The organism is Coleofasciculus sp. B1-GNL1-01 (assembly GCF_040220235.1).
Lineage (GTDB): Bacteria > Cyanobacteriota > Cyanobacteriia > Cyanobacteriales > Coleofasciculaceae > Coleofasciculus.
The window spans coordinates 1-57,671 of record NZ_JAVJTO010000119.1 but is presented as its reverse complement, the minus strand read 5'-3'; the positions used below and the strand labels follow the sequence as shown (position 1 = coordinate 57,671).

48 protein-coding genes, 2 tRNA genes and 2 pseudogenes (1 of these 52 running past the window's edge) are annotated in these 57,671 nt (G+C 43.9%); 25 read left to right on the top strand and 27 right to left on the bottom strand.

The window, feature by feature from the left end:
- Positions 1–745: the 3' end of an FAD-dependent oxidoreductase gene (locus tag RID53_RS29140; protein WP_446391421.1), read on the top strand. Its footprint begins 902 nt before the window's first position; the window shows 745 of its 1,647 coding nt (coding positions 903–1,647); the start codon falls outside the window, past its left edge; its stop codon occupies positions 743–745.
- A gap of 156 nt (positions 746–901) precedes the next feature.
- Here RID53_RS29140 and RID53_RS29135 read toward each other — a convergent pair whose 3' ends face one another.
- Positions 902–3,991, bottom strand: a complete 3,090-nt coding sequence (locus tag RID53_RS29135) for a UPF0182 family protein (protein ID WP_446391420.1) — start codon at positions 3,989–3,991, stop codon at positions 902–904.
- A 116-nt stretch (positions 3,992–4,107) separates the two neighbouring features.
- On the opposite strand from RID53_RS29135, the gene RID53_RS29130 reads away from it, so the two are divergent.
- Positions 4,108–4,257 carry a hypothetical protein gene (locus RID53_RS29130; RefSeq protein ID WP_446391419.1) on the top strand — a complete coding sequence of 50 codons (150 nt, stop codon included), beginning with the start codon at positions 4,108–4,110 and terminating at the stop codon, positions 4,255–4,257.
- A gap of 352 nt (positions 4,258–4,609) precedes the next feature.
- Here the strand turns inward: RID53_RS29130 and RID53_RS29125 are convergent, their stop codons facing one another.
- The 4 genes from RID53_RS29125 to RID53_RS29110 form a co-directional block, all read right to left on the bottom strand.
- Positions 4,610–8,581, bottom strand: a complete 3,972-nt coding sequence (locus tag RID53_RS29125; RefSeq protein ID WP_446391418.1) for an nSTAND1 domain-containing NTPase — start codon at positions 8,579–8,581, stop codon at positions 4,610–4,612.
- A gap of 32 nt (positions 8,582–8,613) precedes the next feature.
- Entirely contained in the window at positions 8,614–9,111 is a 498-nt protein-coding gene (locus RID53_RS29120) for a hypothetical protein (protein WP_446391417.1), read from the bottom strand.
- A 436-nt stretch (positions 9,112–9,547) separates the two neighbouring features.
- A tRNA-Thr gene (locus tag RID53_RS29115) sits at positions 9,548–9,619 on the bottom strand.
- 55 nt (positions 9,620–9,674) lie between these two features.
- A tRNA-Tyr gene (locus RID53_RS29110) sits at positions 9,675–9,756 on the bottom strand.
- 264 nt (positions 9,757–10,020) lie between these two features.
- Between RID53_RS29110 and urtA the strand changes: the two genes are divergently transcribed.
- The 9 genes from urtA to RID53_RS29065 all read left to right on the top strand — a co-directional run bounded on the left by urtA (position 10,021) and on the right by RID53_RS29065 (position 19,773).
- Complete coding sequence (gene urtA / locus RID53_RS29105) at positions 10,021–11,343, top strand: urea ABC transporter substrate-binding protein (protein WP_446391416.1); 1,323 nt, start codon at positions 10,021–10,023, stop codon at positions 11,341–11,343.
- Positions 11,344–11,408: 65 nt separating this feature from the next.
- Entirely contained in the window at positions 11,409–12,581 is a 1,173-nt protein-coding gene (gene urtB / locus RID53_RS29100) for an urea ABC transporter permease subunit UrtB (RefSeq protein ID WP_446391415.1), read from the top strand.
- Between the two features lie 58 nt (positions 12,582–12,639).
- Positions 12,640–13,815 (top strand): urea ABC transporter permease subunit UrtC, encoded by a 1,176-nt coding sequence (gene urtC / locus RID53_RS29095; RefSeq protein WP_446391414.1) that lies wholly within the window; start codon positions 12,640–12,642, stop codon positions 13,813–13,815.
- A gap of 210 nt (positions 13,816–14,025) precedes the next feature.
- Complete coding sequence (urtD, locus tag RID53_RS29090; protein WP_446391413.1) at positions 14,026–15,165, top strand: urea ABC transporter ATP-binding protein UrtD; 1,140 nt, start codon at positions 14,026–14,028, stop codon at positions 15,163–15,165.
- 699 nt (positions 15,166–15,864) lie between these two features.
- A complete protein-coding gene (gene urtE, locus RID53_RS29085) occupies positions 15,865–16,566 on the top strand; it encodes an urea ABC transporter ATP-binding subunit UrtE (RefSeq protein ID WP_446391444.1) in 702 nt (233 codons plus the stop codon).
- Between the two features lie 217 nt (positions 16,567–16,783).
- On the top strand, positions 16,784–18,562 hold the full coding sequence (locus RID53_RS29080; protein ID WP_446391412.1) for an ATP-binding protein: 1,779 nt from the start codon (positions 16,784–16,786) through the stop codon (positions 18,560–18,562).
- Between the two features lie 143 nt (positions 18,563–18,705).
- Positions 18,706–18,954 (top strand): hypothetical protein, encoded by a 249-nt coding sequence (locus RID53_RS29075; RefSeq protein WP_446391411.1) that lies wholly within the window; start codon positions 18,706–18,708, stop codon positions 18,952–18,954.
- 2 nt (positions 18,955–18,956) lie between these two features.
- Positions 18,957–19,133 (top strand): hypothetical protein, encoded by a 177-nt coding sequence (locus RID53_RS29070; protein ID WP_446391410.1) that lies wholly within the window; start codon positions 18,957–18,959, stop codon positions 19,131–19,133.
- Between the two features lie 145 nt (positions 19,134–19,278).
- A complete protein-coding gene (locus RID53_RS29065) occupies positions 19,279–19,773 on the top strand; it encodes a gluconokinase (protein WP_446391409.1) in 495 nt (164 codons plus the stop codon).
- A 131-nt stretch (positions 19,774–19,904) separates the two neighbouring features.
- On the opposite strand, the gene RID53_RS29060 is transcribed toward RID53_RS29065, so the two are convergent.
- The 4 genes from RID53_RS29060 to RID53_RS29045 form a co-directional block, all read right to left on the bottom strand.
- Positions 19,905–20,747 carry a hypothetical protein gene (locus tag RID53_RS29060; RefSeq protein WP_446391408.1) on the bottom strand — a complete coding sequence of 281 codons (843 nt, stop codon included), beginning with the start codon at positions 20,745–20,747 and terminating at the stop codon, positions 19,905–19,907.
- Positions 20,748–20,836: 89 nt separating this feature from the next.
- Positions 20,837–21,226 (bottom strand): alr0857 family protein, encoded by a 390-nt coding sequence (locus RID53_RS29055; protein WP_446391407.1) that lies wholly within the window; start codon positions 21,224–21,226, stop codon positions 20,837–20,839.
- A 16-nt stretch (positions 21,227–21,242) separates the two neighbouring features.
- Entirely contained in the window at positions 21,243–21,761 is a 519-nt protein-coding gene (locus tag RID53_RS29050; RefSeq protein ID WP_446391406.1) for an HNH endonuclease, read from the bottom strand.
- An 82-nt stretch (positions 21,762–21,843) separates the two neighbouring features.
- On the bottom strand, positions 21,844–22,080 hold the full coding sequence (locus RID53_RS29045) for a hypothetical protein (protein ID WP_157453381.1): 237 nt from the start codon (positions 22,078–22,080) through the stop codon (positions 21,844–21,846).
- Positions 22,081–22,160: 80 nt separating this feature from the next.
- Between RID53_RS29045 and RID53_RS29040 the strand changes: the two genes are divergently transcribed.
- From RID53_RS29040 to RID53_RS29025, 4 genes are all read left to right on the top strand, one after another.
- Positions 22,161–22,526, top strand: coding sequence for a hypothetical protein (locus tag RID53_RS29040; protein ID WP_446391405.1), 366 nt, complete (start codon positions 22,161–22,163; stop codon positions 22,524–22,526).
- 108 nt (positions 22,527–22,634) lie between these two features.
- Complete coding sequence (locus RID53_RS29035) at positions 22,635–23,246, top strand: hypothetical protein (protein WP_446391404.1); 612 nt, start codon at positions 22,635–22,637, stop codon at positions 23,244–23,246.
- A 74-nt stretch (positions 23,247–23,320) separates the two neighbouring features.
- Positions 23,321–24,040, top strand: coding sequence for a CPBP family intramembrane glutamic endopeptidase (locus RID53_RS29030; protein WP_446391403.1), 720 nt, complete (start codon positions 23,321–23,323; stop codon positions 24,038–24,040).
- A 213-nt stretch (positions 24,041–24,253) separates the two neighbouring features.
- Positions 24,254–24,454 (top strand): hypothetical protein, encoded by a 201-nt coding sequence (locus RID53_RS29025; RefSeq protein ID WP_446391402.1) that lies wholly within the window; start codon positions 24,254–24,256, stop codon positions 24,452–24,454.
- A gap of 192 nt (positions 24,455–24,646) precedes the next feature.
- Here RID53_RS29025 and RID53_RS29020 read toward each other — a convergent pair whose 3' ends face one another.
- From RID53_RS29020 to RID53_RS29010, 3 genes are read right to left on the bottom strand one after another with little or no spacing between them, the layout of a single operon-like run.
- Positions 24,647–27,235, bottom strand: a complete 2,589-nt coding sequence (locus tag RID53_RS29020; protein ID WP_446391401.1) for an ABC transporter substrate-binding protein — start codon at positions 27,233–27,235, stop codon at positions 24,647–24,649.
- Positions 27,236–27,262: 27 nt separating this feature from the next.
- The gene (locus RID53_RS29015) at positions 27,263–28,252 is read right to left on the bottom strand and encodes a DUF1822 family protein (RefSeq protein ID WP_446391400.1); all 990 of its coding nucleotides are present in this window, start codon (positions 28,250–28,252) and stop codon (positions 27,263–27,265) included.
- Positions 28,253–28,283: 31 nt separating this feature from the next.
- Positions 28,284–28,925: a sigma-70 family RNA polymerase sigma factor gene (locus RID53_RS29010; protein ID WP_446391399.1), complete on the bottom strand. Its 642-nt coding sequence runs from the start codon at positions 28,923–28,925 to the stop codon at positions 28,284–28,286.
- A gap of 217 nt (positions 28,926–29,142) precedes the next feature.
- Between RID53_RS29010 and RID53_RS29005 the strand changes: the two genes are divergently transcribed.
- The 5 genes and pseudogenes from RID53_RS29005 (at position 29,143) to RID53_RS28985 (ending at position 34,317) form a co-directional block, all read left to right on the top strand.
- The gene (locus tag RID53_RS29005; RefSeq protein WP_006105344.1) at positions 29,143–30,528 is read left to right on the top strand and encodes an SLC13 family permease; all 1,386 of its coding nucleotides are present in this window, start codon (positions 29,143–29,145) and stop codon (positions 30,526–30,528) included.
- 120 nt (positions 30,529–30,648) lie between these two features.
- Positions 30,649–31,614 carry a DUF2207 domain-containing protein gene (locus RID53_RS29000; protein WP_446391398.1) on the top strand — a complete coding sequence of 322 codons (966 nt, stop codon included), beginning with the start codon at positions 30,649–30,651 and terminating at the stop codon, positions 31,612–31,614.
- Between the two features lie 15 nt (positions 31,615–31,629).
- Positions 31,630–31,815 (top strand): annotated as a pseudogene (locus RID53_RS28995) (RNA-guided endonuclease InsQ/TnpB family protein); the annotation flags it as partial.
- 10 nt (positions 31,816–31,825) lie between these two features.
- Positions 31,826–33,352 (top strand): serine/threonine protein kinase, encoded by a 1,527-nt coding sequence (locus RID53_RS28990; RefSeq protein ID WP_446391397.1) that lies wholly within the window; start codon positions 31,826–31,828, stop codon positions 33,350–33,352.
- 158 nt (positions 33,353–33,510) lie between these two features.
- Positions 33,511–34,317 carry a hypothetical protein gene (locus tag RID53_RS28985; RefSeq protein ID WP_446391396.1) on the top strand — a complete coding sequence of 269 codons (807 nt, stop codon included), beginning with the start codon at positions 33,511–33,513 and terminating at the stop codon, positions 34,315–34,317.
- Between the two features lie 197 nt (positions 34,318–34,514).
- Here RID53_RS28985 and RID53_RS28980 read toward each other — a convergent pair whose 3' ends face one another.
- From RID53_RS28980 to RID53_RS28960, 5 genes are all read right to left on the bottom strand, one after another.
- Positions 34,515–35,354: a leucine-rich repeat domain-containing protein gene (locus RID53_RS28980; RefSeq protein ID WP_446391395.1), complete on the bottom strand. Its 840-nt coding sequence runs from the start codon at positions 35,352–35,354 to the stop codon at positions 34,515–34,517.
- Positions 35,355–35,526: 172 nt separating this feature from the next.
- Complete coding sequence (locus RID53_RS28975) at positions 35,527–36,366, bottom strand: DUF1614 domain-containing protein (protein WP_446391394.1); 840 nt, start codon at positions 36,364–36,366, stop codon at positions 35,527–35,529.
- Between the two features lie 255 nt (positions 36,367–36,621).
- Complete coding sequence (locus RID53_RS28970) at positions 36,622–37,311, bottom strand: leucine-rich repeat domain-containing protein (RefSeq protein ID WP_446391393.1); 690 nt, start codon at positions 37,309–37,311, stop codon at positions 36,622–36,624.
- A 284-nt stretch (positions 37,312–37,595) separates the two neighbouring features.
- Positions 37,596–38,213 (bottom strand): tetratricopeptide repeat protein, encoded by a 618-nt coding sequence (locus RID53_RS28965; protein WP_446391392.1) that lies wholly within the window; start codon positions 38,211–38,213, stop codon positions 37,596–37,598.
- A gap of 379 nt (positions 38,214–38,592) precedes the next feature.
- On the bottom strand, positions 38,593–40,179 hold the full coding sequence (locus tag RID53_RS28960) for a pentapeptide repeat-containing protein (RefSeq protein ID WP_446391391.1): 1,587 nt from the start codon (positions 40,177–40,179) through the stop codon (positions 38,593–38,595).
- 225 nt (positions 40,180–40,404) lie between these two features.
- Between RID53_RS28960 and RID53_RS28955 the strand changes: the two are divergent.
- Positions 40,405–41,127: pseudogene (locus tag RID53_RS28955) on the top strand (calcium-binding protein); the annotation flags it as partial.
- A gap of 235 nt (positions 41,128–41,362) precedes the next feature.
- Here RID53_RS28955 and RID53_RS28950 read toward each other — a convergent pair.
- The 4 genes from RID53_RS28950 to RID53_RS28935 all read right to left on the bottom strand — a co-directional run bounded on the left by RID53_RS28950 (position 41,363) and on the right by RID53_RS28935 (position 47,603).
- Positions 41,363–41,920 carry a hypothetical protein gene (locus RID53_RS28950; protein WP_446391390.1) on the bottom strand — a complete coding sequence of 186 codons (558 nt, stop codon included), beginning with the start codon at positions 41,918–41,920 and terminating at the stop codon, positions 41,363–41,365.
- Positions 41,920–43,305, bottom strand: coding sequence for an AAA family ATPase (locus RID53_RS28945; RefSeq protein ID WP_446391389.1), 1,386 nt, complete (start codon positions 43,303–43,305; stop codon positions 41,920–41,922). Before RID53_RS28945 ends, RID53_RS28950 begins: the two co-directional genes overlap by 1 nt.
- Positions 43,306–43,674: 369 nt before the next feature.
- Positions 43,675–46,356, bottom strand: a complete 2,682-nt coding sequence (gene cphA, locus RID53_RS28940; protein ID WP_446391388.1) for a cyanophycin synthetase — start codon at positions 46,354–46,356, stop codon at positions 43,675–43,677.
- A gap of 395 nt (positions 46,357–46,751) precedes the next feature.
- Positions 46,752–47,603, bottom strand: coding sequence for a cyanophycinase (locus tag RID53_RS28935; RefSeq protein ID WP_446391443.1), 852 nt, complete (start codon positions 47,601–47,603; stop codon positions 46,752–46,754).
- 368 nt (positions 47,604–47,971) lie between these two features.
- Here RID53_RS28935 and trmD point away from each other — a divergent pair, with 368 nt between their 5' ends.
- Positions 47,972–48,691, top strand: coding sequence for a tRNA (guanosine(37)-N1)-methyltransferase TrmD (gene trmD, locus RID53_RS28930; RefSeq protein WP_446391442.1), 720 nt, complete (start codon positions 47,972–47,974; stop codon positions 48,689–48,691).
- Between the two features lie 44 nt (positions 48,692–48,735).
- The gene (locus RID53_RS28925) at positions 48,736–49,896 is read left to right on the top strand and encodes a hypothetical protein (RefSeq protein ID WP_446391387.1); all 1,161 of its coding nucleotides are present in this window, start codon (positions 48,736–48,738) and stop codon (positions 49,894–49,896) included.
- A 13-nt stretch (positions 49,897–49,909) separates the two neighbouring features.
- On the opposite strand, the gene RID53_RS28920 is transcribed toward RID53_RS28925, so the two are convergent.
- The 5 genes from RID53_RS28920 to RID53_RS28900 all read right to left on the bottom strand — a co-directional run bounded on the left by RID53_RS28920 (position 49,910) and on the right by RID53_RS28900 (position 53,783).
- A complete protein-coding gene (locus tag RID53_RS28920) occupies positions 49,910–50,329 on the bottom strand; it encodes an ExbD/TolR family protein (protein WP_446391386.1) in 420 nt (139 codons plus the stop codon).
- A gap of 134 nt (positions 50,330–50,463) precedes the next feature.
- On the bottom strand, positions 50,464–50,886 hold the full coding sequence (locus RID53_RS28915; protein ID WP_446391385.1) for an ExbD/TolR family protein: 423 nt from the start codon (positions 50,884–50,886) through the stop codon (positions 50,464–50,466).
- A gap of 96 nt (positions 50,887–50,982) precedes the next feature.
- Positions 50,983–51,684 (bottom strand): uracil-DNA glycosylase, encoded by a 702-nt coding sequence (locus tag RID53_RS28910; protein WP_446391384.1) that lies wholly within the window; start codon positions 51,682–51,684, stop codon positions 50,983–50,985.
- A gap of 193 nt (positions 51,685–51,877) precedes the next feature.
- Positions 51,878–52,681 (bottom strand): hypothetical protein, encoded by an 804-nt coding sequence (locus RID53_RS28905; protein ID WP_446391383.1) that lies wholly within the window; start codon positions 52,679–52,681, stop codon positions 51,878–51,880.
- A gap of 457 nt (positions 52,682–53,138) precedes the next feature.
- Positions 53,139–53,783, bottom strand: coding sequence for a class I SAM-dependent methyltransferase (locus RID53_RS28900; protein WP_446391382.1), 645 nt, complete (start codon positions 53,781–53,783; stop codon positions 53,139–53,141).
- A 104-nt stretch (positions 53,784–53,887) separates the two neighbouring features.
- On the opposite strand from RID53_RS28900, the gene RID53_RS28895 reads away from it, so the two are divergent.
- A complete protein-coding gene (locus tag RID53_RS28895) occupies positions 53,888–55,255 on the top strand; it encodes a glycosyltransferase family 4 protein (protein ID WP_446391381.1) in 1,368 nt (455 codons plus the stop codon).
- A 157-nt stretch (positions 55,256–55,412) separates the two neighbouring features.
- Positions 55,413–56,348 carry a DMT family transporter gene (locus RID53_RS28890; protein ID WP_446391380.1) on the top strand — a complete coding sequence of 312 codons (936 nt, stop codon included), beginning with the start codon at positions 55,413–55,415 and terminating at the stop codon, positions 56,346–56,348.
- Positions 56,349–56,387: 39 nt separating this feature from the next.
- Here RID53_RS28890 and RID53_RS28885 read toward each other — a convergent pair whose 3' ends face one another.
- Positions 56,388–57,113, bottom strand: coding sequence for a PEP-CTERM sorting domain-containing protein (locus tag RID53_RS28885; protein WP_446391379.1), 726 nt, complete (start codon positions 57,111–57,113; stop codon positions 56,388–56,390).
- Positions 57,114–57,671: the final 558 nt, after the last annotated feature.

Sequence of the window (57,671 nt, the reverse complement as noted above, 5' to 3'; positions counted from 1 at the left end):
GTTAATCCCCTTAGCTGGTCCAGCGAACCGCCAGGGACGAGTGGCGGCGGATGCGATTTGTGGACGGGATACCATGTTTCGCGGCGTCCAAGGAACCACGGTTTGTGGTGTCTTTGGGTTAATTGTAGCGGCGACGGGGGCGAGTGAGAAAACCCTGAAGCGGGTAGGAATGGCGTATGAGAAGGTGTATCTGCATCCGGGTCATCATGTGGGTTATTATCCAGGGGCAAAACCGATTGATATGAAGTTACTTTTTTCTCCTCAAGAGGGTCGTATCCTTGGCGCACAAGCCGTTGGCGAAGAAGGGGTAGAAAAACGCATGGATGTGATTGCCATGGCGCTGCAAAATCGGGCAACAGTGTTTGATTTGGAGGAGGCGGAATTGTGTTATGCGCCTCAGTTTGGTGCGGCGAAAGACCCGGTGAATTTAGCGGGAATGGTGGCGGCGAATGTGTTACGCGGTGATGCACCAATTATTCATTGGGATAAGTTGGCGGACGATGAGGCGCTGCTATTGGATGTTCGGGAAATTGGCGAATTTGAAGCGGGTCATGTTGAGGGGGCGTTGAATATTCCGTTGACACAATTGCGCGATCGCGCTCATGAATTGCCTAAAGACCAGAAAATTGCCGTCTATTGTCAAGTCGGTCAACGGGCATACTATGCCACCCGTGCGTTGCGGTTACAGGGGTTTGATGCCCACAATCTCACGGGTGGATTTAAAACCTACAAGGCGGTTCAGTAGGTAGGGCTTGCTGAATTTCATATCCTTGCACCACTATCAGGGAAAATGTACCATTGCTACCCCTGCTACCCCTGCTACCCCTGCTACCCCTGCTACCCCTGCTCTCTACCCCACCACAAGACTTATTCAGCAGCCCCTATCTGCCTTCTGCCTTGGTTATCCCCCCTCTAACGGCACAGGGGGTTCCTCTAGGGGACGAATAATCGTGGGGGCGGGTTCTTGTTCAGGTTCCTGAAAGATTCCCTCCAGCGCCTTTTCTAAACTTTCCGCCATGACAATGCGATTTTCATAAACAACAATCACCCGCGCTAAAATAGGCAAGCTATTGCGTTCGGCTTCCAGGTAAAGCGGTTCGACATAAAGTAAGGATTGCTCAATCGGAATCACCAACAGATTCCCCTGAATCGCCCGTGAACCTTGACGATTCCACAGTGAGATTTGCTGAGAAATGACCGGATCTTGATTAATTAGGGCTTCAATTTGTTCAGGTCCGTAAATCAGTTCTTGTTTAGGAAACTGATATAAGAGTAATTTGCCATAATTCTCACCATCTGAACGCCCTGCCAACCAAGCAATTAAATTATTACGTGCCTGAGGTGTAAAGGGATGAAGGAGAATGAACTCTTCATTTGTAGCCGTTGGCAGTTTCATAATCAGGTAGTATGGTTCCAGAGGTTGCAACTCCGTGCCGTAAATCTCCTGGGGAATTCGCCACTGGTCTTCCCGGTTGTAAAATACTTGGGGGTCAGTCATGTGATAGGTGAGTAACCGTTCCGACTGAACACTGAAGATGTCTACCGGATAGCGAATATGACGCCGCAGCGCCGGAGGCATGGCGTCTAGGGGTTGGAATAGATTGGGAAAAATTTTTGTCCAGGTTTGAATAATTGGATCGTCGGGGTCGGCAACATAGAATGTAATCGTGCCGTGATAGGCATCAATGACGACTTTAACTGAGTTGCGGATATAGTTAAACTCATTATCACCAGGGTCAGAATAGGGATAATGTTTGCTGGTGGTGTAGGCGTCAACAATCCAGTAAAGATAGGTTTGATCCGTTTCTACTTCCCCACCCTGAGGATTAACACTGACAATATACGGATCGCGATCATACCGTAAGAACGGCGCGATCGCCCGAATCCGTTGGTTGATGTTGCGGCGGAATAATACCTTGGTTTCCGGCGTAAAGTTGTCCGTAAACAACATCTTCCAATCTTTGAGATACTCGGCAAACAACAGCCTGCGCCATAGTGAACTAATCTGAACCCCCCCATTGCCATCGTAGGTATTGTAAACATTATCCTCACCACTGGGATAATCGAATTCCCGCACTTTAGTGGGAGTCATTACATAATTTTCAGTGAGTTGTCCGTAGTAAATTCGCGGTGCCCCAATCGGAATACTTTCGCGAATCAGTTGGCTAGATGTGGATAAATCGCCGCCAACTCCGAGATCAGCACCGGTGCCAATATCTTTAACAAAATAGTTAGGCAATCCGCCACTACCCACCCGATTTACAGGACTCATCGTAAAGCCATAGCCGTGGGTATAAACTAAGTGTTGGTTAACCCAGGTTTGGGCTTGTTCGGGTACTGATTCGTAGGATAATTCCCTCGGTGCAATAATCACTTGTTGCTTTTCAATCGTGAAACCGGGTGTGGGTACAGTTAGGGAAGTCTCTGTGTCTTCTGCTTCTAGTTCATCGCCTTCTTCTCCCGCAAAGGAAGGCGGAACACCAGTCACTTCTAACGGTAGCCTGTAGCGGTCAATATCAGCGTCCGGAAATTCGTAGTAGAGACGGATACGTTGTAGCTGACGATTGGTTTGCAGGATGGGACGAGCATCCCAGAGGCGGATATTGCGAATCGTTAAAACATTTTCATCTAAATCAGCACTGGTGAGTTCGCCTTCGGGGTCAAAGATTTCTACATTAATACTATCCAGATCAAACGCCGCTCGACTCAGTTTGATACTGCGTTCAATATAGGGACGTTCGCGTTCTAGTTCATTCGGCTGCACACCAAACCGTTGCACCGTCGCCGGGATTAGCCAGCCTGCGATCGCGACCATCATCACATACAATCCCAGTAGGGAGAGTGTTCCCTTGCCACTTCTGTGCAGCGACTTAAACCCGATTATCGGTCTCAGGAGTAAAAATAAAGCAATCCCCAGGGCGAAAATACTTAACCCTGTATTAATCGGTAACTGTGCCTTAACATCGGTATAACTAGCACCATAGGTAACGCCACGAGTGGAATACAGCAGTTCATAGCGCGATAGCCAATAATGGAACGCTACCGTCGCCATCGCCAAGGAACCCAATCCATGTAAATGATAAAGTTGATGATCAGAAAATCCGGGAAACCGCCCATGAGACAGGCTATTTCCAGATACTAAATAGGTTAAGGTTACGGCGACTAAACCAAACAGACACAGCCCCCCCAGCCAAAAGTTCAATAGTTGCCACACTGGCAGTTTAAAGACATAGAAACTAATATCTGTGCCAAATAAAGGGTCATTCGCATTAAAGGCGGTTGGCTGGAAATACTGCAAAATCCTGCCCCATTGTCCGGATACCACTAAGGCAAAAACCACTGAAAAAACAACAGCCATCGCCGTTAACCAGAATTGGGAATTAACCACCAATGCGATGACAATGATAACTAAAACAATGAGTTGTATTATCTGTACCAGCAGCCGTAACAATACATCGTGTATGGAACTCCAATCAAAAGGTGTTGGTAGGGGTGGGGTGACACTGGGTAAATTAAAATCAGGTTGCCACAGGGAGATAGCCACTTCGCCATAATGGAGTAGCATAATCCCCACGAGTACGTCGAGGCATAGTACGATGGGCAAGAGTAATCCTAACCGCAGCGCTAACGCTCCTTTTTCCAGGTTGAAGGGTTTAGAGTCTTGTGTAGGAGTCTTTGGTAGGGTTGGATTGAGTTGAGTAGTCCCCGCAGGTATCCTAGTGGGGTTACCAACCTCCTTGGCGATAGCGGCGGGATACTTCAGCCGATTGGCGAGAAACAAATTACTGAGTAAAAATCCGGCGGATAAGCAGCCAACAAATGCCCACAAACCTAGCTGAGTCCGCAAGCGTAACCAGAACGCCGACAAATAGTCAAGCTCAATGAACCATAAAATTTCCGCAACCAGGTGAGCCAGCAAATCCCAGGCTAGCCACAACCCCAGAAGCACGATGATGACTTGAAAAAGGCGGTTCCAGATGCGTTTAAACATTTTGCGGAGTGAGCAGCGATAGTATCCTCTATCCCAAGTTTATCTGCCTTGTGCCTTCTGCCCTTGTCGATTGCCAAATTAAATGACATCTTTAACAAATAACCAAAACCCAGATCATGCTTGAGGCGTTAGCGCAATATCTGGGTAAAAATACAGTGCTTGGTCTTAATGCCGATTTAGAGGAGATTCGTACTATGCTACGCAACCATGACGAACGGCTAGATGTGCTTGAAAAGAAGTTGAATCGGGTGAGTGAAGAAGACTAGGTTGTGTTACAAGTAGTCAGGAGTTACACGACGATGCGGCGTTGTTCAAGAAGGGGTGGCAAAGAAATCGGGATCTGTTTACAGCAGTTTTCAAGTTAGTAGACTACAGACGATCATTGCGCTGAAAAGCAAGCCGATACAATTTTGTATTCCATAAACGTGAAAAGCGCGGTAACGTGCTGTCCGTTCAGTGCTGGTTGTGCCGTACCAATTTCATTCAAGCGGCTGTCTTCGTAACGTAAGGATAACCACCAGTAAACGTATTCAGGACTATGAGTAGTTTCATAAACAGGATGTTAACATTAGACCACTGTTCGCTACTAATGTTCTCAACGAATTGATTGATATAATCTCACTTCATAATCTTTTGACACGTATTTCGGTCAGCTTGACTAAGAGTTTGATTCGTATTGAGATAGTCTTCAAGCCAACTACATCCCTTGCTCAAAAGCTCATCCAAGTCAAAATTCCATAATATTACAAATGGATGCCGCCCAGCAGAAACAAGAGTTTTACCATCAGGGCTAAATTGAAGCTTTGTATAAGTCTTCTGTTCCCCAATCTTACCAACTAAGCTTCCATCAATTTGATACATTTCAATAAAACTATCTTCTCGATTTGGCGCTGCCGCTATCAAATCGCCGTCATGGTTAAAGCTAACACTAGCAAAACCACCTTGGGTTTCAGAAATAGTTTGACCAATTACAGAATCGTTATCAATCTCCCAAAGTTTGAGAGATCCCTTATGAAAGGGTACATTAAAAGTACGTGTACTAGTAGAAGCTATTATAGTTTCTTCTTCATTAATGCTAATATCAGATACTGATTCCGTGTGTCCATTAAATGTTTTTAATAAAGTGCCGTCAAGTTTAAATATCTTAATAATACCGCTTCTACTACCTAGGATAATCAAGTTCTTGCGAGGGCTAATCACACCACTAGTCCATACATCACTAGGACTTATATTAGCTCTGACAGATGTAACTTTGACAGTAAGATTCTCTTTATTACGTAAGACTTTCAGGCTGACTGTTTCCCCCACTCGGTTTAAGACCTTGTGTAGAGGAGTTTTGTAAGATATCTCTTCTGGTTTTAGTCCTTTCGTTGATATACCGTCAATCTCAATTATTTGATCACCAGTTTTCAAGCCAGCAAAGGATGCAGGTGAATTTTCAATAAGCCGAGCAATAATAGGGAGCGATGTATTATTGTCGTACCCAATGTAAGCTCCTATTCCTGCTCTGTGATCTTCCCATTGCGATAGTAGCTTTCCATCATAGCTCCATATACGTACTATATCATCACCACCAAATGAAAATATCCTCTTTTTATTAGGAGAAAATATAGTAATAGGACCATTATCATAATCTGCTTCTGACTCAAAATTACCACTTAGCTTAGGAATAGTCTCATCATCCTGAAAATAATTATCCGTATTCTTGTTTTCTAGTTTATTGTTTTTAGTCTCTTTAAGTTTCCAGTTAAAATCAGAAATGAGCTTTCCATTATTGGTTAATAACTGAACTTTATGCTGTCTATTACCGCTAATTCCAGCAATAGAAATTATTTTACCATCTGGACTGAAGCTCAAACTAGTTACTTCAATATTTGGTGCTATCCTGGTTACCAAGGAACCATCCATTTTCCAAACTGCAACAACATTATCAGTTGTTGTTACAATCAATTTTCCATCAGGAGATAAGCCAAAAAATTGTGTTGTCAAAAAAGGCTTAGAAGAGCGAGGGTGAATACTTAATGTTTCTAAAGGTTGCCCTTTTATTTTCCAAATCCGTATAGTTGAATCCTGACTTGACGATGCAAGTTCTTCACCATCAGGACTAAAACGCAAACTAGTTATAAAACTATTATGTCCTTTGAGAGTGTCAAGCAATGTCCCATCACTTCTCCAAAGTTTGATGGTATTGTCATAACCACCTGATGCAATAATTTGACTATCAGGGCTAAATGCCACTGTTCTAATTCCATTAGAATGTCCAGACATACTGTGTAGTAAAGAGCCATCTGAACTCCACAATTGCACAGAACTTCCAGCAGCAGTAGCAATCAATTGACCATTAGGACTAAATGTTACAGGAACCCATTCGGTGTATTCTGACTCCATAGTAGATAACGATAGACTCTTAATAAATGTTCCGTCGCGTTTCCATAATTTCACCACAGAATCTATTTTATTTGGAGTACTATCACCACTACCAGTTGCGATTGTTTGACCATCAGGACTGAAACTTACACTATCAACCTCAATACTTTTATTACCCTGACTTAAAGTACTTATTAACTTACCATCACGACTCCAAACCTTAGTAGTACCATCAGCACCTGCAGAAGCAACTATTTTCCCATCAAGACTAAAACTTACATCACGAATTAGGATTCCAAGACCACTATGTTTCAATCGAATTAATTTCTTAGTCTGGATTTCATATAAATTAACGATGCCATTGCCTCCTGATGCAATAGTTTTACCATCAGGACTAAATTCAACACATTTGGCGCCACCATTTCCTAATACTACTCCCCCCTGAAAGCTGCTGAGTAAAGTGCCATCTAGCTTCCAAAGCTTTACATCATTTAAGCTAGAGGAAATAACCTGGCTACCATCTGGGCTAATATCAACCATAGTCACTTCTGAACTGTGACCTTGAAGGCGGTTGCTTTCTTTAACACCATACACAATTTCTCTTAAAGAAGTTAAGGTACGTACTCGAGCCTGCTTGCTTGCTTTACCGGAATTTCTTAATCTCTTCAGAGAAATACCAGCTTTTATACCATTTAATAAAGCTTCAACTTCTTGATCCGAAGCAAACATAGTTTCGGCATTGGCAATCTGAGAAATAACTTCTGCATTTGCTTGAGCCGTTGAAGCATTTGACCATCCTATAGTGGCAACAATAGAAAGCAATAAAGCAATGATAGAAAAAACGATAAGACCTATAATAGTTCGCCTTCTTCGAGCATTTTTAATTCTCTGTTCTTTTCTCAGTAGAATTAGACTCGCTTCAATGTATTCTTCTTCGATTAGTGCAAAATCTGCTCTCCTAACATGAAACCACTCCCTAGCTTCAGCAAGAGCTTGTCCACGCAAAAGTGACCCCTCATCCTTACTGTTTCTTAACCATTGGCTAATTATAGATCGGAGATTATCTTGCCAAATTCTAAACTTCCGATCAGCAAGTATCCATTGACGTAATCGCTCCCATCCTCTGATTAATGCTTCATGAACTACTTCAACTGTCTCCTCACCTGTTTCCTGGTTACACCCAGTCACCACTAAACGAGCTTCTTGGCTAGACAAATAAGTTACTAAATCCCAATTAGAAGCTTCAGATCGGGTTATTATCTTTCTTGTATCAAGAGCATTCTCAGATATATGTACTAACTGTAAAAATAGTTTCTGAGCAGATTTTTGTTCAAATACTGAAAGGCTTGTGTAAATTTGTTCTGCATGATTAGCAAGTGCTTGCTTAACTTCTCCTATTTGGCTATAAGCCACATGAGTTAGCAAACCCCGCCGTTGCTTACTCCAAAGCAAGGTTAAAGCAAATTCCATTAGAGGAAGATTTCCTGGCTCTTCTCCAACATCATCTAAAATACGATCTGCCAACTTCTCTTCCAACTTGATACCTAACTGAATAGCAGGACACTCAATGGCTTGTCTCATCTCTTCACGAGTCATCCCACTTAGTAACTGTGGAGGGTATTGTTGCAAAACATCTCTAAAAGGACGATAAGCAAGGACATATCCATAGAAATCAGCCCTTAATGTAAAAACAATATGTAGTTTCACCTCACTTCTTGGAGCAGCTAATTCCACTGAACTCAAAAGCTGCTGTAAAAAGCACTCTCTGTCACGAGTACTTTGGCAAAGTGTATAAAGTTCTTCCAACTGATCGACAATTAACAGGAATTTGATATTCCTCTCTAGCTTTCGTAAAATATGCTCTACTACGTCACTTAGTTGAATTTTCTGCTCCCTTAGGGATTTAGCTAACTTACTATTCTCTCTGAGAATATCAACCTCAGATTTTTTAGAATAAAGTAGACTAGTAAGTTGGTAGGATAAATTATAAAAGGGTCGGTTGCCCGGTCTAAAGCTTATCCACAGCCACTCTTGTTTGATAAGTAGCTTCGGAAGCAAACCAGCGAATATAACTGAGGATTTGCCACTACCAGAAGAGCCAATTACACCAACTATTGGATATTGCTGAACAGCATTTACCAACCCGATGGCACGTTCTGAACCTTCCAAAAAAACTTCTCTGCCGAAGAAAGCATCTGCATCTTCTAAGCGAAATGCTGACAAACCTCGATACGGACAATCCGTAATGAGGTCAACTACTTTTTTTTTGTTTTATTCAGTAGACGACTGAAGGTGGGGAAAAATTGCTGAAGTATATCTTGTGTACCAAATTCAATTTCGTAAGATACAAAAGGGGGCAATAGCGGAAGCGTAGCTTTTAATTTGGCAGTAGAAGATTTATCTGGTTCTCTCAGTTTATCTCGAATCTCAAGAAGTAGATGAATTATCTCATCTGGATATCTGCTAGTCTGATGTTTAGTTATTTGCTCAATTGTTTGAGTCACTTCAATAATTACATTATTTGCTTCTATTTCATTAATAGACAACGCATTGAATTCTTGAGATAGAACTTGCCAATACTCTGCTTCGTAGCGACGAATGTCTGGAATAATTTCTTCCCTAATTCGCATTTCAATAGAAATTTTTGCTTCAGCATCATATGCTGTAATACGGCTACGCTCCATGGCTGCCAATTTCTCATAAAGGAGTTGAAGGTTTTTATTTAAATCTAACAATCGACTATTTTGAGGCATTTTCGGTATATCCCTTTAGTCATTAATGGAGAGGTGAAGAGTTTTGTGAAAGCAATCAAAATTTAACGTGGAACTCCTTCTTTCTTTGTAAGAGTACCCATTTCGTGAGGTCATTCGCATCAAGGATTATTTCTACCGCACTGAGCCAAATTATCTCAATTGGATTAAGCGATATCGACGCCTGCAAAAGCAAAAACCATCCCTACGATAGGGGAGTGCAGAAAATTCACTATTTTTGATCCCATCTCAACACATCTTGCAGTTGATCGTCAAGTTACAGTTTCTACTCACGCGCCAAGCCTTGAGTGCTTTGCTATTTTTGTATCGAAATGTTCTTCAGGTTGAGTTAATCATGACAGGATATTCTCTTAACCACAACCAAGGCTGTTCCCTATGCCATCAACTACGAAACCAACGAGAATACAGATTTGCAAAAAGCCCGTGACGAGGATTGAACTCGTGACCTCACCCTTACCAAGGGTGTGCTCTACCACTGAGCTACACGGGCATATTTATATGGACGCTTCTAGTACACATACCCTCTAAAAATTAGAGTTATGTGATGGGCCGAGTTGGATTTGAACCAACGTAGGCAAAGCCAGCGGATTTACAGTCCGCCCCCATTAACCACTCGGGCATCGACCCATTTCGTTCACAGTTATTAATACTAGCACAACTTTTAATTTGTGTTCAACTTTTTTTCGGACTTCCCCATCTCAGCCATCTTCCCGAATGGGCGCAAGGCTTGCGCCCCTACAGCGCAGTCATCTGAGCGCTCTGATTCATCTGCCTCGTCTCGCAATTTTGTATTAAAAATAACAATTCCTCAGATAAGCTCGCTCTAATATCACAGCTTAACCTTGTTTATCTCTATCAACCCACGGAATTAGCCGAGGAATATTTATACAAATGGTTAGACGATTAGGGCGACGCAAATTTTTGATCTATGGCTCCGCCACATTAGGCACCAGTATTCTCCTCAAAGCCTGTAGTGAGCCGCCAGCACCGGATACCACAGGAGAGGCAACAACCTCTGACTCGGCGGCGGCTGGTGGTAATGGAGACACGATAAAAGTCGGGATTCTCCATTCCCTGAGTGGCACAATGGCGATTAGTGAAAAAAGCGTCGTGGATGCCGAACAACTCGCCATTGAGGAAATCAACGCTGCTGGGGGTGTCCTGGGTAAGCAGATTGAACCGATTGTGGAAGATGGTGCTTCAGATTGGCCCACGTTTGCTGAGAAAGCCAGAAAGCTAATTGACCAAGATCAGGTTGTTGCCGTTTTTGGCTGCTGGACGTCGGCTAGCCGCAAGGCGGTATTGCCCGTCTTTGAAGAGAAAAAACATATGCTCTGGTATCCTGTGCAGTACGAGGGTCAGGAGTGTTCTAACAATATCTTTTATACAGGCGCGGCTCCGAATCAACAGATTGAACCAGCCGTGGATTGGTTGCTGGAGAATAAGGGTAAACAATTCTTCCTGATTGGTTCTGACTACGTGTTCCCTCAAACCGCCAACACAATTATTAAGGCACAGCTTGCAGAACTGGGTGGCGAAACCGTTGGCGAGGATTACTTGCCTCTGGGAAATACAGAAGTTACCCCAATTATTACTAAAATCCGCGCGGCGTTACCAGACGGAGGAGTTATTTTTAATACCCTCAATGGTGATAGTAATGTGGCTTTCTTCAAACAGTTACAGGGTGCAGGGTTAACCCCAGATAAGTATCCGGTGATGTCGGTGAGTATTGCTGAAGAAGAAGTCAAGGCAATTGGTACAGAATACCTGAAAGATCAGTATGCGGCGTGGAACTATTTCCAAACGGTTGACACACCAGAAAACCAGGAATTTGTCAAGGCATTTAAGGCAAAATATGGTGAAGACCGAGTGACCAACGACCCGATGGAAGCTGCCTACATTGGCGTTTACTTGTGGAAGCAAGCGGTTGAACAAGCAGGAACGGCTGATGATTTAGAGGCGGTTCGCAAAGCGGCTTATGGTCAGAAATTTGAAGCCCCAGAAGGGATGGTTACGATGAATCCTAACCATCATCTCTCAAAAGTGGTACGGATTGGAAAAGTGGGAGAGGATGGTTTATTTGAAATTGTCAACGAAACGGAAGCGGCTGTTGAACCCGTTCCCTGGAATCAATTTGTTGCCGATACTAAGGGATTAGGTTGTGATTGGTCTGATCCAAGTAAGGGGGGTAAATATAAGTTGAAAGACGTATAAGTCAGTCATTAGTCATTAGTCCTTTGTCCTTTGTCATTCCTGACCAACAATCAACGTAGAAAATTGTGCTAGCAGGACTGTTAGGTAGTCTCTATGGCGGGATCAGTAATGGCGCTGTTTTATTAATTGCAGCGCTGGGATTAGCCATTGTGTTTGGACTCATGGGTGTGATCAACTTGGCACACGGGGAGTTGATGATGCTGGGTGCTTATACGACCTTTGTTGTCCAAAATGGTTTCAAGTCTCTGGGAGAACCTTGGTTTGAAACCTATATCCTATTTGCCATACCGATCGCGTTTTTGGTAACCGCCCTTGTCGGATTGATTCTGGAACGGGGGTTTATCCGGTTTCTATACGGGCGTCCCCTGGAAACCTTGCTGGCAACCTGGGGCGTTAGTTTAATTTTGCAGCAGTTTGTCCGTAGCGTAAATTGGGTGATGGTGATTGGCATTGCCCTATTTTGCCTGCTGTTTTTTGGGGCGCTGTGGGTGCTGTCTCGTCGGGCAGATTTTCCAAGGATTCGTTCTTGGGCAATACCAACAATGGTAGTCCTATCCTTAGGAATTGTCTTTACGATTGGCAAGGTTTTGAGTGAAACCTCCGACTTGGCGTTAACGAAGCCTTGGTTTGGCACTCAAGGTGTCGATGTAACCGCGCCAACCTGGTTACGGGGAGGGTGGATGGTGGAGTTACCGGAAGGCAGTTTTCAGTTATCGTATGTCCGATTATTTATTATTGGGCTAACTATTCTTTGCATTACGGGAATTTACCTATTTTTACAGCGTTCAGCTTGGGGATTACGGATTCGCGCCGTGACTCAAAATCGGAGTATGAGTGCTTGTTTAGGAATTCCTACGGGTAAGGTTGATGCGTTAACCTTTGCTATTGGTTCAGGTTTAGCTGGAGTCGCTGGTTGTGCGATTAGTTTACTGGGTTCAGTGAGTCCCAATACGGGTCAGGATTATATCGTCAATACATTCATGGTCGTGGTGGTTGGCGGCGTTGGTAAATTGGTGGGTTCGATTGTGGCGGCGTTAGCGATTGGGACGATGAATTATCTGATTAGTTCGGGCATACTGGCTTTAATTTTTGAACCGATTCAGCCGTTATTTGAGTTTTTTACCTTTTTTTCCACCACCAGTATGGCAAGGGTGATGGTATTTGCCTTAATTATCATTTTCCTGCAAATTCGACCGGGCGGGATTTTTCCACAGAAAGGACGATCCTATGAACTATAAGGCAATAGGCAATAGGCAATAGGGAAACAAATGACCAATGACAAATGACCAATGACCAATGACAAATGACTCAGTAATTGAAATTCCCGGACTAGACCGACGGCGCAAGCGTCGTCAATCGCTGCTGATTGAAGTGGGTGTGGTTACTCTAATCGCCCTGCTGCTGATTATTGTCATGCCGTTGGCGCTGTCTGACTTTCGCCTGAGCTTGTTGGGGCGATTTTTGGCATTGGCGATCGCAGCCTTGGCAATTGACTTGATTTGGGGCTATACCGGACTTTTAAGTCTGGGTCATGGCATCTTTTTCGCCTTGGGCGGTTATGCGTTGGCAATGCACTTGACATTAGCCCCCTTGGAAGGCGATCGTTTGCCGGAATTCATGACTCTCTACGGTGTGGAGAAATTGCCCTGGTTTTGGCAACCGTTTGATTCCTTTGGATTTGCTGTCTTTGCCGTGATTATTATTCCGGCTATCGTCGGGGGCTTGTTTGGCTATCTTGTCTTTCGTAACCGGATTCGAGGTGTTTATTTTTCCATCCTCACCCAAGCGGCGACGATTGTATTTTTCAATTTCTTCAATGGCCAGCAGAAACTATTTAACGGTACGAATGGTTTGACCAATTACCAAACCTTACTGGGGGCTGATGTGAATGCCAGCCGAACCCAGTTTATATTTTATACCATTACAATTCTATTGCTGGTAGTCTCTTATGCCTTATGTCGCTGGCTGACTCAGGGTCGTTTTGGGCGCTTGCTAGTGGCGATTCGCGATGATGAAAATCGGGTGCGGTTTTCGGGGTACAATCCCACCGGATTTAAGGTATTAGTCTTTGCTATTTCTGCGGGGTTGGCGGGAATCGCGGGGGCGATGTTTACGCTGCAAACGGGGATTATTTCACCCAAAGCGATGGATATTGCCTTTTCGATTGAAATGGTGATTTGGGTGGCGGTTGGTGGTCGTGCTACACTCGTGGGCGCAATTCTAGGGGCGTTGGTGGTTAATTTTGCCAAAAGCCTTTTTAGTGAAAACTTTGCTGAAAGTTGGCTATTTTTCCAAGGGGGATTATTTTTGCTGGTGGTGACGGTGTTACCGAGTGGGATTGTCGGGTGGTGCCGGTATTCCGGATATCCGGCGTTGCTGAGTCTATTTGGGAAGCGAAAAGAAGTAATTACTTATCCCAGTTTAGAAGAAGACCCAGAGGTACAGCGAGAACGAGAGGAAATTAGTCATTAGTCGTTCGTCCTTTGTCCTTCGTCATTTGTCCTTCGTCCTGGGTTAGCTAAACGTTTGCCAACTATAGCGTTTTCAAATGAAATGTGCATCTAGATTGTCTTTTCTTTGCTTTCAACAAAACTCCCTCTCTTTTTCCCCTATTGCCTATTGCCTATTGCCCATTGCCTTTTTACCAGGTTCCTGTGTTTACGACTCAAATAAAAATGCTATATGAATCAACCGATATTATCAATTGAAGATTTAACCGTTAGTTTTGATGGCTTTAAGGCACTCAACACCCTTAACTTCAGTATGGATACTGGAGAATTACGGGTGATTATTGGACCCAATGGTGCAGGAAAAACCACGTTCCTCGATGTGATCACCGGAAAAGTCCAGCCAACTAGGGGACGAGTCCTGTTTAAAGGACGCAATCTGCGGCGTAAATCGGAAGATAGGATTGTGCGGATGGGGATTGGTCGTAAATTTCAAACCCCGCGAGTTTACCTAAATCTAACAGTGCGAGAAAATTTAGACTTAGCCTGTAATCGCCGTAAAAATGTTTTTTCAACGCTGTTTGGGCGTCCTGCTGCATCGGAACGACGCACGGTGTTAGGGTTATTAGAAACAATTGGTTTAGTTCCCAAAGCCGATTTACAAGCCGATTTACTCTCCCATGGGGAAAAGCAACGGTTAGAAATTGGCATGTTGGTGGCGCAATCCCCTGATTTATTGCTGGTTGATGAACCTGTGGCTGGGTTGACTGATGAAGAGACCGAAAATATTGCTGACTTGCTGATCAACTTAGCCGAGAGTCATTCAATTATTGTCATTGAACATGATATGGAATTTGTGCGGTTGATTGCCCGTAAGGTGACGGTGCTGCATGAAGGTTCGGTGTTATGTGAAGGAAGTATTGATGAGGTGCATAATGACCCCCGTGTGGTGGAAGTGTATTTGGGACGAGAGTCCTCGATTAGCGCCCATCAAATGAAACTGTTGCGAATTGTGACCGCAATGGCTTGGTCTGATGGGGATTTAGCGCCCGAAGAAGCGGAGTTAATTATTGCTCGCTTGAGTCAATTGTTTTCGACGGATAGTGAAGAACAGAAGAAGTTACAAACAGAACTGCGGGATTATTTAAGCGCTCATGTTGATATTGATGAGTTGGTGGCTCAAATTGAAAGTCCTGAAGAACGGGAGTTAATTCTGAAGTTGGGGTATGAGGTGATTAATGTTAGCGCCCGCACGCCTAATGAACCGACGATTAATGAACAAGAAGCAGCAGCCTATAAAGACCTAGTGACGCTTCTGGATTTACCGGAAGCTGTGGTGAATCGCTTGGAAACAGATACCTCCAAGTCGTTGTGATTGAGGATTAAATACATAAAATGTGTTTTTTGTCAAATTTATTTCTGAATAAGATCAAAAAATTTTGTCATTGGGGTATGCTTGTATTTTTTTAGTTTTGCCGACGCTAGCCAACAAAATGACGCCAGAGTAAGGGTTTAAAGCCTGCATTTTTGCAAATTAGCTACAATTAGCCTATGTTAACAGACTACACATTTTTTAATATATCATACTACAGCCAAATAACAACGTCAAATTGGGCTTTTCCAGGAACTGCTGCTGCCCTGTCAAAATTCCATCATATTTACAAAATCAAATCTTAAACTTTGAACTTAAAAGTTTTCTTTATAAAAGCTTCAACCTATAATACCAGTTCAGTTATCGGTGGGGAGGGCGGGTTTTGTTGAAATGTTATCGGTGAATAGCGAAATTTAGTCCCTAAACCCGCCCCTAAAATTGTGCCTAAATATGCCCCCATAATATCTAAATCTGCCGCTATAATTGACTCTGAAACAACGTTCAGGGCATAATTTTTACGTCTTGCGATCGCGAACTGTGGTTACACCCAGCGATGCTCTGAGATAGTTCCTAAACTTAACACTCCTCAATAATGTTTGAGCGATGCTGCACTACACTAAGAATACCAATTAATCGCTTCTAGCTATGAGTCAAACTGAGCAAGTAATATCTAAAATCGATCATCAATCTTCAACTCAGCTAATGCTGCAAATTAGGGATGCGAATGTTTACTATGGCGAAAGTCACATCCTGCGGGATGTCGATTTAAGTGTACCCGTCGGACAAATGGTTTGCCTGATTGGACGTAATGGCGTAGGCAAAACAACGTTATTGAAAACGATTATGGGGTTACTTAAACCTCGAACAGGTACAATTACCTTAGCCGAGCAACTGATTACCCATAAATCCCCCGATCAACGGGCAAAATTAGGAATTGGTTATGTTCCCCAAGGGCGGGAGATTATTCCGCGCTTAACGGTAAAAGAAAATCTCTTGCTGGGGTTGGAAGCCTGTCGTCGGGGTAGAGGGAACAAAACCGAGATTCCCGAAGAAATTTTCAGCTTATTCCCCGTGTTAGAATCCATGCTATCTCGTATGGGTGGAGACTTAAGTGGAGGACAACAGCAACAACTTGCGATCGCGCGGGCGTTAATGGGAAAACCTCGATTATTGGTGTTGGATGAACCCACCGAAGGGATTCAACCTTCGATTATCTTAGAAATTGAAGCCGCTATCCGCCAGATTGTCAAGTCTACAGGGATTTCTGTGTTGCTAGTGGAACAGCATCTGCATTTTGTACGACAAGCGGATTGGTACTACGCCATGCAGAAGGGAGGTATTGTCGCATCAGGTTCAACCAGCGAATTGAGTCAGCAGGTGATTCAGCGCTTTTTAGCGGTTTAGTTATAGGGAACAGGAAACAGGGAGATGGGGGAGATGGGGAAGATGAGGGCGAATGATAAATGACGTAGCTTGCTTCTCGCGATAGCGAGTATGACGAATGACGAATGACGAATGACTGAAACACCAGATTCACAGGATTGACATCTAAAAATTTTACCTTGGAAAGGCAAAGGGTGCTTTATCTATAGTAAAACACTGGCAGTATCGCATTTACCTTATGCATCACTCAGAATCGGGCATTCTTTCTCATTCTCCAGGTGTGGCGACTCCTTCCCCACCAGCGCGTCGCTTTCCTCGGTTTGCTAATCCTGGACTCTGGATTAATCGTATCAGCCGTCGTTGGAGTATTCATCAAAAAATTGGTTCTGGCTATTTTTTAGCGGTGAGTATTGCTGTTTTGGGGACAGCGACAGGATTAATCGTGGGAGAATATTATGATGACCGCGCCAGAGAGTCATTAGAAATCACTCAGGAACGCCTAGAACTGATGGAGGATTTAGAACAATCCTTCTTTAATATCATATTATACCAAGAGCGATTAAAATATTTATCCCTAAATCAGACTATCAAGGTTGAAAACATTATTGAATTAAACGAAAATTTAATCAAAGCCAATAGCCAACTGTCAAAATTACAGACCCATTTAAGCAATAATCGCGAATTACCTATTAGTTATTCTAATTATACTAAAAAATCTACAGTCCTGTTGAATGATTGTGATCGAGGGTTAGATATATATCAGCAAACCGTTCGTTCTCTTTTAGAAAAAATCAATTCGGAAACAATTACGATTACTCAGGCTCAAAGCATTAAGTCCTTTTTGCTGACAAACTTGAAGGAGGAATTAATTCCCCAATTTGAAACAATTTCCGCCAATTTAGACGAAGTTGTTCGCTTAACGGAAATTCAACAACAGCAGGCAAAGGCGAAATTCAAAGAAGCCAAGATATTACGGGCTAGCATCATTGCGGGGAGTATGATGCTATCGATAGGAATTGCTGCTGTTTTAGCCATCTATACCAGTCGTGCGATCGCCCGTCCAATTCAATCCGTCACCCGCGTCGCCGAACAAGCCACCCAGGAGGGCAATTTTAACTTACAAGCCGCCGTGACAACTGAGGATGAAATCGGCGTATTAGCCACATCCCTGAATCATCTGATTCAACGAGTCGCTACACAAATTCGGGACTTACAGCAAGCCCAAGTGCAACTGATTCAAAGTGAAAAAATGTCTAGTTTGGGACGGATGGTGGCTGGACTTGCCCATGAAATTAATAATCCGGTTAATTTTATTTATGGCAATCTGACCTATGTCCAAGATTATACCCATGATCTTCTCGAACTCTTACATCTCTATCAGCAGCAGTATCCCCAGCCTTCAGCGGAGATTAAAACAAAGCTTGACGACATGGATTTTCAGTTTATCCGCGACGATTTACCCAAAATTATGAACTCCATGGAAGTGGGAAGTGAACGCATTCGCCAAATCATTTTATCCTTGCGAAACTTCTCTCGCCTCGATGAGGCAGAAATGAAACGAGTTGATCTTCACGAAGGAATTGATAATACCCTTTTGATTTTAAATTCTCGTCTGACTCAGACTATTAAAGTGATCAAGCAGTATGGACAAATTCCTTTAATTGAGTGCTATCCAGCCCAACTTAATCAAGTGTTTATGAATATTATCAATAATGCCATCGATGAACTGACTGTTGAATCAGGTTTGGCGAAACGACAGATTTTAATTCAAACCCAGCACGTTAATTCTGATCACGTTGAAATCAAAATTCAGGATACAGGTTCGGGGATTCCTCCAGACATAAAACCTAAAATATTTGACCCCTTTTTCACCACCAAGCCCGTTGGACAAGGCACAGGGATGGGTTTGGCTATATCCTATCAGATTATTGAGAAACATCAGGGAAAAATAAAGGTAATTTCAGAACTGGGTCAAGGTTCAGAGTTTATCGTCAGTTTACCGATTAAGCCGGAGTAATTCCGTAATTTATACAGTATGCTCTCACCGATAACTTTCATTTTTACGTAGATCCACGGTTTCATCAGAACTGGTATGATTCCTATAATCTTCCTAGTTGTATGAGGAACAGTAAAACGATGTATGAACGCGACATAATACCAATGAACAATCAGTCTAGTCCTGTAGATACCGTTTGGCAAGCAGCGAATACCCTATCAACAGAGGAAAAAGCGGAACTGGTAGAACGGTTACTGGGTCAAGAATCGGGGTTAATTGTCATATCCGCCACCAGTCATCTGGCTGACTATATCATCGCTCAGACTAACCTATTATCCAGAACAGGTTTGGCGTATGTATGGAGAGCGATCGCGAATCGGATGATTGGCGAAGAACATGATCCTTGGGGTTAACTATGCGACTTCAGCACGTTAGGAAAATCACCACGATTCAGGGTGCTATTCTGGTGATTGAAATCAGGGAACGGGAAAGACTGGATATCCAACCCAGTAGGGGCGCATCGCGATGCGCCCTTTCCCATAATGTTTATAATTATTATCAATTAAGCTGTTCAGCATTTAAATGTCAGTAATGACGAAAATATTGTAGTGCGTTTAGCGAAGCCATGCCGCAGGCTTTGCATCTTCCTTGCTACTAATACCCTATGTAAATGCATGACAGCTTATTCAGAATAGACGCGAATTTAAAACGTCCGCAGCCCGTCAATGAACTGAGAAATGATTATAATTGTAATGGGAGTTTCTGGCTCTGGCAAATCTAGGGTAGGTCAAGCCTTAGCTCAACGCTTAGAATGGCAATTTCGGGATGCTGATGACTTTCATACTCAAGTCGCCAAAGAGAAAATGAAACAGGCAATACCCCTCAACGATCAAGACAGACAACCCTGGTTAGAGGTGATGCGATCAGCCATTGATCGGTGGATAATGGCAGGTAAAAATACAGTATTAGCCTGTTCAGCGCTCAAGTCAAGTTATCGTCAAGTTTTACAGATTCAAGATTCACAAGTCCAGTTTATTTACCTACAAGGTAGCTTTGAACTCATTTATAAACGGCTTAAACATCGGCAAAACCACTTTATGAAAGAAAGCCTGCTACAAAGTCAGTTTGAAACCTTAGAAGAACCGACTCCCGCTGAAGCCATCCACATTGACGCTTCCCAATCTCCAGAGGTAATTGTTCAAGAAGTGATCAATCAGTTGAACCTGGAGTAAATTTTGTTGATCGTTGATTGTTCATTCTGTTATTTGCTCCCAGACGCGCCATGGCGCGTCTCTACATTGCTCCCCCTGCTCCCTCTGCTTCCCCTGCTCTCTAACCCACCACAAAACTTATTCAGCAACCCCTAATTACCCCCATTTCCCGGCGAACAATCGGGTAACTCACTAGCGGGAACCACTGAATCGGAACTGGCAAATCCTTGCAATTTTTGTTTATAATCAACTAATTGTTGCCGAACCTCTTGGGAGTCAATCTGACCGATCATCCGATTGATCACATTAATCGCTTGTGACCAGTTTTGAGTACAAACAGCTTGTCGCAATTGGGCATTGAGGTTAGCTGGAGGGGAACTAACTGTTCCAGTAGCACCTTCCGGAGTAACTGTTCCGGTACCTCCTCCCGCCAGTCGGAAGGAATTAAAAAAGCCCTGAATACTTTTTTGCAAATAGTTTTCTTTGGACGTAGCGACTCCTAATAAATAGACCCGCTGATTGACTAAATAAAGCCGATATCTACCACTAACACCTTCCGGGTGCTGCATTCTAAATGCTTTGCCAGAATAATTATTTAAATTAATCGTTTGCTGATTTAAGAGTTGCCCAGCCATACTTTCGGATAATCCCAGCACCACTCCGGTTAAAAACTCATTGATTTGACCCGAAGTTTGGATCATAGTGCTAAAATCCCCCGGTAAATCAAAGTAAGCTACCAAGTAGTTTGCTTCGTTAGGACGTTCAACGGTAAATGACTTCAAGTTGAGTGGAGCTAATTCAGTGTTAATTGTGTCCTGTTCTTGGCGAGGTGTACCGGGCATTAAGACAGTGAAATTGCCTTCGGCTGAGGAGAAGGGTTTCCAAATGGATTGGGCGACTTGAATCAGGGGTTCAGCCCGCCCGATTCTCGGTGTTGCTGATCCACTCACCAGCAAGGTGGTGATTAAGAATGGGAGTAGTACCTTGGTATTCATGGCTCTATTTATTTGGCAAGGTTATCAGCCTCACTTTAGCCGAAAAAGACGGATACAGAAAAGGCGCACTGTCAGTAGTGCGCCCTCGCTTATTCATTGGTAACAGAGGCATAAGTTTGCGACTCCTGCCATAGCTTGCAGAGAAAAAACTCGGTGCGATCGCTTAACTTGACGACAAAGACACCCTCTTCACCCTGGGGATTAGAAGTCATCCAAGTACCTTTCAGGGTGACTTCGATATAATCAGCATCGCAAATCGACAGAGAAATCTCATCGATTAGTTGTTGCCGAACCGCCTTTTCCAAGTCAGCCAAGTGAGGCATATCAACAGGCAGTAAAAACGAGGCGGTGCTAGATTCGACCCAGAGACTGGACGCGGCTCGTAGAGCCAACATGACTCGGGCAGTCACCCATTCCTCTAGAGACCCCGCTAGACGCTCGAGGTAAAAGCTATTTTCAGTATAAGTAAGTTTCAGCATGACCTGATATCTCCTATTATTCCAGGTGGACGTGCTGTTCGCGCCAGAACTGTTCGGCAAATGCCACAGTGGGATGCATAGGCGCTTTGGGCTGGGTGAGTAGAGTCATTCCCGCTTGCTCAGGCGTGCGATCGCCTTTTTGACTATTGCACGATTGGCAGGCAGTAACTACATTGTCCCAACGATGGTTTCCGCCCTTAGAGCGGGGGATAACATGGTCGAGGGTGAGCCGTTTTGGGCTACCACAGTATTGGCAACGATGCTTATCCCGACGTAAGACTTCCCGGCGATTTACGGGCGGGACTTTCCAGACGCGATCGCAATTGGCTTTGGTCAAGCGAATCTGTTCGGGAACCAGCAAGACTAAGCTGGGTGAATGCACCGGATATCCTTGACCACTCAACCAATCTAGCGGTTCGGCTTTGCCCGTAATCAAAAGCGTCACCGCCCGCTTCATATTGACTCGACTGAGGGGTAGGTAGTTCTTGGAGAACACCACCACTGAACGCCTTAATCCGTCAGTTACACTCGTCACGCTTTTTACTCCTTGGTATAAGAAACCCCGCTGCTGTTTGAGTCAGAGCGGGGGATTTGAAAAACGGTATGGTTTTCTTGTCCTATATCGGTACGGCTTGGATGCGCCTGTACCTCCCGCTGTTGTAATCCGGTTTTGGATTGATGGTTGTTAAATGCTCAGCCTCAGAATTAAAGAGGGTTCCGATTTGGGCTGTACCCTGTTCTATCCAGCGATATCCATCCCCAATAAAAAACTCCACCGACAAACCCGCTGAGCGCCAATCGCCGAGGCGACTGGTATCAGGGCAAGGGGTGGAGAAGGATAGATGAAGGCTCACAGGAGGTAATTTGTTTCAATACTGCTTTTTAAATACTACACTTGTATTACGAACCTGTCCACATTGTTGAGGAAAAAAACATGATACGTACTGCGCCTAAGACTTCAACCACTGACATGGAAGTCACCAGTATCCGCTTGGAGAGAGAGTTAAAGGAGAAGCTCAAGGATCTGTCAGGCAACCAAGGCTATCAAGCCCTGATTCGAGATATCCTCTGGAACTATGTCCAGCATAAGTCAGGCGATTATCGACCCAACTTTTCCGTCTACGATATCAGAGCCAGCATTCGGGCTACCGCGCAGCAAGAAGAACGGTGTGTCCTCACGGGCAAGTTTATTCAACCCCAGGAACCGATGTTATTAGGACTGACGTTTAACGGCGATATGGTACCCCTCAGTCTGGAGAGTATGCCGCCGGAGACATCTAGAGCTAAAGCGGCGCGTTAGGCATCCATCTATTCAAAATGTGCGATCGGTAGGGATACGACAGATCGTGTCCCTACTATAAGTCCCGTTAAAAGTCATGATGGAAATTGTGGAGAAGGTGAACGCGCTATGGCGAAAATCAAAATCCTGCAAGAGGGTCAGTCCTACACTTTTCGGTCTTACTTCGAGTTACCCTATGAAGCGGATGATATTTTAGCTGAGTTCGACTACTCACTCGCAAGAGCCGAGTTATCTCTACCTAAAACGACTAAGCAGCTAGACCGACTGCCAGAACTCAAGCAAAAAATAAGAACTGTCTTGCCTTTTATCAGTCTTAGTAATGAAACAGCCCGAAGAGAAACATTAGTATCTCCAATTATGTTGGAGGTGATTTGTTATTGCCAATGCCAAATGCGAATTGAATATCCTTTAACCGTCAACAACTGGCTCAAGGGCAATCTTGATTATCTATTGCGTTCAAGGAATAACTTGGTCGTTGTTGAAGCCAAAAATGATGACCTGACTAGAGGATTTACTCAGTTAGCTGTTGAGTTAATTGCTCTATCCCATATTGAGGAACAAAATGTGTTTTATGGGGCGGTGACAATGGGTGATGTTTGGCGGTTTGGTAAACTGGAACGCCGTCAACAACAAATTACTCAAGATATCAATTTGTTTAAAGTACCGGATGACTTGGATAGCTTAGTCAGAATCCTGCTGGGAATCTTGGAGGGAGAGTGAGGGCGATCGCAATACATGACTCATGTTGGCAAGGAAGGTGCTTTTAGCGCGGTTGGCAGCTTCGGCAACGTCTTTTGCCTTTTCCAGTTCAGCTTCGGCTTTTTTGCGATCGCGAATTTCCTGTTCTAAGGGGATTAATTGTGTTTAAACTCAGATGGCTACAACAAATAAAAGTATTGAAACCAGAAATCTGGCTATTATTCATTGCTTTTGTCGTGCCCTCTCTGCTGCTCTATTCAGATTTTTTGACCAGACAGTTTTTCTTTCTCACCCTAGGCGGCTTTCCAACAGTCGTCATGATGATCTATGTGTCTATCAACAGAGTTGCTCCACATAAACTAGGGCTTTCGCTAGAGCTTTCATCAGTACGCGAGATACTACCCTCTACTTTGTCCGTACTTTTGTTAGGTTGTATCTTTTTGGCTTTGCTCCCTTGGTTTTTAGGTTATCCTCGTTCTCTGTATCTAGAGTTCAGTTACTATGGCTGGTATTTGGGTATGTCGGTATTTCAAGAGCTGGTATGGAGAGGATTCGCTTTCCTGATGTTAGAAAAAATAATTGGCTCTCATGAGAGAGCTGTGATACTCTGCTCTGCCAGTCTTTTTGCTTTCTCCCACATTTACTTTCGTAGTGTTCTAATCGTGGCTGGAACCTGGCTGTTGGGCTGGCTATGGGGGAAAAATTACTGGAAGTTCAGAAGTATTTCTGGTCCTGTAGTTGCCCACTATCTTGTGGGGTTTCCTTTTATTCTCTTCAACTACATGGGCGGTAATCAGAGTTGGAGTCTATTCTGACACCTGTGTTATGCTCTTTGCACTTTGACGTGGTGAGAATGTAGGACATCGGTCAAGAGAAACCCGGTTTCTGGGGGGGAAAGGTTGATATGGAGTTGTTATCCTCACGAGAAATCCGGTTTCTAGTGCAAAAAGGTAGAATTTCTGCCTTGCGATAGTACAGCTTTGCCGATGAAGGGGTTAAGGTAAAGCTGTTGAAACGATTAGGCTGTAATGAGTTCAGACCCAAATAACACATCACCGGAACAGGAAAAGGCTTCAGAGCAAACTCCAACGGTTGACCCAAAGGATTTAGCCATGAAACCCGGTTATATTGCCGATCGCAATCCTGAGGAAACTGTAGACAATCCAGCCGTAACACCGCAAATGCCCAATGATCCCAGTGATGATCGGGGAGATTTAAGGCGGGATTAACGACAACGGAATTTCCCTGATCTCAGACGTTCCGCCGGAACGTCTCTACTGATATCATGTCCGGTCAAACACCCCTAATAAAAATTTCTCCGCGTCTCCGTGTCTGGAGCGTCTGGAGCGTCTGTCCTAATTATGGGTAATCGTTAGGACATGATATGATTGGCTATTTTAGAGGCGCTCTAACTAATCGGGTTACCGACAATAGGGAGACTCAATCGGAACAAATGCTAAACCGTAATGTCGGTTACTACAGGGTACAACCTGTACTAATAATCCTGGCGGATTCCAGCGATTACCATTCGGTTCAAACTTAATGGTTCCGGTTGCTCCTTCAGCACTAAAGTTAGAAGCCATTAATGTTTCTTTCATGCCTATGCGTGTAGGTTTATCTTGCATGGCTAAAGCTTGCCTGTGGGCACGAGCCGCATCATAGGTGAGAGCCGTTCTCGCACTAACCTCTCCTCCCCACAAGTCACGAGCGTTTTGAATGAATTCTTGATTGGGACTACTCAAGCCCAGCCAAGGCGAAAATAAAACGAACTTGTCAAAGGGTTTTAAATCGGCAATGGCGAGACTCTTCGGACCGTAGAGAGACCAGCTTCCTACTATCCAATTATCACCATTATTAACCTTGACCAAATCAATGGCATGGAAAAGAGAATCCGTCACTTGACCATCTGGAAGTAAAACCAGCGCTGTTTCCCCAGCTTGTTGGTTGACTTCAGTAATAGCTTTTTCGACATTGAAATTCTTCTTCGACAAATTAAACTCTTTTACGTTAACAACCGTTCCGCCCTTTTCTTTGAACCGAGTTTCAAACTCCTGTCGCAGCGAGCTGGTGAAGGGGCTATTGGGATTGTAAAAGACAACCGCTTGTTTTTGACCCGCTTCGTTACGTAGGTAATCGGCTAAATACTTTGCCTCCACTCGATTACTATGAACAGTCCGAAAAAAAACATCTTTCGGCTCTTCTGTCAGTTCTTCAGTAGTCGTACCCGGAGATATCACGACCAATTTGTTTTCTTGGTAAACATCAATCGCGGCTACCGTTGACTCGCTAGTGTAGTGTCCGACAACACCCAGAATCTCTTGCTGTTTCACCAGTGCCTCTGCCCTTTGCTTGGCGGCTTCTGTATCATTACTATCATCAGTTATGACAACTCTCAGACCTATCTGATTCTTAATCGCTTGCTTGGGCAGAAACTTATAGCCGGGAAAGTTCTCAACGAGTTTTTCCTTACCCTCAAAGAGACCCAAATTGACTTCCGTTTGTAATTGGGCAACGCCCCTCAAAATTTCTTGAGCTAATTCTGAATCGGTTACGGATGTAGATTCATTCTGCCTTTGAATCACGGGAACGACAGCAGCAATGGTGTAGAATTTTGCGCCTTGGGCTTGCAGCAGCGCATTGTTTAAGTAAATTAATGTTTCCGGGTCTCTGTTCTCTTTCTGCCATGATTTCTCAAGCAACTCAATCGCTTCTGTATACTTCGATTCCGCTAATAATTTGACCCCCCTTTCCTTTAACCGTGGGGGTAAACGTTGCAGCAGAATTTCTTCTCCACAACTTATCGAGTCCCCCTGATGGGGAGGACAAGTTTTCCCCGGTTCTATGGCAAGTTTATCAAAGCTCATCAGTGTAGATAAAACGACGGCTAATCCCAAGCCAAATCTTAAACCAAGCCTTTGCCACTTATTCCTTGGTGGAGTCCAGGTAAAAGAAGCGGCAGTTGGATGTTGATACATCACAGGTAACCAGGTCGCGTAAGGCAGTCGATCCTCTATCGATTCCAGTCTTTTTCTAGCGATACTAACTGCATTCTGAAGGGAGACACCCTGGGAAAAGTTCTCGATAAAAAAGGTCAGGAATTTATGGGCGACTTCATCGGGTACGGGTTCTCTCATCACAATGACTTGGGGAATCTTTAAGTCAGCTAACACCTTAGCTAACCCCAATCCGTCACAGCTATTAAAAATAGCTAAACTCAAACGTTTTTTTATGGCAGTTGATAGAGCGTTTTGTAACTCATCAACGGTCAGACTTTCCGTTTCATTCAGATAAAGTCTACCTGTGCTACCATCCTCTTCGGTAGAACTATGACCCGCAAAGAAGAAGATATCCCACCCTTGTTCATCGTGAAGCCTATTTTCTAACTGATCTCGTGTCGGTTTCTGAAGCAAGCAGGAATCTATCCCCGGTGTTTTCTTTAAAACTTGTTCGTCAAAGATGATATCGATTCCATCATTTTTGCCGAAAATAGCTAAGAGTCTGATTTGGTTTTTTAGTTGTTTTTGTCGAATTGCCTGATACTCAAACGTACTTAAGATAATTTCAACCGAACCGTGACGTTCCCAAAAATCCCAGAGATGCCAAGGTAATTGCTGAAGCTGAGGGTTGTCAGTCTGAATCAAGACTCGAATGTCATTGTCTTTATAGTTATTTAACTGAACGGCTAAATTCTCCCGGATGCGATGAAATTCATTGGATGTCGCGTTGAGCCATTGGTTGATCTTCTCTTTCAACTGATCCGCGACTTGTTGACAGTCCTCTCTAGAGGTATTGTAATCAGGGAGTTCTTCTAAGCGGGGACTGCGGTAAATTTCCTCAAGTTGGCGATAATTGATCTGCCAATGTTGATAGAGTTGGGTAATCTCAGGGTTAGCCGGTAAACGTCCGCTAATTCTCCCTTGGTAAGAGTAACCTTTCTCCCCCCATTCCAGGATGACTCGAATTCCCCTGTCAACATCACCATCAAGGGTTAAACATACCACTCGACTCATTACCGACTCCTTTCACTCTCAACGCCGTTAGACCGCAAAGTTTTCGGTGAAGCTGGCTTCTGCCAACGATAATTTTAGCGTAAACTGTTCTTTGAGTTTACCGCGAAATCGTTTGGTGAGTATAGTCGAATTGATCCTGGCTGAACGTTCGGAAAACACTTGTCCGGCTTCATCAATTATGCTCAAGGTTAGACCCAGGGGGAGAGTTTCGCGATCGCGGGGATGAATTTGCACTTCTATATCCATTTTTTTCTCGACGATTTCGGTTAAACTGACAACTAAGTCTAGGACGTAATCCGTCTGGTTTGTGCCTAATTTTATGGGTTTAACTCCTGTCACTCTAGACCTCCTCATTCCCAATTGACTTGGAAAACTCTCTGAGTCCTTTCCTTGCCTATTGTTGTGAGAAACAGGAGTGACTTGACGTGGCTTTGGCATAAAACGCCATGCGGGTTGCGGTGCTGAGGGTTTAAACGCGGCGGTAAAATTTTGCCAACCTCCCTCAAAGATATTCTCAAACCACTGACTCAAGTTGATTAGTGTCATCAGGGTTTCTATCTCCTCCAGAAAGTCTTCCAGGGAACCTAACTGAATCAACGGTAACTCTGATGTTTTCACTGTTTTGACAAATCCCAGTAGTGTTCCTTCGGTGAGAGATTCGTTGAACTGCACAACTAAATAGCCAATTTGGTTTCCCTTAAGTTCAGCAGGAATCTTAACCACCTGCGACTCTGAGCAGACTGGAAGGCACTTTATTGTCCCTATATTTTTGAGTAATAAATCGGCAATGTCTGTAGGCGTTGATTTTGCTAAATTTTGGCTGCAATTTCCTGATAAATATGTCTCAATTCCCATACACTGACAGTAAAAATTAACAGCATTTATGGCGAGAATAGCAAGGTAAATTTGTTGCGCTATTTTAGGATTAGACTGCTGTTTTGCCAACTGGTTTGCCCGATAATGTACGGACTTGGTTAACGCTACACTGAATGTTGGTTTGGGTAAGATGTCATTCATGATTACCGTCTTGAATTAATGACTAAAATAACTAATACAAATATTCTCGCAAATGGGAAGAAAACCGAGTCAAGCAACGGTCGTAAAATCGACTTAGGGTTGACAGTGGTATTTTTAAATGCTCGGATAATTCTCGCCACGAATATCCTTCAATTCTCTTGATCACTAAATATTGAAAATTGACCTCTGTATGATTCGAGATATGTGTGGCTTGAAAAAGACCATCTGGATCTTCTTTGATCCAGAAGATGATTTCCGAAGATAAAAAAGGATTTAAGTCTGATGTTACAAGTTGTTCTAGATTTTCAGCACCCAGTCTTTTGTTGCGACAATTGCTAGGTTTCACAAATGAGCTGAATGTCTCATTAATAGCATCAATAAATCGTCTTTTCATGATAAAATTAACCCATGCTATTACTTCTCCTCTATTCTGATTATAACTATCAATATTTTGACAGATATAAAGAAACGTCCGATTGCAGGCGGAACTATAAATATCCTCATACAACCCAGAAAACTGACCCGAATAGGGACGACAAAGCTTACCGGAACGCTGAATAGCATTGACTAACCGGGTTAACGCTATTTGCCGCATTTTCGTATTAGCAGGATGCTGTTGAGCTTTGATGGCTAGCTGCCTGAGTTCTTTATTGAGTTGCTGATTACCCACCATAATATCAAGACACTCGAATCCCTATAACTCGGGTTGATCAAATCATCTGCTTTGATCTAGTAGTCGGGTCAATGGTGAGACGATTATGCCAAACTCCAGTTTTTGTTACAAAGCTTAACACTATTCCCGATTTACTCCCCATTGTCTCACCCTTGTGCAGAAAAAAGCGGCTTCTGGGACGAATAGAAAAATACAAGCGCGAAATTCAATCTTGACTATGAAAGCGAATTATCAGAGGTTGGCGTTAATTGGTGGTCCAGTTCTAGCAACGATTGTGTTTGTCTGGCTGCGGCTGGTGAATCAATCCCTGGATGAGTGCTGGACTGCAGCCGTAACCGTACTCTGTGCCGTCTGGTGGTGCTTCGAGCCAATCCCGATTCCGGCTACGTCGCTAATCCCGTTTGCGGTGTTTCCCGGCGCTGGTGTGCTGAGCGACAAACAGGTAGCCACTGCCTATGGTCATCACCTGATCATGTTACTACTCGGCGGATTTATGCTTTCGACGGCGATTGAGAAAAGCGGAGTCCATCGTCGTCTAGCTATTGGGATGGTGCGTCTCGTGGGCAGGGATGGGGGCAAAACTCTCGTGCTAGGATTCATGCTGGCTTCAGCCCTACTGAGTATGTGGGTATCGAACACCGCCACAACACTGATGCTGCTACCAATAGCCGTAGCGGTACTAGAGCAGTGTGCCAATCGACGGCTGGAAGTGCCGTTACTCCTGGGAATCGCCTATGGAGCGAGTGTTGGCGGGATTGGTACTCCTATCGGTACGCCGCCTAATGTCATTTTTCTTGCCCAGTACGAAGAAATTACCGGCAAGGTTTTCAGTTTTCTAGACTGGATGAAATTGGGTGTACCTGTCGTCGTGTTAATGGTGCCTTTAACTTGGCTGTGGCTGACGCGGCATTTGCGGGGTAAATCAACGCTGGAACTCCCCACACTCAATCCTTGGAGCGCTGCCGAAAAACGGGTACTGATTATCTTTGTGATCACGGCTCTAGCCTGGAGTACGCGCATTGAACCCTTTGGTGGCTGGAGTCGGCTGTTGGGTACGCCAGAAGTGGGGGACAGTACGGTGGCACTGTTCATGGTTGTGGTGATGTTCATCCTACCTGATGGTCAAGGGGGTAAACTACTCGACTGGGAAACAGCGGAGCGCATACCCTGGGGTTTACTCATTCTCTTTAGCGGCGGGATTGCCATTGCCAATGCCTTCTCGGCTTCAGGTTTAAGCGAGTCTTTGGGACAATTGCTATCGAATCTGTCAGTTTTGCCGATGCTGTTAACACTGGCACTTATTTGCCTAGTTGTCACCTTTCTGACTGAAGTCACTAGCAATACAGCAACAACCACCCTGCTGATGCCAATTTTGGGTGCAGCGGCATTGGCTGCCAAATTAGAGCCAACCCTGCTGATGATTCCTGCCACGATTAGCGCTAGTTGTGCTTTTATGCTGCCAGTCGCTACAGCTCCCAATGCGATTGTCTACAGTACAGGAAAGTTCCCTATCAGTCGCATGGTACGTGAGGGTTTGGTGTTGAATTTTTTCGGCACATTGGTGATTACTCTGCTCTGTTATTCCCTGCTTGAGATCAATTAATCAGTTACCAGGAAATGTAGCGTCTCAGTGACTCAGAATAACTTGAAAGACAAGATTTTAAGCAGGTCAAATCGGATTATGTTGAATTCTCGACAACTTCACCGAATCGCCATTGTAATCATGGCAGTTTTCGTGACGATTCTAATTCCAATCACCCATTCAACTGCATCAGACATTCCCTTCTACTGGGATTCCATCAATGTAGAAATGGATGTTCAACCCAATGGTGATATGTGGGTGACAGAAACACAGCATTATGTTTTTACCGATGATTACACCAACGAACGATATCGCTACATCCCTCTGAACAAGGTGGATGAAATTACCGATGTTACAGTTACAGAAAACGGGCAACCTTTAGCGACGACGACAGGAATTGAAAACAATCAACTTTGGATTCGCTGGCAGCATCCTCTGAACCCACCTGAATCTCATGTTTTTGTACTCAAGTATCGCGTCATCGGCGGGATACAAGTCAATGGTGACAAAACCCAGGTTTACTGGAAAGCCATTTTTGCGGAGCGCCAAGTATCTGTTCTATCGGGTACGGTTACTGTTCACTTACCCGAAGTCCTCTCAGGTCAAGTCAAAAGCTACACATCCTATGGAATTCCCGCTACTCGTCGCACTCTTGATAGTAAAACCTTTGAATTTGTTGCCAGTCAAGCATTACTACCTGGGCAGGAACTCGAAGTACAAATCATCTTTCCCTCATCGGTTTTGAATCTTCCTCAACCTCAATGGCAGCAATTTAGGTTTGATATTCAACAATTTTTTATCTATCTGCTCTGGAGCTTACCAGTCATTGGTATAGCTATCATGAAAGTTCTTCCCCGCCGATGTCCGCGTTGTGGAAAGCTGGCGCTCGAAACTCGGTCTCAAGTCTTGGTTTATCCAACCTCTTACAAGGGTAGAAAGCGAGTGACTCTGGATTGTAACAACTGTTTTTACCATCGCGAATTTGAAGTAACTATCCCCTGTAGTGGTGGCGACGGCGGTGGCGGTGGCGGTGGCGGTGGCGGAGGTGGCGGTGGTGGCGGTGGTGGCGGTGGCGGTGGCGGAGGTGGAGGTGGCGGTGGCGGTTAAACTAAAGTGCCACGCCAAGTTAACGCTTGTTCGCTTCAATATGAGTACATCATACCAGCTGATAAACCAGCACCCACCTATGCTAGCCAGTGCAAAAACCTGACTCAAGCCAAAAAAGACATCCCTGAACTCAAGCAAGTACATTCGCAGGTGTTGCAACAAACCCTCAAGCGGTTACAGTTAGCGTTTAAAGGAATGTGGGGTATAAGACATGATTAATCAACTCTTGAATGATCGCTACCGTATTCAATCCATGCTCGGTCGCCAAAGAGGGCGGAGGACTTTTTTGGCGAGTGATTTACAAACCCATTCGCCCGTTGTGATCAAATTACTTTTGCTTGATCCGGATTTTACTTGGGAGGATCTGAAACTGTTTGAACGAGAGGCAAAAACTCTCAAGGCTCTTGATCATCCATTAATTCCTCAGTATCTTGACTCCTTTGAGGTTGATACCCAGTTAGGCAAAGGGTTCGCCCTAGTGCAAAGTTACATTGAGGCGCGATCGCTCCAGGACTGGATGCAAGTTGGGCGTCATTTCAGTGAAGCAGATCTCAGGGCAATTGCCCAGGAATTATTAGAAATTTTGGATTACCTCCACACCCACCAACCACCTGTCATTCATCGGGATATTAAGCCAAGCAATATTCTGTTGGGCGATCGCAGTGGGAATAGTCTTGGTCAAGTCTATCTCGTTGATTTTGGCTCAGTGCAAACGGTAGCAGATGGTGGCACGATTACAGTCGTCGGTACCTATGGTTATATGCCACCTGAGCAGTTTGGTGGCAAGACAATTCCTGCCTCAGATTTGTATAGCTTGGGTGCTACATTAATTGACTTGCTAACTAGAACCCATCCCGCTGATTTACCCAGCCGCAACGGTTGTATTCGGTTTGAGGGGGAACGACTCGCCAGTAAGCCGTTCCAAACCTGGCTTAAATTACTAATTCAACCCGATCTTAGTCAGCGATTCAAGAATGCTCGGTCAGCCTTGGATGCTTTACAAAAGGAGCAACTGACACTACAGTCCTTAGCAAAGGTTCACGTAAAGCCTAGGGGTAGCCGAGTTGTTCTAACTAAAACGGATGACCAACTACAAATTGTTATTTCTCCGCTTCCCCTTAAACAGAAACTCCAAGTTATTTTTTCTGGGTTGAAGCAAACGAGCTTCTGGTGTCTTCTCTTACTGTTAGGCTTTTGGAAACTTGAAACTTTATTATTGGTTGCACCATTTACGCTGTGGATAGTTTCGTCAATATGGATAAAGATTATTGGCAAAATATTTGAAGAGATTCAGTTGTCCATTGAGCCAAGAGAGATTTACTTAACTAGGAACTGGTTAGGTATTAAAAAAAGATATTCATCACCAACCAAAGATATCATCAAACTTGAGCGCGTCACCTACAAAGAATACTTCGACACCATGCAAAAGACCAGTAAGCCAAAACTTCTGTATAGTGGACTGAATATCTGGGTAGGGAATCAATGTTATGCACTGGAAAAAGGCTCGTTGATTGGGGGAATACGCCAATTGACTCCAGTGGAGCTAGACTGGCTAGCCGTTGAGTTAAGTGATTGGTTGGATTTGCCCATTCAAACCGCCGGGGAAGTCCCTATCTTAGGTAATCAAAGTGGGATATCCACTGAGGTAATGAATACGGAGTCCAATTTCAGAGACAATACCTCAGACATAGACAGTGCCTCAGAGAATGATTTATCCAACCTCTGGTTCTTTTTTTGAAGCAAAAATAGTTTAATCAACATTGCCTAAATTACCTTAGGTCAAAAGTTACAAGCATTAGGTAAATTTTTGATTTCTTTCCGGAAATGTTTCAAGGTATAGAGTACAACAGATGTAGTGGTCTTTAACTTCTAAACAACCATACCAAAAATACAACCATGTATGTTAGCAAGCAAACTACCAATGAATTAGTTATTCAAAGAGAAAAAGCTACCTGGCTACACAAAGTATTTGCTTTTTTCTTGCTCTCACCATTTTGGGCTGTAGCGTTCGCTCTGGTGGGTCTTCTTTTATCTCCCTTTAACATCTTTACTCTTTCTTGCAATCGAGTTGAAGCTACCTTGGTTGAATGCGAGTACACTCATGATGAACTTTTTGGTCTTATTAAAGAACCCATTATTAAAACGGGATTGACTAAAGAGGCTATATTAATTACTGACCACTCGGTAGCTTTAGTGATTGTTGATGGGCGTGTTAATATTTTAAATTCTAATATTATATATGAATCTAGTAACCATGAGGCTGTAGCCACACTTGCCTCAGAAATTAACAGTTTCATTAACTCTAATGAATCCTCTTTAATCCTTAAACGCATTAACTGGGAAGAAGAACAACAGTTCATAGGCGCGTACATTTTTATTTTACTGTTCACATATATGTGGATTTCCAGGTTAATTTCTATTATTAAATCTATGATTTATGACGCTAAAAGTAGAAGCTTTACATTAAGTAAAGCAACTAATACATTTATTGATAAGCATGGAAATAAAATCAAACAGTACGAACTTAGCAAAATTAATAATATTGAACAAAATAAATACGAATCTAGTGATATAGATGAACCTAGTACTTATGCCTTATTTTTAGTGTTATCTTCCGGAGAAAGGTGTCTGCTAATGGCGACTTTTAACGAAAATGAAGCGCTCTTAGTCAAACAAACAATTGAGGATTTTATTCAAGAATAAATAAAGAAACAGACTTTTTACGTTATTGTGGACGGCTTTTCAACGGTTGAAGTAAGATTAATTGGATTGACTTCACCGCCTAATTGCACAACCAGTGCTTGGGTTCCGGCTAATGTCCCGACGTCAAAGTCACCTTATACTGGACTACCCATCCGTGCTAAATAAACTTTATCGTAATAGGAAATGAAATGTTATGGTCATAACTCGCAAAAACCTGTGGGACTGATTGGACAGATTGGCTGTGGTATAGGATTGTCTTTAAGGTGAAGCCTCCTCAGATTGGTAAGCTCAAAAAGAGAACTGACATCTGTTATTTGGTTAGAGTTGAGGTGAAGCCCTCCTAGATTGGTAAGTCCCGACAGAGGACTGATATCTGTTATTTGGTTAGAGTTGAGGATAAGCCCTCCTAGATTGGTAAGTCCAGACAGAGGACTGATATCTGTTATTTGGTTATTGTCAAGGATAAGTATAGTCAGATTGGTAAGTCCAGACAGAGGACTGATATCTGTTATTTTGTTATTGCCAAGGACAAGATAACCCAGATTGGTAAGTTCCAACAGAGGACTTACATCTTTTATTTGGTTACCACCGAGGATAAGCCCAGTCAGTGAGGTAAGTCCAGACAGAGGACTGATATCTGTTATTTTGTTATTGTTGAGGTTAAGCACAGTCAAATTGGTAAGCCCAGAAAGAGGACTTACATCTTTTATTTGGTTGTTCCAGAGGTAAAGCTCAGTTAGTGAGGTAAGTCCAGACAGAGGACTTACATCTTTTATTTGGTTATAGCCAAGGACAAGATAATTCAGACTCGACAGAATTTCATCGGCTTGAGAACAATCACTTGTGCCTGCTTCTTCTAACAGTACCTCAACTGTTTTTCTTAAAGAGGCTGATAAACTGCCTCGTTGGAGACACCACTTTCTAAAAGAACTCCCCAGACTGGGTTGGGCAGCTATAGCAACTCCATATCCCCATCCCCACAGACTTAAGGAGAGGGTGATAAAACTAATCCGTTTCATTTCCTGGCTTTGATACACTCTCGCCTCCAGATTATCCCGTTTATTACGATATGAGGGTTATAAGTAGTCGAACAAAAGAAAACGGCACTGTATGAAGTTTTGTAATCCTTGTTGGGCATCCGTTGTGGAGAAAGGCAATGGTGGGCGAAAATTACCATTACCTCCTCAAGCACTGAGGTAGTGAACAACCTCAGTTAAAGGAAATTAATTCACCGACAACCGGAAGCCATTCAGCAATAATTAAAGCAGAAATACCACACTTGGCGATTCCATCGTCTAACCCAGCACCACCAATACTTAGTACACTTGCCACCCTATTAACATGAAGATCTTTTAGATGCAGTAGATCACACCCAATAGTTGTTCCTAAGACACCTCCAGCAAAAGCAACTGGAACATCAAGACGAGCAACACCACTTGTCACTAATCCCATTTCTGTAAAAGCAGCTATGAATATCATTGATGCAAAAACAGCTATGAGTGTTATAATCCAAAAACCTGAGAAAGTCAAATAAATCCCTATTCCTGGTAATACAGTGACAAAAAAATAGCTAATCAGTGCAACAATTGTCATCACGATTAAAATAGCTAAAGGTTGAGTGCGATGAAATTGATAGAGCGCCAAAACGATGGGAATCAAACCGCCTGATACATTTAAGCCGATGTAAGAACGGATGTAAGAACCGGGTGTAAGCGATATCAATACTGGCAGGAATTTATAGTATCTGCGACCCTGACATTGTAATACCAGATAGAGCGGCAGGTTGATGAAGCATCCGAAAAAAACCGTAATGATTAAAGGGATTCCTAACCTTGGGGCAATGCCTAAGCGAGTCATTACGAGCGAAAACACAATCGAATAAAATTTGATGGTGAGCCAAAATAATGCACAAAAAATCAGCCCAAATAGTAAACAGCTAGAAACACAACCTTGAGCAGACTTGGGTCTAATCTCCCAGTTAAATTGATGGCGTTGCACTACATCAAAATTCTGATTAAACCAATGTTCAATTCGTCTTTTAAAATTCATCTTTAATTTCTCTTTGATATTGAGAGTCTATAAATTATTTAAAGGCAAAGTGTACTTTTAGGCGATCGCACTCCCAAAACCCGTCAAACCCACAACCAGACAGTGTTTCAATTTTTTGAGAAAGTCGCGATCGCTCCTCACCTCTGTATCACTCCTTTTTTGGGCTGAAGGGGTGTTTTTATGGTCTAATGCCAGAGGGTAAAATTATTAGAAAGGATAACTGAGGGAGTAAGTGAATAGCGTTGTGTTACTCTGCTAAAAATCCTGAAATTTGATACAGTAAGTCTCAGATCCCTCTACAGAAAAGAGCAAACACCTGGGGGAAAAAGAGCAAACACCTGGGGGACTGACTGGGCAAGTTGGCTGTGCGATGGGATTATCTCCAAGGAAAAGCCTCCTCAGATTTGTAAGTTGTGCCAGAGGGCTGGCATCTGTTATTGAGTTGCTGCTCAGGAAAAGTTCAGTCAGATTGGAAAGTCCAGCTAAAGGGCTAACATCTGTTATTGAGTTGGAGTCAAGGTAAAGCTTAGTCAGATTGGAAAGTCCAGCCAAAGGGCTAATATCTGTTATTGAGTTGGAGCCGAGGGAAAGCTTGGTCAGATTGGAAAGTTCAGCCAAGGGGCTAACATCTGTTATTGAGTTCCTGCCAAGATTAAGTACAGTCAGATTGGAAAGTCCAGCCAAAGGGCTAATATCTGTTATTGAGTTGTCCCAGAGCTGAAGCTCAGTACGACTCAACAGAGTTGCATCAGCTTGAGAACAATCACTTGTGCCTGCTTGTTCTAACAGTATATAGACTGTTTTTCTCGTTTCATCTGACAAGCTCCCACCGTTCAGACACCACTCTTTAAAAGAACTCCCCAGACTGGGTTCGGCTGCTATTGCCACCCCACATCCTAATCCCCATATACTTAAGGAGAGGGCGAACACACTAATCCATTTCATTCCTGATTGCACGATTAACCTTCCTTCGGTGGTTTTGGTTTCCGTTCAAAGGCTTGGATACTAGGCTGATCCAGTATGAATCCCTGTTTTGTTCTGGCTCCCATCTTACCGCTAATCGCGTCGTCACCCAAAACTGTTGAATTAATTCAACAGTTTCTCCAGACGGTTCGGCAAGACATATAAGAGACGCTTACCCGGATTTGGGGCGATCGCGGGATTTTCCGACAAGCGTTTGAGATGCTTGTCACCAATGGGCATAGTAAGTCCAAAAGAGCCTCTTTATTTTAATCTATCCCGATTTCTTGCTTGATGGCTTGAGATTGCTCAAATAATTCTCTGGCTTTCTGTTCTTGTCCTAAGGCGCGGTAAACTAGTCCTAAACTGCTTAGAGTTCCCGCTTCGCTTCTTCTATCGCCAATTTCTTGAAAGATTAGCAAAGCTTGCTGAAAAAATTCAATCCCTTTTTCGTATTGGGATAGATTCCTATAAGCTAATCCCAAATTATTGAGAGAGCTAGCTTCACCTTGCCTATCGCCAATTTCTTGAAAGATTGGCAAAGCTTGCTGATAAAGTTCAATCCCTTTTTCGTATTGGGATAGACGTTGATAAGCTGATCCCAAATTATTGAGGGAAGCCGCTTCACCTTGCCTATCACCAATTTTTTGATAAATAGATAAAGACTTTTGCCAAAACTCAATCGCCTCCCGGAATTGACTCCTTTGCCGTTGCTGAATCCCCTGCTGTAATAGTCTATCGGCTTCAGCCTTTGAAGTATTCTGAGTTTGGGTAAATACGGGTGAGAAAGCTAAGAAATTGGCAAGGGCAAGGGATGAGGTAAAGGTTAATCCCAGAAGGGTGACAACCGTTAGCGTGAGTTGGGTAAATAAGCGAGTTCGAGTCATAGTAACGGATAGTACTTCTTTATTTGCTCAACCTTCGTTTATTAATTCTGACGGTTAAGAGTTATTTTATGCCAAAAAGGAATTTTGCAAAGAAAACTTAACACTGGACTTTAGACTAATTCAACAGAGCCTTCCCAAGACTCTATAGCCCTTTGGGTCTGGGTTTCAAGCCTTCGTTGCTTGTAATTCAGTTTCTTCAAATGCCAAAATTTAGTCTAAAGTCCAGTAATTAACTGCCCAAAGAATAATCAAGGTAAAAAGCTGCTGTTGAAGATTTTGGGTTTATGCGTAAGCGCAAAAAGATAACCTGACAATCAGTGGGTGTACAATGTACACCCTTGAACGGATTTGGACTTTGGCATAATGGCACAAACAGATACTAGCAGCCTAGATTGGAAGTAGAACCGTCAGACATAGTTGCACCACACAAGTTTGCACCTGATAAATCCACATCATTCAATTTTGCCTCACTGAGATTGGCATTGCTTAAATCTGCACCGTCTAGTAAGGCATCTTCCAAGTTAACCCCTGTCAAGGTCGCATTTCTCAGGTTCACATTACGTAGGTTAGTGTAAAATTTTGTACCTCTGTTGCTAATAGGAAAACCAATTGCAAGATCAAGCAAAAATTCACCAAAACTGTAATTACCAGGTATATCCTGCAAACGAATTGAAATATCGCTGAGGTTTGATCCTTGCAGATTTGCTCCTTCTAGGTTGGCTCTTTCCAAGTTTGCACCTTGAATGTTGGCATCTTCCAAGTTGGTATTTCTTAGATCAGCATCTTGTATCAAAGTAGGTGCAATCAATTTGGCTCCCTTGAGATTAGCCAGTTGTAGATTAGCACCTTGTAGATTCGCAGCACTCAGGTCTGCACCTTCCAAGCTCGACTCAGTAAGCGAGGCTAAGGTGAGATTACTTCCTGTGAGAACCACTTCAGTGAGATTAGCTTGGCTGAGGTTCGCGCCAACCAGGTAAGCTCTCACAAGTGTGGTACCTTGTAGATTGGCTCCTTGCAGACTCGCACCTTCCAAGTTAGCCTCATTTAAATTAGCACCAGCCAAGTCAGCACCGCGTAGATCACACCGTATACATTCTTTAGTTTCTAATAATCGCTGTACTGGAGAAGAGAAATTTGAGAGAGTGTTTACTTGGCTCTGGGATAAGAGTTCTGCGGATGTAGGAGTTAGACTGAGTTGAGTGTTTAGAGAATTTGGGAGGTTTTCATTGGTGAGAATTGTTAGAAATTTGGTGCGATTGCCTTGATTAGAATCGGGTTTCACAAGGTAGCCAAATTCTAACCTGTGAACTTTATTCCAAATTTGGTAATTCTGAGCAAAGACAGTCTCAAAAAAGATTTTAATCTCTAAACTGGGAAGTTGGTTATCCAAAAACTCAATGGGTTCTCCTTCTTCATCCTCCAGGTATACAGTCAAACTTTCTTCTGTTGCCACTACCTTGCACTTCCCACTTTGATTACTATTGCCAGAAAGTAAGGAACAGCCAGCCTCTTCACCACTGCGTTCATCTAAGGGAATGGGAATTTCTAGTCCTTTACATTGAGAATTTAGGGGAAATTTTGAGCAAAGAATGTATAGTTCCCGCCGAGAAGTTTCTTTATTCTGAGCAGATGTAGGATAGGCAATGAGGATGGAAGCTAAAAGTATGACAGATGCAATTTTCTTATGTTTCATGGAATGTAGCCTGTTGAATACTAGTATCAGGTAATTTATCATAACCACTCTAGAAGAGCCAAGAGGATTTAAGTCTGATACTACAACTTGTTCTAGATTTTCATTGCCCAGTCTTTTATTGCAACAATTGCTAGGTTTAACAAATGAGCTGAATGTCTCATTAATAGCATCAATAAATCGTCTTTTCATTTGCCGCATTTTCGTATTAGCAGGATGCTGTTGTGCTTTGATGACTACCTGCCTGAGTTCTTCATTGAGTTGCTGATTACCCACCATAATATCAAGACACTCGAATCCCTATAACTCTGGTTGATCAAATCATCTGCTTTGATCTAGTAGTCGGGTCAATGGTGAGACGATTATGCCAAACTCCAGTTTTTGTTACAAAACTTAACAGTATTCCCCATTTTCTCACCCTTGTGCAGAAAACAGTGGCTTCTGGGACGAATAGAACCATAGAAGCGCGAAATTAACGAAAGGATCAACACTATGGCAACTGCATTTTTGAATCTTAGTGAATTGGATGGTAGCAATGGCTTTGTCATCAACGGCATTGATCAGCGGGATCGCTCAGGTCGTTCGGTCAGTGGAGCAGGAGATATCAATGGGGATGGCATTGATGACTTGATTATTGGTGCATTCGGTGCTGACCCCAATGGTAACTTGGCGGCAGGAGAAACTTATGTGGTGTTTGGTCACAGCGAAGGTTTCAAGGCTTCACTCAACTTGTCTGAACTAAACGCCATCTTCGGCAGTGACGGGGATGATGTCTTACGCGGTGACTTGAACCAACGCTCCCCCCAAGTTGGTATCGGTGGCGATGATATCATTTTCGGTGGTGAGGGCAATGACCGCATCGGTGGCAAAGGCGGTAATGACTAACTCTGGGGTGAAGCTGGCGATGACCAAATCTGGGGGGATGATGGGGATGACATCCTGCGCGGCGGTCTCGGTCATGATACCCTCACAGGGGATGACTTCTCTGGTGGTGGTGGTAGCGATACTTTTATCATTGCTATGAATGAAGGTACAGATACAATTGTTGATTTCCAAGACGGTGAGGATTTAATTGGCTTAGCCGAGGGTCTCACTTTTGGTCAGTTATCGATTACTCAAGATGGAAAAAATACGCTGATTGGTTTTGAACAGGAGACGTTAGCAATTCTCCAGGGAGTGAATGCTAACCTCTTGAGTGAGGCGGATTTTATTTCGATTCGCTAAATTTTCCGGGCGCACATCGGTACGATAATTTCACCAATATTATCTTAGATGGTAATGGTGGCACAGCTACTGCCACAGTCAATCTTACCATCGCTTAGTTAGCAAAGTGCGATCGCGCCTAAACGCCGGTTCGCGATCGCGCTCTGTGTCTCCTACTGCTTCCTACGTTCACCACAATACTTATTGAACCATCTCTACTGTGAAGTGATACCCATTCTCTAGTATGATTCAGCGCTTATTTCCGTCCAGCCAAGTGATTGAATTCAATATAATCGGGCCAGTCAATTTTTAACATCCGCTCAGGACTATCATGATTGTCAGTTGACCGTTCGATGCGTGTTTTTCTCTTGGGAACGTTGATATGACCGATACTAACGAAACGAGACTGATAATTGTCAAGAAAACTTTTTTGCTGCCAAAACTTTCTCCCGATTTCCTGACAATACGCCACAAAACACTGTGCGCCAGTCAGTTGCTGTATAATTTCTGTCTCTGAGTCTTTCTTCGCTTTAAGTTCAATAAAGATGATGCGCTTTTTAGTGTCCGTGTCAGCAATGATGACAAAATCTGCACGTTTGCATTCACCACGATTGCCTTTGAAAACGGCATTAGATGCGCTAAAAGCATCTGTTTTGATCACAATAACTTGATCATTATCGGGCATCCCATTAACCGTGACAGAGTAGTCACTTGCTTCTTCGAGAATAACTTGATTTTTGCCGTAATTATTTTTCGTTAATGGCACTGTCGCGGTGTCTTTAATCATCTCTTTGAGGATAGCAATATCAGACATTACTCCTCACCCCAGACAATCGCTTCCTGAATTCGGTTCATTGTTTCAATAGTTCTATCGAAGCTGTGGGCTTCAATACCAAATTCTGGATCGATATTGGCTGGCGTAAGGGTTTGGCATTTAGATTTTTTCGTCTTTCCCTCTAGTTGTATCCATGCTTCTTCTGCAATATAGACTTTAACCTTTTCAGCACGGAGCAGTTCCGCTTTCTGATAACCTTCTTCTTTAGCAATACGCTGAAGATGTGGTTTGTCATGGTTTAACATGATCAGCGTATTCAATTCTTTAATAAGATAATCGCTGTGGGTGGTGATAAAAACCTTAATACCAAGGTTCACCAGTCGAGCAAAGAGCCGTGCAATGCGGCGCTGGTTTTCGGGATGCAAGTTTAGCTCGGGTTCATCTACTAGGAGTAAATCACCGGGCTGGGCTTCGTGGTTCAGGTAAAAACCGATGTATAGAAGGGAACGCACAGCACTGGAACTTTCATCCATGGCAAGTTTGACTCGTTTTCCCTTTGGCTGGTAATAAAGCTCATCGTTACGGCTGACGGAATATTCACCGCCGATGATGTCAGCAAAATCTGACAATACATCGGCATAGTTATCAACAATAAAACTGCTTTTTTTGACAAGGCTTTCTAGTTTTCGGGTAAACTCCACATTGGTTTTTATTGGCAGTGCATAATCTTCATAATCTTTGAATAAAATCTCTATGGGATTGATCTGCTGATCAGCCTGACCCATTTCTTCAAGTAAGCGGTTACGGGCGAAATTCAACTCTTTGCGAAAAATGGCAGCACCTGTCCGTTCAGCGCTGGCAATGAAAGGGTTAGGTAGAAGTTGGGCAAAGATGATGTCTTTAAGGGCATCAGCAATAATCCGTTCAATAATATCTACTGGTATCTTTGCTTTTTCTTGTTCAACTAAAAGGGTGATAACGAGTTCTGTGCTTTCTTCGCTTTTAGTCATTGAAAAAATATCTGAACTCGCGGTACTCATTCTCCGCTCAAATCGACTGTTTAGCTGAATATGTTTGGTGTCCAAATTCACATGAAATTCGGTTTCTTTGAATCGGTCTGCTGATGTAGCAAAAATCTTTGATAATTGCTGGGTATAGTCTTGACACCCTTGAAGAACAATCTGTTGAGCTTGTTCAATATATTCGGTTATATCAATACGAGCTGCACCTTCTGCCAGTAATTGTTCGATTTTATCAGGGTCGATCTCGATAGAAAATATCTGCCGCCAACTATACAAAAAACCAAACAGGGCATAAGTGGCGTAGGTTTTGCCAGTATTGTTACCACCACAAATGATTGTCAAATCGCCAAGCGTGAATTCGGCTTGCTTTAAAACACCAAGATTTTTGATTTGAATTTTCATTGCTTGCTATTATATTCAAAACCTCAATGTCTGCTATAGCAGTCACCAAGCCCATTAAGGCATCAGATGGATACTATATTTGATGATTTAGAATTATGGCAAAGAAACCGTAGGGGCGCACCGACGTGCGCCCGATTTAACCATAAAACCTATCCCACAATTTTAGCTGTGTCAGTCCAGTAGAGTGAAAAGATATCTGTAGGGGCGGGTTTCATCTTTATTGTTGCGATCGCACCCAGATGCGACTCGCGCCCGCCCCGATTTTCTCTCCTAAGAGCCTGTTGGGTTTCGCTTACGCTCTACCCAACCGACAAGAACTACGATCGCGATCGCATCTGCTTCTCCTTGCCCAACCAACTCAAATTCCCATCACCTCGGATTCGCCACCGATGGCTTTAAATCCACTTGAGTCTCACCCACAGGCTGATAGCCATTCTCTGGTAGAGGGCGTCGTTCCTCAATCAAGCCAATCGTATCACTCACCTTTTCCGGGAAAATCACCACCAAACCACCGGACGTCACGCCGTCTAACGCCGTATTAATCGCGTCGGTTTCATTGAGAATAATGTCATAATCCTGATCCGGATTCGTCTCCAGAACTCCCTTGCGAATCAACTCCGCCGCGTCACCACTAGGACGCCCCCGTAAATCCGCATCTTCTTTAATAATGATCCGGTCAAAAATCTCCGCCGAGAGTCGTCCCAGGTTAATGAAATCCTCATCTCGGCGATCGCCTGGTCCACCAACGACGCCAACCCGTTCCCCAGACCAATTGCGGACAAAGCCGCCCACAGCTTCATAACTGGCAGCATTATGGGCATAATCCACTAAGGCATGATACTCACCCAGGTTAAATAAATTCATCCGTCCCGGTGTCTGCGCCACAGACGCCCGGAATGTGGTCAACGCATGACGAATTGCCTCAATCGGAACCCCTTGAGCAAAGGCGGCGAGACTGGCGGCTAAAGCATTGGCAATTTGGAACGGTGCCATTCCCCGCATGGTCACCGGGACATGTTCCGCCTTCTCAATCCGCAGCGTCCATTCGCCTCGGATTAAGGACAAGTAGCCATTTTCATACACCGCCGCCAAACCCCCCTGTCGGGTGTGCGCTTTCACCACCTCGTTGTCGGGATTCATGGAGAAAAATGCCACATGCCCTTTGACCCGCTGTGCCATCGCCATGACTAGCGGATCTTCAGCATTGAGAACGGCATGACCGGCTGGACTCACAGATTCAGCCACTACACTCTTAAGATGCGCCATCTGGTCAAGGGTATCAATGTCACCAATGCCCAAGTGATCTGCCGAGACATTTAAGACAACGCCCACATCACAGGCATCAAAGGCTAACCCCGATCGCAGAATCCCACCTCGTGCGGTTTCCAATACCGCCACCTCAACCGTGGGATCTTTGAGAATTACTTGAGCGCTTTGGGGTCCAGTCGTATCTCCTTTTTCCACCAGATGATCGCCTATATAAATCCCATCCGTGGTGGTATAGCCAACCACATGACCCGTTTGCTTATAAATATGGGCAAGTAAGCGAGTGGTGGTCGTTTTCCCGTTTGTCCCTGTCACCGACAGAATCGGAATCCGACTGGCTTGTCCTGGAGGAAACAACATATCCATCACCGGGGCGGCGACATTGCGCGGTAAGCCTTCCGAGGGACAGACATGCATCCGGAATCCTGGTGCAGCATTCACTTCTACCACCACGCCGTCAATGTCCCGTAGAGGTTGGGTAATATCGGGCGTGACAATATCAATGCCAGCAATATCCAGACCAATAATTTTCGCCACCCGTTCCGCTAACCAAACGTTTTCCGGGTGGATATCGTCCGTCCGATCAATTGCCACACCCCCCGTACTTAGATTCGCCGTTGCCCGTAAATAACAGACTTCATCCTCTTTGAGAACCGTATCCAAGCGATAACCCTGACGTTCTAAGACACTTAGACTCGTATGATCAACGATAATTTTCGTCAGGACGTTATCATGACCCTCTCCTCGATTGGGATCGCGGTTCGTCCGTTCAATCAGTTCCTCAACCGTGGACTTACCATCGCCAATCACACGCGCCGGAATCCGCTGGGCGACGGCTTCAACTTTGCCGTTAATCACCAAGACGCGATGGTCAAAGCCGGGATAATAGCGCTCCACAATCACCGCCCGGGAAATATCTTTAGCGCGATCGTAAGCTTTTTCGGCTTCGTCCCAGTTGCGGATGTCAATCGTAATCCCCCGCCCATGATTACCATCCAGGGGTTTAATCACGATCGGAAAACCGCCCACATACTCGATCGCGCTGTCTAATTCGTCCAAATACAGCACCGTTGCGCCTCGGGGAACCGGAACCCCCGCATCCAGCAAAATCTGCTTCGTCCCTTCCTTATCACAGGCTAATTCCACCCCTAAAATTCCGGAGTAATCACTCAATGTGGCTTGAATTCGCTTCTGATGCACCCCATAGCCAAGCTGAATCATGGCTCTGGCACTTAGGGGAAGCCAAGGAATGCCTCGGGCGTCGGCTTCTTTGACCAGGGCTTCGGTACTCGGTCCTAACGCCGCATCGCGAGCCAGTTCGGTGAGGTCTTTTAAATCTTGATCTAACTCCCGTTGCGGATAGGTTCCGGTATCGATAATACTTTGGCACAAGCGCACAGCCGCCCTCGCTGCATAGCGACCCGCCTGTTCATCAATATACTCAAAAACAACTTGATAAATTCCGGCTGTCCCAGTTTCCCGAGTCCGACCAAACCCAACGCGCATTCCCACCAGTTCCTGAAGTTCCAGCGCCACATGTTCGATAATATGCCCCATCATCGTGCCTTCTTTGACCCGACTTAAGAACCCACCCCGAACACCCGGAGAACAGAAATGCTCTTCCAGACTGGGTAGCGTCTCTACCAGTCCCTCGTAGAATCCCGGCAGTACATTGGAGGGTTTATCGATGAGTTCCTCCAAATCAAGACGCATGACAATGAGTTTGTGGCGTCGAATGCTCCAGTAATTGGGACCGCGTAATGTCTGGATTTTTAGAATTCTCATAGTTAGTGATGAAATCGGGGATGGTTCACAATGTCGGCAAGGAGACACAAATTAGGGATTGTGCAAAGTCTATTTTAGGAATTTCTGTAACATTACGTGACATCCTCCTACCCTGGATCTTCAGATTAGAGCGTAGACTTCCAAGTGTCGCGACTTAGATTGTCTCTACATTTTCGCGGTTCTCAAAAGTCCTTCACGTAATCGGGGGAGTCGTTTACTCTTACCCAGACAGGATTCACCCATTTTGAGTGGATGGTAAATCTTATCTAGTTTCCGACTGTTCAACCCCATCAAACTGTTCACTATGAACATTTTGCGGAAACGATTGGCAATTTTTGACCTTCGTAGAGACGTACCATGCTACGTCTCTACATCCCTGCTCTTGCCGTTATACATTAGCTGTTGATGGGCATTAATGCCCGTTTATAGACATGATAGCGATCGCCATGGCACAGAATATGTACTCGCAGGTTATGCAGACTAATGGGATCGGTGCTGCCAATATCCACCTGATTGGTATGAGACACGTCTCCGGGATCAATAATTGTCACCGTTCCTTTGCCCATAACCTGTAACCAACCATCTCGCTCAAAGATGATACAAGTATCTTCATCGATGCCGATTCCCAAGCGATCCGGGTGCATGGCGATCGCACTCATTAAGCGGGCGATACGATTCCGATTCAGAAAATGCTGATCGACGATCACTTCCGGAATAATCCCCAAACCCGTTGCCATATCGACTAAGGAGCGATTCGGGGATTCACCACTCCCGCCGCCAGCAATCATGTGATGACCCATCACCGCCGCACCTGCACTGGTTCCCGCTAAGGTAATCTCCCCTAAATGTACCCGTTGACAGACTTTTTCCATTAACGGGGTATCCGAGAGCAACCCGCACAAGCGCAGTTGATCTCCACCGGTCATGAATACACCCGTACAGGTTTCCACATACTCTTGTAAATAGGAATCCGACCCTTGAGCGCGATCGCGCACATCCAGGACTTTAATCTCCTTAGCCCCCATATCCTCAAAAATCCGCTGATAGCGATCGCCAATAATTGCGGGTTCTCGCGACGCCGATGGAATAATCGCAATTCGCGCCTCACCTGCACCCGACCGACGAAAAAAGGTTTGCAGGATCTCCCGTCCATGAACTTTATCTTCCGCACCACCAATAACAATGATGGCGGTTTTCGTCGATTGAGGCATTGTCGTCGCTTGGAATTGAGAGTCTAACTGCAGCATACTGTCGATATCGAGTTCGGGCATAAGGTGAGTTCAATTAATACTTGAGTATCGCGCTTGGCTAGAACTGTCACTTTATTACGATTTTGACTCTAGCTCAACTACTGGTTGAGGCTGTCCTGGGCAAGCTTCTCCCCAACGAAACACCATCGCGCTTGGCTTTGATCCGATGCACTCTACATCCGCCTAAATACGAGGAATCGATGGAAATGGTCACTTGTTTAGCTGCCAAAGAAGACTCACGCACGACACTGAGCCGTTCAGAGGAAATTGGCTGTTTCCTCATCATCATGGCAAATTATACCAATAATTACTTATACTATGGGTTAAGGTTGACCCTTTTTTGTCTTAACAGCTACCCAATTCTTGTGCGCTTTGATGTTGTCACACTGTTTCCGGATTTCTTTACCTCTCCCCTGGCGTCAGGACTGCTGGGTAAGGCATTGACTAAACAAATTGCCCAAGTACACCTAATCAATCCTCGTGATTTTGCCACGGATAAACACCGACGGGTTGACGATGAACCGTATGGGGGTGGCGTGGGGATGCTAATGAAACCCGAACCAATTTTTGCGGCGGTGGAGTCGTTGCCTAGATTACCTCGACAAGAGGTGATTCTGATGACGCCCCAGGGACAACCCCTGAACCAGCCCCTGTTGGTGGAGTTGGCGACGGGTTATGACCAGATTGTGATCATCTGTGGACATTATGAAGGTGTCGATGAACGAGTCTTGCAGTTAGTGACGCGAGAGGTATCGTTAGGGGATTTTGTCTTAACCTGCGGTGAAATTCCCGCACTCGCCTTGATTAATGGGGTGGTGAGATTACGTCCTGGAACCGTGGGGAAAGTAGAATCCCTTAAATCAGAGAGTTTTGAAGCCGGATTATTAGACTATCCGCAGTGGACACGCCCTGCTGAATTTCGCGGTTGGCACGTTCCAGATGTTTTATTATCGGGCAATCATCAGATGATTGACCAGTGGCGCAAAGACCAACAGATTCAGAGAACCCGGGAACGCCGCCCTGATTTATACGACAAATGGGTTAAGCAGGCTGAAAATCCGCCCAGTTCCAATATGTCAAAATGAAACTCAATTGGGATTAAATCCTTGCTGCTTTTAACTAGGCTTGTATGAAATCGCCTGAGTTGCTGAAAAACTTACCGACTCCTGTACAGATAGTGTGGCGACCCGTGTTGCTGATTTCTTTGGTGTTGCACGGTATTGTGTTAATTCTACCTGTTCCTTCTACCTGGGAAACGTCGGAACCTGAAGAACAAGTTAAGGTGACACAGTTACCTTCTCTTTCTACATCACCTGAGTCTTCAGTAAATTCCGCTGAGGAACCCAAAGCGGAAACGAGTCCAACGCCAAATCAACCGAATTCTTTCGTCTCAGCCTTTTCTAATCAACCTACGATTAACTCATTTCCTGACCCTATCCAACCGACTTCTGATCTCAGTCCTAGGATTGAATTTTCTCCAGGAATTTTGGAAAATCCTCAATCGTCACCCTCTCTATCATCCTCTAGTTCTAAGGATGAAACTCAGACGATTGAAGAAAAAAATACCAACACTACTGATCAGACCATAAATTCTGGAATTGATACCAATGATGACAATGTGGAAGATCCGCTGAAAAAATTCCTGACAAATTTTCCGTTTCCGGAAGAGGCGGCAATAGGTTCGTTAGGTATACTTACTGGAGAGGCAGATACATCGGCTCGTCATATCCAGCAACCCTTAGGTCAGGTGATTAAATACTATGGCAAGGAACTACCTGAGCGCAATTATACTCTAGCTAATCCGAGTATAGATGAACCTGACTTTAAGGTTTATCAAGTGTCTCAAGAGGATGTATCTCAATATCTGCACTTGGTTTTAAAGGGGGAAAATACGATAATTTTCCTCTCGGAAACCCAACTTGACCGGGCTGACTTAACTGAGCTAGGAGCGGAAACAGCCGAAGAGCGGGAATTAAAAGAGACGGTAGAACAAATTATTATTGCAGGTAAGTACGAAAAAGAATTAAGTGAAGGTGTCAAGAAAAAATTAGGCGACGGTAAATATAATCATTTAGGAACGGTCTATGAAAAAGCTACCGAACAGTTAGGCGATCAAATTGAAAGCAAAATTAAAGAAAAGGGCTTTAAAGTCCCTCAAGTGTTTCCTTTGGGAGAAGAGGGGATAATTTACAGTGTAGAAAAAAATGATTTTAAGGGCTTTATCCAACTCATCCCCACACAAGATGAATCGGGAACAGCCGTTATTAGTTTAGATGATTTTTCCTTTTAGTTTCTCAAAAAATTTAAGTTCCACTCTCAATAGCTAAGGAAACGCGATCGCCTCCCACATCCCGCATTTGAGCCAATACCTGAATCACTTGCTCGTAGGGCAATTGACTATCGGCTTGCAAGAAAACAGCCCCTTGAGGATTTTGGGATAAATAGGTTTGTATTTGCTCAAACAATTGCTCTTGGCTGACCGATTGATTACCGATGACCAGTTGTCCTTGTGACTTCAATTGTATAATTAAAGGAGTAGGCTTTTCCGGCGGCTGAGTTTGAGTATTTTCAGTATTAGGGAGTTGAACATTGACGCCTTCTTGAGTGGTTAACAGCATGGAAGTCATAACAAAAAATGCTAGAACTCCCATGATCACATTGAGCATAGGGATTAATTGAATGGACGGTATTGATGATTGGGTTCGCTGGGTTCTAAAACGCATCGTTGAACGATTTAAATAAACATGATCCTGTCACGGATAATTGAGATTAGGGCGACCCGTTATAATTGAGTAAAATGGTAGTTTTAATTGATGTAGGCGGATAACCCCTATCGGTTATTATTATGTAAATTGTTTTAACGACGTTCAATAGCAAGAGAGACGCGATCGCCACCAATTATTGTCATTTCTTTTAACAGTTTTTGCACATCTTCATAAGGTAAGTCTCGGTCTGCCTTTAAAACAACTGTAGCATTTTGATTTTGCTCTAGGTATGACTGGATTGTTTCAGACACCTGGTTAACGGTAATCACTTGATTATCCACTAAAATCTCGCCTTGGCGATTTAAGCCAATAACCAGAGTATTTCTAGTATTTGACTCACCACTAGCGGTTCCAGTACCCGGTAAACCAGGTAGATTAATATCCCCTAAGCGCTGACCTGTATAGCTCATTGATGTGATAATGAAAAATGTTAGCACTGACATCATCACATCCATTAAAGGAATCAGATTAACTTCAGGGATTGGTGAGTTCTTTTGCTTATTTCTAAACTGCATGAAATTCTAGGCGAGAATCTCCCAAAACCCAAATGGAATAAAAGTTAAACACATCTTTTTTGTATGACCGTTTACCGGGGTTCCCCAAACAACATTTTAGGATTGCAGTTCATCTAATTTGGCTCGCACTGCTTGGATATCTTGCCACATCAACCACTTTGGCTTACCCGGCTCTCGTGACGGATTCCGCAATAGGTAGGCGGGATGGAAGATTGGCATACACAGTCGCCCCTCCCATTCCATCCAAGTGCCACGAATCTTCGTAATGCCGCGCTTTTCAGCCGTTAACCCCTTAACCGCCGTTGCGCCTGTTAGCAAGATAATCTTAGGATCGACTAAGCGAATTTGTTCTAATAAATACGGTTTACAAGCTGCAACTTCGTCAGGAGTCGGTACTCGATTCCCAGGAGGGCGGCATTTATTCACGTTACAAATATAGACATCCCGTTCACTATCCAGTTTGACGGCGGCGAGAATCTTCTCCAGCAATTGTCCGGCTCTACCGACAAACGGTAAACCTTGCTCGTCTTCATTTTGTCCAGGGGCTTCCCCAATGATCATAATCGGAGCATGAACATTACCCCGCCCCACTACAGCATGGGTGCGAGTGGCGGCTAATTCACAGCGTTGACAAACGTTACAATGAGCTGCCAAAGACTCCATGGAGTCGTAAGTGCCAGGAGGAATCGGAACCTTGGCATCCGTCGGAATTAACTCCGGTTTGAAGTCACTGGGGGTAGAAGATGTCAGCCCTGACTGGTCAAAGAGACTGAGTTGTTCTGAGGATTCGTGGGACATAAATCTAAGCTCGGACAATCCGACTGCTTGTTGAATTGTCTCATATCCCGCGCTGAATCCCTGACTTGTGCAAAAAAATTGCCGATCTGAGGGGGTTGAGCTTAAGTTGACACCCATGGGCAATGCCGTACCCCTACAGATAACAGGCGTTACACAGTTTTTGCCGGACAAGCGAAATTGGCATCCCCAATTATCATCTTTTTGTCTTTTGGGATTGCAACTTGTGCCTCACAACCCATCCAGAAGACGCTACACCGAATGTTAACAGCAAACCCCCTGATGTCGTCGGTTCTGGAACGGGAACTGAAGTTACATTGTCAAAGGTTCCATTGAGAGGATTGATAAGCGCTGTCGGACTGAGTTGTAAACCAACTCCTGAAACGCCGGACGTAAAACTCTCTTGGGGATCTGTCGTCGTCAGACTAAACAGTTGTGTGCCACCAGGACTATCAAAAACCCGACTCGTGAGTCGATTCCCTACTACCTCAAATTCCAGAAAATAGCTGCGGTTTAAATCACTAAAAGCTCCCTCGATTTCATCTAAAACAATGGCTTGAGTACCAACAACTTTACTGAGCAATAGATCCCCATCAAAAAAATCAATTGTAGCGGCATAAGTATCAAACGTGTTTAAGTTTCCTCGGGCAAAGAGAACGAGTTGATCGTCAGTGGAAGCACTTGGGTTGAGGATAGCAGATACCTTCACATCTGTGAAAACCTGGTCGGTAATTCCCCAAAATCCTTGAACGGAACCCCCATTATTCGCACTTTTACTATCACTTAAGGTAAGAATGCCGTTCTCTGTACTCGTCGTAAACGTCGGCGACAACCCTGATGGACTGGTCAATCCTCCGGTGGTAACCGCATCGGGGTTAGGGAAAGAGGAGTCAAAATCATAAAAAAAAGACGCTTCAGCCGGGAGGTCGATTCCTAGTGAGCCTAGGCAGGTCGCTAAAACAAGCAAAGGATAGAATCCAATTTTTCTGATCCGGTTCATCGAAACTCCTTTGGGTCTCAAACCCTGTCTTTATAAGACAGCTTTACAATTAAATGCTGGTTTTTAAATGGATATAATCCCAGGAACCAGCAAAACCTGTAATAAGTCCCTTCGCTCACCTAGTCCAAGATGTCTTGGCATTACCCAACGCCTAACCAATTAGGCTTAGAGATAGTCCGAACTAGGGAAGTATTCGGAAGTCTGTACCAGGACTAGGCTCAAAAAGCTATTCACCTCTTACGTTGTCCAAACTGGCTTGGTCAATCCTTGTCCCTTTTAGGGCAAGGTTGGTGAACATGCTATCCTAAATAGTACTTGACATTATTTATCATAAGTCGCTAGGACGGGTTAAGGCTAAGTCGGCAAAGCAAGATATGATTGCCTACCCGGATAGTCCGACAATACCACATTTTCGCTTCCCAACTCACCCCAGAGACAGTGCGATGACGCTCCCTGTTCACTCTGCCGAACCAATGCGTTGAAAAATCGTTAGCATCACGGGTCCTAAAAGAAAATGATGCCCCAAGCATTCCATACCTACTACCCGACCAAATTGTTCGCGTTGCTCTCGACTATAGAAGCGAAGGTTATTAGAAAATAAGGGAATAGAAAGGGTCACTGTTTTGGTTCGACCGATGTAGTCAACCAGGTAAAAACGTCCCCCCTGTCGCAGAACTCGATTCACTTCAGAGAATACCTGTTGAGGTTGAGGATAATGCAGAAAACTAATGGTATTGAACACTGCATCAAATTGACCCTCAGCAAAGGGTAAAGACTCAGCATTTCCCTGTTTGAAAATAAGTCGCGGTCGATGCTGATTGCGCTGTCGGGCTTGACGCAGCATTTGGGCAGATAAATCAACTCCTGTACCCTGGAGAGTGGGAAACTGGGTGGCAAGGCGATGCAATAATCGACCCGTACCGCAACCGAGATCAAGCACATTCGGATTGTCCGGTAGTTCTATGTACTCCAACAACCGTTTGTGAACGGCTTGGTAGAAAATTGTGGTAAACAGCAGGTCGTAGTTCGGTGCCCACAGATCGAAAATCTTTTGTTTATTGCGATAAATTTCATACCAATTGGATTGAGTAGTGATAGACATAATTGGAAAAGCCTTGACCTGTTTCTCGCTGTTTATTTCCAAACTTTTGATAAATCGTATCATTTTTTACTCTAAGTTAGATGAATCCCCTATGTAGAAGAAACTTGACTTATTTCATTTTTGTGGTAAGATGCAATAGTTCATTTCTTATTAAAAAAATAAATAATAGAGCTATGGGCTTGGCACAATTATCAGAATCATCAGAAAAAATTAAAGTTGCAATAGTTTCCGAAAACGCCTCTTTAAAGATGGGTGGTGAAGCCGCACTACCCCTCCACTATTTTCGCTTACTTCGTAAGTATAATATTCCAGCCTGGTTATTGGTTCATCGCAGAAACAAAAAAGAACTTCAGTCATTATTTCCCGGTGAAATGGAAACTATAGATTTTATAGAGGATACATTTTTACACAGATCAATTCGGATATTAAAACGAATAGTACCAAGCGCAATTTATGAATTTTCCTTCAAGTATATCTTACTTATGGTGACTCAATACCAAGTTAAATATTTTTTGAAAACCCTGATTCAAAATCATGAAATTAATCTTGTTCATCAACCTAATCCTGTTTCTCCCAAAGAACCATCCCTGTTATTCAATTTAGGAGTCCCTATAATTATTGGACCAATGAATGGTGGCATGAATTATCCTCCCTCATTTGAGTTTATGCAAACTAAACAAGCTGAATATACTATGAATTTAGGACGTTTTGTTGCCGATTTACTCAATTTTTGGTTTCCCGGTAAACGAAAAGCGAACATATTAATCGTCGCCAATCAGCGTACCCAAAATTGCCTTCCTGTCAAAATACAAGGAATGGTGATGGAGTTGGTAGAAAACGGTGTAGAACTTTCGCTGTGGGAACCTAATTGTGAGTCTAACTGCAATCGTAATTATACCAAATTTATCTTTATTGGTCACTTAGTAGACTGGAAAGGTGTAAGGTGGTTGTTACTTGCCTTTCAGCAAGTAAGAGAGCAGGCTCCAGCATTTTTAGACATTGTTGGCAGTGGAAAGGAAAGAAACTGTTTAGAACAACAGGTTAGAAGCTTAGGATTAACAGATGCAGTTTCCTTTTACGGCAAGTTGACTCAGCCTGAGTGTGCCAAACGATTACAGGAGTCAGATGTTTTGGTTCTGCCAAGTTTGCGAGAATGCGGTGGTGCTGTTGTCCTAGAAGCAATGGCAACAGAAATCCCAGTAATTGCCACTAACTGGGGAGGACCTGCTGATTATATTGATGAATCCTGTGGAATACTAATTAACCCTACCTCTCCAGAAACATTTGTTAACGAGCTTGCCCAAGCAATGATAACCTTGGCTAAATCACCCGACTTGCGCCGTGCTATGGGTAAAGCTGGTCGTCAGCGCGTTATTCAACACTTTGACTGGGACGCCAAGATTACTCAAATGATTTCTATCTATCAAACTGCGATAGCTACTAGTAAATCAACCAATCAAGGTTCAGTTTGATGTTAATGTTTACGAAGTAAACTCGTCTACAGGGTCGATTCAGCAACCACATTTAGTGGGAAAACGTAAAAAAATTAAATATGATGCGGCTAAAATACCCCCACTATAATGGTTAATTTAGCAAAGGAAGATATTACTGGATAGAGAGCGTAAAATCGTGAAAACGTCCAAGCAACCGTTACCGTGGCAGGTGGGACTGGTATTAGTCGCTGGTGTCTTGGCAGTTTCCAGTGCCGCCATTTTTATTCGTTTAGCGAATACGGCGGCTGACTTGAGTGGCGTTGGATTTAGCCTGTTTCTGTCAGCTTCTCGCCTAACTCTGGCATCCTTATTAATAGTACCCACTTGGCGCAACCTAGGATCTAATCAGCTTAGTCCCGGTGCCTTCCATTATGCTGTGGGGGCTGGGATTTGTCTTGCCCTACATTTTGCCGCCTGGATTACGTCTCTATCCTTCACGTCAATTGCCGCTTCTACGACTCTAGTCACCACCAACCCAATTTGGGTAGCTTTGCTATCTTGGCTATGGTTCAAGGAAAAACCCTCTCGGTTAACCCTACTGGGAATTGGTATTGCCTTTATCGGCGGTGTCCTCATTGCATTAGGGGATCAAGAAACGGTTAACGTGAGTTCTAATCCCACCTTGGGCAATAGTCTCGCCTTAATTGGTGCTGTGATCGTCAGTTTGTATTTATTGTTGGGTAGAGAAGCCCAGCGGCGTGGTCTAGGAATTGGCAGTTATATTGCCATCGCCTATAGCACTGGCGCATTGGTTTTGTTGCCCTTACCCTTAATCTTTGGTGTTGGCTACCTGGGTTATCCGCGTGCTGTTTACCTTTATATTTTACTTATGGCGGTATTGCCTCAATTAATCGGGCATACTAGCTTTAACTGGGCAGTGCGCTGGATTTCTCCAACGCTGGTTACCCTAGCAATTTTATGGGAACCTGTTGTATCTGGTTGTTTGGGATATCTTGTTTTTCAGGAACTCCCCGGACGCTTTGTATTAGTGGGTGCAGCCGTTCTATTAGGAGGCGTTGCGATCGCGGTTTTTGGCGCTAGGGCAACTTATGTTGAAGATGGGGGAACTTAAGGACAAGAAAACCAGTACATTACTTAATTAGTCCATGCCTTAATTCTTGGACTGGGCTTTTTGGCGCTTTCTGGAATACTCTTTTTTAAACAAGCCACCAAATCCTAGGGCTAAACCTGAACCCAGGATAGTCAGGGGTTCGGGGACGGTAGCAACAAGAGAATCTGCCGCAAAATCAACCTCTTGGGGTCCTCCAACTGTCAAGGATACTGATTCTGCCCTACTGAAATCCGTAGCCGCAAAATTGTTAAACGCATTGAAATTGAAGATAGCACTCCCTTCACTCAGTCCTGTCTTCGTCAGGCTTGCCATATCACCGTCACTGTCTGTCACGTCTAATGCTAGCTTTGCCGTCAAATCGACACTGTCAATATCTAAACGGAAGAACTGATTCATGCCTCCCCCAGTTAGATCAGCATTCAGAGGACTGGTGTCGGTTCCATCCCATGTAAACACCGTTGTACTTTCAATTCCAGCATCGTTGCTAACGGTTGCAAAACCGTCTACTATGCTTACAATCGCACCCAGATCCGGGTCGTCAAACTCATTCTCATCTATTGTTAATTTGATCTTGCGCTCTCCACCAATTATGTTGTTATCTCCATTCATCATAGTGTTCATCGCCATAGTATCAGGACTACCCAGGACTTCGACACTTTGATCAACCGTGTTAAAATCATCAATTGTCACCTGGGCGGCTTGAGCTTGACCCACACCCAACACGAATGTCCCAAGTGCTAAACTAGGAATAAGGTATCTATTCATTTTTTGCTGCTTCATGAGATTTTAAAAAATTATCAACTCATACCGCTGCACGGAATTCAAATTTTAAAATGCTTGTCTTGCCAAGATTTAATGGGGTTTGAATAGTTCCGCCGCGTTGTACTAATTCGATTTAATCTAAATCTTTGGCATAAGTTATCTAACTTTAGGAGTGTATAGATGAGAAATATACAATAGGTTACAATTTTATTCATTCAAGAACAAAGAAAAAATTACGACCTTAGGAGGTTGAAGCCAGGTAAGAATTGGGAGACGAACGGAATAATTAGGGGCTGCTGAATAAGTCTTGTGGTGGGGAGAGGCAATAGGGAACACCTCGGCTTACCTCGACTCCGCTCGGTAACACGCTCGGTGTGGAATATGCAATGGGCAATGGTTTTAACATCTCGACTTCGCTCGATGTTGACCCTCTGTCGAGGTAAAATTTGGTGCTGTTGTCGGCGAAAATTCCAGGATGCAAGACGGTTATAGTGTAAAAACCTGGCACTTGTTGGGTCGAAAAATGGCTGGAAACCCTTATCTGGTCTACCTTACACGCTT

Excerpts from the sequence above, each read along its gene's own strand:
- urtA (WP_446391416.1), top strand. The coding sequence starts at position 10,021 with ATGGTTAGACGATTAGGGCGACGCAAATTTTTGATCTATGGCTCCGCC.
- RID53_RS29035 (WP_446391404.1), top strand. The coding sequence starts at position 22,635 with ATGGCGAAAATCAAAATCCTGCAAGAGGGTCAGTCCTACACTTTTCGG.
- RID53_RS28970 (WP_446391393.1), bottom strand. The coding sequence starts at position 37,311 with ATGAAATGGATTAGTGTGTTCGCCCTCTCCTTAAGTATATGGGGATTA.
- RID53_RS29010 (WP_446391399.1), bottom strand. The coding sequence starts at position 28,925 with ATGGTGGGTAATCAGCAACTCAATAAAGAACTCAGGCAGCTAGCCATC.
- RID53_RS29005 (WP_006105344.1), top strand. The coding sequence starts at position 29,143 with ATGAAAGCGAATTATCAGAGGTTGGCGTTAATTGGTGGTCCAGTTCTA.
- RID53_RS28965 (WP_446391392.1), bottom strand. The coding sequence starts at position 38,213 with ATGACTCGAACTCGCTTATTTACCCAACTCACGCTAACGGTTGTCACC.
- RID53_RS28935 (WP_446391443.1), bottom strand. The coding sequence starts at position 47,603 with ATGCTGCAGTTAGACTCTCAATTCCAAGCGACGACAATGCCTCAATCG.
- RID53_RS29015 (WP_446391400.1), bottom strand. The coding sequence starts at position 28,252 with ATGAATGACATCTTACCCAAACCAACATTCAGTGTAGCGTTAACCAAG.
- RID53_RS29130 (WP_446391419.1), top strand. The coding sequence starts at position 4,108 with ATGCTTGAGGCGTTAGCGCAATATCTGGGTAAAAATACAGTGCTTGGT.
- RID53_RS29065 (WP_446391409.1), top strand. The coding sequence starts at position 19,279 with ATGATTATAATTGTAATGGGAGTTTCTGGCTCTGGCAAATCTAGGGTA.
- RID53_RS29120 (WP_446391417.1), bottom strand. The coding sequence starts at position 9,111 with ATGCCTCAAAATAGTCGATTGTTAGATTTAAATAAAAACCTTCAACTC.
- urtE (WP_446391444.1), top strand. The coding sequence starts at position 15,865 with ATGCTGCAAATTAGGGATGCGAATGTTTACTATGGCGAAAGTCACATC.
- RID53_RS28885 (WP_446391379.1), bottom strand. The coding sequence starts at position 57,113 with ATGAATAGATACCTTATTCCTAGTTTAGCACTTGGGACATTCGTGTTG.
- urtC (WP_446391414.1), top strand. The coding sequence starts at position 12,640 with ATGACAAATGACTCAGTAATTGAAATTCCCGGACTAGACCGACGGCGC.
- RID53_RS29040 (WP_446391405.1), top strand. The coding sequence starts at position 22,161 with ATGATACGTACTGCGCCTAAGACTTCAACCACTGACATGGAAGTCACC.
- RID53_RS29135 (WP_446391420.1), bottom strand. The coding sequence starts at position 3,991 with ATGTTTAAACGCATCTGGAACCGCCTTTTTCAAGTCATCATCGTGCTT.
- RID53_RS28920 (WP_446391386.1), bottom strand. The coding sequence starts at position 50,329 with ATGCGTTTTAGAACCCAGCGAACCCAATCATCAATACCGTCCATTCAA.
- RID53_RS28900 (WP_446391382.1), bottom strand. The coding sequence starts at position 53,783 with ATGTCTATCACTACTCAATCCAATTGGTATGAAATTTATCGCAATAAA.
- RID53_RS29025 (WP_446391402.1), top strand. The coding sequence starts at position 24,254 with ATGAGTTCAGACCCAAATAACACATCACCGGAACAGGAAAAGGCTTCA.
- RID53_RS28925 (WP_446391387.1), top strand. The coding sequence starts at position 48,736 with ATGAAATCGCCTGAGTTGCTGAAAAACTTACCGACTCCTGTACAGATA.
- urtD (WP_446391413.1), top strand. The coding sequence starts at position 14,026 with ATGAATCAACCGATATTATCAATTGAAGATTTAACCGTTAGTTTTGAT.
- RID53_RS29060 (WP_446391408.1), bottom strand. The coding sequence starts at position 20,747 with ATGAATACCAAGGTACTACTCCCATTCTTAATCACCACCTTGCTGGTG.
- RID53_RS28905 (WP_446391383.1), bottom strand. The coding sequence starts at position 52,681 with ATGAACCGGATCAGAAAAATTGGATTCTATCCTTTGCTTGTTTTAGCG.
- RID53_RS29020 (WP_446391401.1), bottom strand. The coding sequence starts at position 27,235 with ATGAGTCGAGTGGTATGTTTAACCCTTGATGGTGATGTTGACAGGGGA.
- RID53_RS28950 (WP_446391390.1), bottom strand. The coding sequence starts at position 41,920 with ATGTCTGATATTGCTATCCTCAAAGAGATGATTAAAGACACCGCGACA.
- RID53_RS29070 (WP_446391410.1), top strand. The coding sequence starts at position 18,957 with ATGCGACTTCAGCACGTTAGGAAAATCACCACGATTCAGGGTGCTATT.
- RID53_RS28915 (WP_446391385.1), bottom strand. The coding sequence starts at position 50,886 with ATGCAGTTTAGAAATAAGCAAAAGAACTCACCAATCCCTGAAGTTAAT.
- RID53_RS28975 (WP_446391394.1), bottom strand. The coding sequence starts at position 36,366 with ATGAATTTTAAAAGACGAATTGAACATTGGTTTAATCAGAATTTTGAT.
- RID53_RS28990 (WP_446391397.1), top strand. The coding sequence starts at position 31,826 with ATGATTAATCAACTCTTGAATGATCGCTACCGTATTCAATCCATGCTC.
- RID53_RS29000 (WP_446391398.1), top strand. The coding sequence starts at position 30,649 with ATGGCAGTTTTCGTGACGATTCTAATTCCAATCACCCATTCAACTGCA.
- RID53_RS29075 (WP_446391411.1), top strand. The coding sequence starts at position 18,706 with ATGAACAATCAGTCTAGTCCTGTAGATACCGTTTGGCAAGCAGCGAAT.
- RID53_RS28910 (WP_446391384.1), bottom strand. The coding sequence starts at position 51,684 with ATGTCCCACGAATCCTCAGAACAACTCAGTCTCTTTGACCAGTCAGGG.
- RID53_RS29055 (WP_446391407.1), bottom strand. The coding sequence starts at position 21,226 with ATGCTGAAACTTACTTATACTGAAAATAGCTTTTACCTCGAGCGTCTA.
- RID53_RS28945 (WP_446391389.1), bottom strand. The coding sequence starts at position 43,305 with ATGAAAATTCAAATCAAAAATCTTGGTGTTTTAAAGCAAGCCGAATTC.
- RID53_RS29080 (WP_446391412.1), top strand. The coding sequence starts at position 16,784 with ATGCATCACTCAGAATCGGGCATTCTTTCTCATTCTCCAGGTGTGGCG.
- RID53_RS28985 (WP_446391396.1), top strand. The coding sequence starts at position 33,511 with ATGTATGTTAGCAAGCAAACTACCAATGAATTAGTTATTCAAAGAGAA.
- cphA (WP_446391388.1), bottom strand. The coding sequence starts at position 46,356 with ATGAGAATTCTAAAAATCCAGACATTACGCGGTCCCAATTACTGGAGC.